We start from the raw sequence: 57671 nt of genomic DNA on the forward strand, positions 1-57671 counted from the left end.
ACAGTTATTATTATGACCTTATTGTTGGCAAGGTGCTACAAACTTTAAAAGTTACTCCAGTAAAAAGCGGAGGATTTTTAGAATATATGAAATCAATAGGCAAGCTAGGCGGGCAAAACAAAGTTCAGCGACTATCTAACGACAGAAAAGTAGTTGAAAGCCTGTCAAAATATAAGGCATAGCACAACAAGCTTTTAAATAACAAATTATAAATCGTAATTTCGTTTGAAATCATCAATGGGAAAAGCAATTACAACAACAAGAGCGCAAGAGTCTACAAATGCAATAGAACGCATGTATATTACTATGCGCCATCTTTTTAATAGAGGTTTTTATAAACCAAACGGAGTTTCTGGTGAAGCATTGAAAAATGCTTTACTTCAACTAAGACCTGAGATATATGGTTCTGTAGGTGAAGAAAAAGCCGAACTAAACGGACTTATATACGTTTTAGAAAGATTACCAGAAGGTATAGAACAATGTTCATTCATTAATTTAACTTCAGATGAAGGGTATGGTATTTCTCATATCAACCCCATAATTCCACCAAAAAGAAGAAGAAACTGCTATCGTATAGACGAAGAGCAGATGAATATAGAAATCACCAGGGGTCGTTCAGATATCTATGATATTCTTACTCACCTTACTTTTCTATTCATTGAATCTGAAAAAATATGTAAGCGTATTTTAATAACAGATACAGAAAGAACTATAAGAGATTGGGAAAAACTTGAAGCTGCGGTTCAAAAAGAGGAGTTGACCCAGGCTGAGCGAGAAATTGCACTTATACATACAGCCAACATTTTAGGTAGGTCTTTTGAAGAAATTTTAGAAGTCTATAAAAAGTTTAGTACCAAAAACAATCCAGATAGATTTTTGAATGTTATTTATTGGTTAGGTAAGCTCGCCTTAGATGAAGAAATCTCAGGAGAGAAAAGGGCAGTTACATTTAGTGCTTTGCTAAGAGAGCGTTTAGGACATCATATTCATGGAGAACGTTGGGCAAATAATATAAAGGAGGTTTTAACCAAAAACAACCTGATGCATAGACCAATTCATATTATCTCTGCAAACATGCATAGTGTTATGAATTCATTATTTGCGAAAGCGGCTTTAAAAACTGAATTTCCGAATACAGATTCATTAGAAATTTTTGAAGCACTTAGTAGTTCAGGGAATGCAACGCTGAGAAAGAAAGTCACGGACTTGGCAGAGAAGAATGGTATGATCATTATGGATGATACCTCAGGAACCAATATAGATGTGCAAATATTTGATACGGCAAAAATTAAAATCAACAATTGTTCGTATGAATTTTCTGAAGAAGAGGTTGATAAAAAACCTGTTATATTTGTAATGGATTACGCATTTGGCGAGCAAGCTTATGAGACAATTGACGAGTTATTGAAACCATACAATACCAAAAAGAACAATGTCACTTTAATAAATGTTGATTCTGTTTCGATAATGGGAAAAGCAGGTATTTTGGAAGGCGGAAAAGGAGATTTAATGATTCCTTCTGCACATATATTTGAAGGAACAGCAGACAATTATCCATTTAAAAATGAATTGTGTGCCAAAGACTTTGAAGGTTATGGTTTAGAGGTTTTTGAAGGTACTATGGTGACTGTTTTAGGAACATCACTTCAGAATAAAGATATTCTTAAGTTCTTTCATAAGTCAACTTGGAATGTAATCGGTTTAGAGATGGAAGGTGTGCATTATCAAAAAGCAATACAGTCTGCCTCTAAAATTAGAAAGAGTATAGGTGAAGATGTAAAAGTGCGTTATGCGTATTATGCATCAGATAACCCTTTAGAAACAGGAAGTACACTAGCATCCGGTGGATTGGGTACAACAGGGGTAAAACCAACATACTTAATCACAGATAAAATTTTAAAGCAAATATTTAATACATAGAATGGCAAGTAATCAATCACCATCTACACAAACCAATTCTGATGAAATTGATTTGGGTCAATTATTTAAATTAATAAGGAGAGGTTTCAATGCTATTTTTCGTTGGATTTTAAGGGTATTTCTTTATCTCAAGAAGAACCTTCTCTTACTTATTGGTCTTGTTGTTGTTGGACTCGCTATTGGTTATGGTTTAAACCAAATTATATCTAAAAAATATAAAACAGAAGTTATTGTAAAACCACAAATTGAAAGTAAAAACTATTTGTATGATGTTATTAATGAAATTCAGTCTAACATTAAATCAAAAGATACTTTGTTTTTTAACTCAATTGGTATAAATAATATTGATTTTAGTGGTTTAAATATTGAAATAAATCGTGTAGCAGAGGTAGGGAATTCAGAAAGTGATATCCAGTATTTAGAATTACTTCAAAGTTTTGAAAATACGGATGCTATAGCTGATATTGTTAGGGCAGAATTAGAAAATAAAAGCTCTTTTAATCATAGAATTACCTTTTATTACAAAAATGTTGAATTTGGTAAAGAATTCTCTGTAAAGATTTTGACCTATATAAATACCAATAAATATTTTAATACTCTTTTGCAAGTTTACCGAGGTAACGCCAAGGGCCGTATTGTTGAAGATGAAAAATTATTGAAACAAGTAGATGAAATAATTACTAATTATACTAGTGGTTTAGCTAATGAAGTAAATAATATAATAAGTGAAAGAATTGTTTTAGATAATCAAGAACAAGTCAATATCGCTGATATTTTTCAATATAAAACTGGTCTCATAAAAGATATAGAGATTAAAAAATTAGAATTACAAGAGCGTTTAGTACCAGTAATTATAATAAACATGGGTCAACCTCAGGTAGAACAAAAGTCCTTTTTTGGTAAGAGTATAGTTTTAATACCAATAATATTTGTTTGTGTATTCTTTATATTATCAGCTATTGTGTATTTAAATAAAAAATCTAAATCATTAATTTAAATTATGCCTGAGCTCCTAACTAATGGTAGAGTTCTAATTACTGGTGGAGCCGGTTTCATTGGCAGTAATTTTATTCCATATTTTTTGGAAAAAAACCCTAATGTTAAAGTGGTTAATTTAGATAAGATAACCTATGCGGGCAATCTTAATAATTTAGATGAGATTAATACTCATTCAAATTATACCTTTATAAAAGGGGACATATGTGATTATCCCTTAATCAATAAATTATTTGAAGATTTTAATATAAATGGTGTTATTAACTTTGCAGCAGAATCTCATGTTGATAATTCTATAGATTCTCCAAGTCCATTCATTAAAACGAATATAGAAGGTACTTTTAACCTACTAGAAGTCGCTAGAAAACATTGGAAAGAAAAAGAGTATAGATTTCATCATATTTCTACAGATGAAGTTTATGGATCGTTGCCGAAAGAAGGCTATTTTACTGAACATTCGAATTACCAGCCAAATAGCCCATACAGCGCATCTAAAGCCTCATCCGATTTTTTAGTTAGAAGCTATCATCATACATATGGAATGAATGTAGTAACTTCTAATTGTTCTAATAATTATGGACCAAAGCAGCACGATGAAAAATTAATTCCTACGATAATAAGGTCTGCTATCCAAGGTATGAGTATCCCAATTTATGGTAACGGAAAGAATATTAGAGATTGGTTATTTGTAAAAGATCATTGTATAGGGATTGATAAAATTTATATGCAAGGTGTTCCTGGTGAAACTTACCTTTTAGGTGGAAATAATGAATATGATAATTTAACCATAGCTACGAAGCTTTGCGAAATTTTAGATTCAAAAATTCCAAATGTGAAAGGGAGTTATTTAAATCAAATTGAGTTTGTTCAAGATCGACTTGGGCATGATTTTAGGTATGCAATTGATTCTTCAAAAATTTCGAATCAGTTGGGGTGGAAAGCTTTTGAAAATTTTGAATCTGGTTTAGAAAAGACAGTTGACTGGTATTTAAATAAATATCAATCTTAAAAAAATGAAAGGAATTATACTAGCAGGGGGTACTGGATCTCGTTTGTGGCCATTAACAAAAGCGTTGAGCAAGCAGTTGATGCCTATTTACGACAAGCCAATGATATACTACCCTTTGGCTACTTTAATGATGTCGGGTATTCGGGAAATATTAATTATTACAACTCCTGAAGATTTACCGTTATTTAAAAAGTTATTATCTAATGGAAATCAATTAGGGTGTAGATTTGAATATGCTATTCAGTCAGAACCAAAGGGATTGGCTGAAGCATTTATTATTGGCAAGAAGTTTATTGGTAATAGTAGGGTTGCTTTAATTTTAGGAGATAATATATTCTACGGTAATGGATTAGAGCAGTTATTAAAAGAGAATTATAAGCCTAAAGGTGGAATCATATATGGATATCATGTTAACAACCCTAAAAGGTACGGTGTCGTAGAATTTGATGAGACAGGCAAGGCTATCTCAATAGTTGAAAAACCAGAAATGCCAAAGTCTAATTTTGCAATACCTGGTATTTATTTTTATGATAATGAGGTTGTTAGTATTGCCGAAAGTATAAAGCCTAGTAAACGGAACGAACTAGAGATTACTGATGTTAATAAAGCATATTTAGAACTAGGTAAACTTCAGGTAAGTGTTTTGGATAAGGGTATTGCCTGGTTAGATACAGGCACATTTAGTTCATTAATGCAAGCATCACAATTTGTGCAGGTAATTGAGGAACGACAGGGCTTAAAAATTGGTTGTATAGAAGAAGTTGCCTTTACACAAGGTTATATTGATACAGAACAATTAAAGGCGCTTGCAGAACCTCTATTAAAAAGTGGGTACGGAGAATATTTAATGAACTTAATTAAATGATAATTACCGAAACTAAATTAAGGGGATGTTTTATTTTACAACCTAAAATTTTTAAAGATAGTAGAGGGTCGTTCTTTGAAATTTTTAAAAAAAAGGAATTAGAGCAACATCTAGGATTTAAAATTGATTTCGTGCAAGAGAACAAATCTATCTCTAAAAAGGGGGTTTTAAGGGGGTTGCATTTTCAAACAGGGGAAGCTGCTCAAGCAAAATTAATTTCAGTTCAGAAAGGAGAAGTGCTTGATGTGATAGTAGATATAAGACCAGAAAGTTTAACTTATGGTCATCATGTAAAAATTAATTTATCTGACCAGAATTTTACAAGTATTTTCATACCAAAAGGTATGGCTCATGGATTTTTATCAATTTCAAATGAAGTTGTATTTACGTATTTATGTGATAATTATTATAATCAAAATATGGAATCCGGAATTTTGTATAATGATTCCGACTTAGCTATAGATTGGGGGTATACCTCATCAGAATTTATAGTTTCAGAAAAAGATTTGATTTTGCCAACTTTCAAAGAACTAACGTAATGAAGAAGGTTTTAGTTACTGGGGCAAATGGTCAGCTAGGACAGTGTTTACAGAAAATTTCTCAGCTGTATAAAAATTTGGAATTTACTTTCAAGAATTCTAATGATTTAGATATTACAGAAGCTTTATCAATTAAAAAAACCTTTAATCTCGTTGATTTTGACTATTGTATTAATTGTGCTGCATATACCGATGTTGAACAAGCCGAAAAAACACCAGATATAGCATTTATGGTTAATGCAGAAGGCGTCAAAAACCTAGCTTTTGCCTGTAAAAAACATAAAGTTAGTCTAATTCATATTTCTACAGATTATATTTTTGACGGTGAAAAAAATGAGCCATATACCACCGATGATATACCGAACCCCATAAATGAATACGGAAAATCTAAATTAATGGGTGAGAAATATATCCAAAAGTTAATGGTTGACTATATTATCATAAGAACCTCTTGGTTGTACTCTGAATTTGGAAAAAATTTTTATACAACAATTTTAAATATTGCCAAGGTCAATCATACTCTAAAAATTTCTAATACTCAAGTTGGTTATCCAACAAATGCTTTAAACCTTGCTAAATTTATTAATCAACTAGTTATATTAGATGATCTTGATTCAAATTTATATCATTTTACAGATCAGGTTGAAATGACATGGTTTGAATTTGCAGAAAAGATTATAAAAACAGAAAACCTTTCAAATAAAGTTATAATTCATAATGATAAATCAACTTATCTTGCGCCAAGACCAAAAAATAGCAGGCTTGATTGATTTTGAATATAAGGTTTTTTCGAAAAATTTTAATTAATGGAAAAGTTCAAGCTGCTACTAGGCAAGTATAATAACATTGTCCAAAATTTTTCTTATTTAACATTATTACAGGTTTTTAATGTGTTTTTTCCGGTTATCATCTACCCCTTTTTAATTGATTTGTTTGGATTAGAACTATGGGGAAAAATAGTTTTGGCGCAATCGTTAGCACTTTACTTATCCTTATTCATAGATTTCGGCTTCGATAGATTTGCGGTAAAAGAAGTTTCAATTTATAGGAATAATGCTATAAAATTGTCGGAAATAGTTTCATGTATAGTGCCGCTTAGAATCTTCCTTGGCATCCTTGTTTTCGCTATTTATGCAATTGTGGTTATGAATGTTTCATTCTTTGAAGGAGATGAAACATTGTATCTTTTATTTTATGCCTTAAATTTTAATTTTATTCTATTCCCTAAATGGTTTTTTCAAGGAGTGGAAGAAATGAAATATATAGTTATTATAAATGTTTCAGTTAAAATAGTCTTTGTTATTTTAATGTTTTTGACTATTAAAAGCGCTTCTGATTTTTTAAATGTGCCTATTTTCTTTGGTGTAGGAGCATTTATAGGTGGTATTATTGGTCTTGTAGTAATGTTCAATTATAAAAAGGTAAACTTTAGGTTTTATAGTTTTAGTCGTTACTATTATTACGTAAAGAGTAGTTTTTACCTTTTTGCATCTACGTTCGTTATCTCTATCAAAGATCGCTTTAATGTATTTATTGTGGGATACTTTTTAGGAATGCAAGAAGTTGCACTTTATGATATTTCCATAAAACTAATTTCATTTATTACACAGCCTATTGAAGCAATAAATGGAGCTATATACCCAAAAGTGGCTAAAGACTTAAATATGGGTTTTGTAAAGAAAATTGCTTTTTACAGCTTCCTTTTCGTTTTGGTCATGGTTTTAGTGACACAAATTTTTCTAACCGATATTTTTCATTTCTTGAATGTTAATGAAATACTAAATGAAAATGAAATTAGAATATTCCTGTTTAGTTCTCTATTCCTTACCTTATCTGTTTTCTTAGCTAGAAATTGTTTTATTGTTTTCGATAAATTTAAACTTCTTTTTCATTCGATGGTAATGTCATCAGGGCTTTATGTAGTTTTGATATTATTATTGTACTTCTTCAACCAAATAACTTTTAAGTATATTGTTCTTGTAGTCTTTATTGTTTATATTTTTGAGTTTTTATATCGATATTATTTAGCAAGAAAATACAATCTTATATCCATGGGCATTAGATCAAAATTAGGAAAATATTATTATGGAGGAGGTTCTTATAGTCACTTAGCAAAACCTATAGTTTATTTGTTTGATTTATATAGGCATCGTATAGTCAGTGAGAAATCTTTTACAGAAAATCGCTTTAAGAGAAGAATGGGTTATGATTTGAACCTGGAAAATCCTAAAACGTTAAATGAAAAAATTCAATGGTTAAAATTATATCATAGAACTCCACTACATACAATTTGCGCAGATAAAATTGCAGTCAGGGATTATGTGGCAGAGAAAATAGGTAAAGAATATTTGGTGCCGTTAATTATGGTAACAGAGGACATTCAAGATATAAATTTTGACAATTTACCTAATGAACCATTTATAATTAAAACGAATCATGATTCTGGTAGTTATAAGATCATAAAGGATAAAAATGACGTTGGTGATTGGAATGCTTTGAGAAATTTTTTCTCTAAAAGCCTAAAATCAAATTTTTATTATAAATCTAAGGAATGGCAGTATAAAAATATACCGCCAAAAATATTAGTAGAAAAATTATTAATAACAAAGGAAGGAAATATACCAGAAGATTATAAGATTCATTGCTTTAAAGGAGTTCCAAAATATATTCAGCTGGATGTAGATAGAGGTAGGGAAAATCATTCTAGAAATTGGTATAATACTAATTGGGAAAGAACAGAATTTCATTGGTCTACTAAATTAAAAAGTGGAGGGGAAACTCTACCAAATGACAAAGAGATTCCACGTCCTTTAACTTTAGATACTATGTTGAAATTTGCCACAGTATTAAGCAAAGAATTCCCGTACGTTAGAGTTGATTTTTATTCTTTAGACAATAAGAAAGTTTATTTTGGAGAAATAACCTTTAACCATGATTCTGGGTTTAGGCCTATTATTCCAAAAGAATGGGACTATAAACTTGGCGATATGGTAACATTGCCAGACCATAATACTATAGCTTAAAACTTATGAAGATAAGAGTGGTGTTTTTACTCCCTTCACTTGGTGGTGGTGGCTCTGAGAGGGTTTTTATGAATTTGTGCAAATATTTTGACAAGGACAAATTTAAAGTTGTTTTATGCCTTTTAAAAAAAGAAGGTGAGTTTTTGTCACAAATAGAAAGTGATCCAACTATAGAGATTCACGACTTAGGAGTGTCAAGAGTTCGTTATTCCATTTATCCTATCATAAAGTATCTTCGTAAAGAACAACCTGAAATTGTTCTATCTACACTGGGTCATTTAAATGCTTTATTATCTGCTGTTTCTTTTATGATTCCCAATAATGTTAAGATAATTGGGAGAGAATCAAATATAGTGAGCATGAGTAATCATAATAAAATCACCTTGCTATTTTATAAACTCTTTTATAAAAACTTTGATAAAATTATTGTTCAGAGTAATGATATGGAGGTAGATTTGAGAAATCTTGTTCATAATTTTAGAAAAGGTCAAATAGTTAAAATTAATAACCCGGTAGATTTAGAACATATTCAAGCTTTAATGCAAACTAATGATGAACTACTTCCTATCAATAAAATCAATTTAATATCTGTTGGTAGTTTAACGCACCAAAAGGGATATGATATACTTTTAAAATCATTTGCTAAATTTAAAGATAAGAATAAGTATCATATTTCTATAATAGGGAAAGGAAAATTAAAAGATGATTTAATCGATTTGATTAAAGAATTAAATATCGAGGAACATGTATCGCTTCTTGGCTTTAGAGGTAATCCGTATAAATATATTGCTAAAGCCACAATTTTTATATCAAGTTCTAGATTTGAGGGCTTCCCTAATGTGGTTTTAGAATCGCTTATTTGTAATGTGCCCGTAATAGCCAATGCATATAAAGGGGGTATTAACGAAATTATAGATAAACCTCTGTTTGGCAATATTATTAACTTGGAGGATAGCGAGGTTTTTGAAAGGACCTGTAAGGAATTTTCTTCTAGGGATTTATCTCAAAAATTAATAAGTAAAGAGATAAACGAAAGATATGGAATACGTTCTATTGTAAATAAATATCAAGATCTAATATTAAATATGTAAATTATTTTTTAATGATATATTATGTTGTTCTATATATTTATTTTTTTACGATTTCTTTTCTTCAAACCATATTAGTTAAAAAAATATGGAGTTTATTTTTAACCATATTTGTTCCTGTTGTTTTGGTATTGACTTTTAGGGGTGCCGATGGTATTGATACTGAAAATTATTTATCATTTTTCAATGATATTGGACACAAAGTAAAAGGATACGATGGTTTAGATTTAGGCTTTTTATATCTTTCTACTTTAATTAAAAAACTTTACGATAATGAGGTTTTTTATTTTTTCTGTATTGCTGTAATATCGGTCGGTATAAAATTTAAAGCCATTCAGAAATTGTCCCCATTGCCAATAATTAGTGTATTTATATTATTTGGAACATATTTTTTGTCACTTGAAGCAAACCAGATTAGGCAAGCTATGGCATTAGGGGTAGGCCTTTTTTCTCTTTATTTTATTATTGAAAAAAAACAAAAATTGTTTTTCGGATTTATATTTTTAGCTGCTACGTTTCATGTTTCAGCAATTATTTTAATACCGACTTGGTGGCTTTATGACTTGAAAATAAAAAGAAATACCTTATTGTTGTTATTAGGTATATCATTTTTATTTGTTTTTATATCCTTGGTAGAAGTATTCCAATTTGCTGTCAAATTCAGTTTTTTTTGGGGTGAATTTATTTTCTCTAAACTATTAAATTATGCTTCAAAAATGGAAAGAGTTGGATTTTCACCAATTCAATTATGGTATATATTTATTTCCGTTATTTTTGTAGTTGAGAAAAAAAGGATTAACAACCCCATATACTCCTTTCTACTTAATTTATTTATTCTTGGGGTTGCTCTCAATTTTTTCCTCAATAGCTTTTCATACATGATTAGAATCACATATTATTTTATTGCTGTTGAAGGAATTTTGTTTGCATTTTTAATTAAAAATTCTAAAATGGGCACTAGAATCGTATTATTTCTTTTGGCTGCATTATTGTTAGCACTTAAAAATTACAAATACTACTACGCGAACTTAGAATTTTTTCAATGAAAAAGGTACTTCATTTATTTCCGGCTTATAAAATAGGAGGGGCTCCTGTGAATGTACTAAGGTTCATAAAAGGGAGCAGAGATAAAGTTTTTAATTATGCGGCAGCTTATAAGGTTGATGATCAACTATTTGCAGAATACGTTCATGAGACAGAAGAAAGTTTCGATGTTGATTTGACTAGTTTTAAATTGAAATCATTTGTAAAATTACTTAGGATTGTTAGAAAGATTAACCCAGATATTATTCATGCTAACGGAAAAGGTGGCGCGCTATATGCTTTTTTATTATTCATATTTTATAGAAAGAAAATATTTTACACTTTTAGAGGTTTTCACATAAAATATATGGGTATCAAACATAAATTTCATATTTATTTTGAAAAAATATTCTCTTTGTTTTATGTAAAAGCCGTTGCTGTGAGCCCTTCTGAAAAAGATTTTTATTTAAAGATTACTGGTGTTAAGGCAGAAAAAGTAGAGGTAATAGGAAATGGCGTGGAAATTACACAAAGTTCATTACCTAGGAATATACTAATGGAGGTAGATAGGTATAAAATTAATATTGTAAGCTTATCAAGAATAGATGAGGTCAAGGATATTATTACAATGGTGAAAAGTTTTGAGCTATTAAAAAATACTGAGGCTGCTCTTCATATAATGGGAGGTTTTCTTACCGGTGACGAATCATATAAAAATGAAGTCGACAACGTTATAAAAACATTATCTAGTAAAGATCAAATTTATTTATGGGGCGATATACAAGGGGCTGGTAATTATGTGAATAATTTTGATATATATTTGTCAACGTCATTATCTGAAGGGTTACCAACTTCAATTATTGAGGCTGGCTTAAGTAAGGTTCCTGTTGTTGCCTCAGACTGCAATGGCAATATCGATTTAATAAAAGATGGTCAAACAGGTTATTTGTTTTTGAAGAAAGATATTGGCGGGTTAGTTGAAAAACTCAGTTTATGTATTAATCAATTAGGTTCAAAGGAGCAATTAGAGATTTTAGAGAATAACTTAAATCAAATGAACACATATTCTATTAATTCGCACGTAAGTAAATTAATAAAACTATATTCTAAAAAGGATTGAAAATTTTACAAGTAAATAAATATTTTTATCCTGATATCGGTGGAGTTGAAACTGTTGTGAATCAATATGCTCAAGCATTAAAGGATTATCATACAGTTAAAGTCTTATGTGTTCATAAAGAATTTTGCCTTAATACGGTTGAGGAAAATATTAATGGAATTGAAGTAATTAGATGTTCATCTTTTGGAACCTTTATGTCTATGCCTATTTCGCTTTCTTTTTTTTACTATTTTTTTAAATATTATAGAAAATTTGATGCTTTTCATTTTCATGAACCTTTTCCATTAGCTTCAATTTTGTCTTTATTTTTAAATGAAAAGAATAAAATTATTGTTACTTGGCACAGTGATATAATTAAACAAAAATCATTAAAACGTTTTGTTGAATACTTTCAATCGTTTCTATGTAAAAAGGCATCTATTATTACTACTACATCGCCAAATTTACTTGATTTTTCTGCGGTTTTGAAGCAGTATTCTAATAAGGTTCGCATATTGCCATTAGGTATTGACTTCGATTTTGAAAATAAAGAATACCCTTTAGGTGAATATATCCTTTGTTTGGGAAGACTATCATACTATAAAGGTATTGATATACTTTTAGATGCCTTTTTAAAAACTGAAACGGATAAAGAGTTATTAATTATAGGTGATGGCGATAAAAGAATAGTCGAATTAATATTGGCTACTCAACGAAGCACAAGTAAAAAGATTAAATTTATTAATCGATTTGTAAATGAGAACGAAAAGCAAAGTTTTTTGCAAAATTCTCTTTTTTTTGTATTTCCATCTATAGCTGCGAGTGAAGCTTTCGGTATTATACAACTTGAAGCCATGTCTTATGGTAAGCCAATTATAAATACTAATTTGCCTACAGGGGTGCCTTATGTGAGTTTAGATAATGTAACTGGAATAACAGTTGAACCTTCTAATATATTAGAGCTAACCGAAGCTATAGATAAATTATCTTTTGACAAGGAATTAGTTATTCAAATGGGAATAAATGCTAGAGAAAGAGTTGCCACTCATTTTTCTAATTCACAAATTATGGCCGAATTATTGGATATCTATGATAACTTATGAAATTAGATAAAGATTTTTTCGGATTTTATATTTTTGCATTTATTTTACCATTGCCATTACCATTAATAGTATCATCCTTAGCAGCAGCTATATTAATAATAAACGGTCTTGTTTTATTTAAAAAACCAATTAGTGTTGATTTTTTGTCTTTAGCTTTTTTTTTATTTTTTAGTTCTGACTTATTGTCGTCGTTTTTCTCTGGAAGAAGCTTCTTTGATAATACCATAGTTAATGATGTAAAGATAATTTGTGCAGTTTTGCCTTTAATAGTATTTAACATTAAGCTGAAATTTAAACTTAAAACTTTACAGTATTCTATACTTAAGGTGTTTACGTTTGGTGTTTTATGTTATATTATATATTGCATATTTTACTATTTTTATTTTATATACACCCACCCTCGATATACTGTTCAGATTGATAATTATTTATTTTGGGCAATAGAAAATAATTTTCCCGGTACTTACCATAGAACTTATATAGGCTCTTATATTGTTTTGTCTTCGGTATTCGTCTTGAATCAATATATTAAGGGTCGAAACATACAGGATAAAATTGGTTTCGGATTTATTTTCTTATTAGAGTTATGTGCTATTTTTTTTCTTGGTTCAAAATTAACAATGGGCTTGTTTTTAGTCATAAACACTTTGTTGTTATTAAAATATTACAGAATACTGATTTTACCTTTATTTTTATCAATTGGATTAGGTTTTTTTCTTGTTAAAGAATGGATTTTTAAATCTTTAACAAAATCATATTTTGATAGGACAGTGTTTTTCAATAAGTCTTTAGAAATAATAGAGGATAATTTATTATTTGGTATAGGAGAGAAGAATATATTAAATTATACTGTAGTAATAAATGAAGTAAAAACGGTATTAATACCTCATAATTCATTTTTAAAAGAACTTTTATCAAATGGGTTGTTAGGTCTGATTATACTATTTTGTTTGTTAGGATATTTAATCTTTATTGCTTTTAAGAGTGGTAATTTAATTTTTCAATATTTTTTAATTTTGGTTCTTGGTCTTTGCTTGATAGAAGATTTTTTATATATGCAAAGAGGACTTTTCTTTTTTGTTTTTTTTACGGTTTTCTTTATCAATACGGGTAATCGCAAAAATTTAATATAAATTGCGAATCTTTTACTTTCAGTGTTATGCCAAATCCTTCCATTTTAAATTCAATAGAGCGAAAATTTATACTATTAGTAGGAGATTTGGTAATAATTATTGCCAGTCTAAATGTTTTTGTAAATAATGCAATTGATATTGAATTTATATCGTTCAAGCTAAAGGTGATAGTTACTTTATTTGGTGTATTCTCTTTTCTAACGCTTTCTTATATTTTAGACTTGTATAATCTACAAAGAACTTTAAAAAGAAAGTACGTAGTATCCCAAGCCTTATATATAACTGCATTATTTGTTTTTATAGTTTTTATATTTTCTGTATTATTTTTTGATACTAGTTTTTGGAGAATACCTCTATTAGTTTTCCTTATACTTACACCAATAGAAATAGCTCTATGGAGATTGTTTTTTGTAAATGTTTTTAGAGTTATACCGACTACGAGGAATGTATTATTAATTTATGATAAGGAAACAGAAAAACATTTTAGAGAAGTAACTTCTTCTATTGACGGTGAGGATGTAGAAACATTTTATAAAGTCAAATTAACTTATAATCTTAATCAACATACTGAGATAAGAAAAAAGTTTTTGGTTGCTACTGAAAAAGTTGATTCATGGATTGTAAATATTAAAAATTATAGTGATTTTCCAGATGATTTAGAAAAAATACTTTTAAGATCTATTCTTAAAGGGAAAGAGGTTATATCATATACATCGTTTTATGAGAACACCTATGAAGCACTGCCTATACAATCTCATAATGATAGTTTTTATGAAATTTTACAGTTAAGAAATAGGAAAATAAGATATTTGCATACAATATTTAGTTTTTTTGTAAATCTAATTCTTTCTCTTTTTGTTGGAATCACTTTGGTTATATGTATCCCTTTTGTTTATGTGTTAAATCTTTTTTTTAACAAAGGACCATTATTTTATACTCAAAAGCGTGTAGGTCTTCACGGTAATGAGTTTAAAATTTATAAGTTTAGATCTATGGTCGTTAATGCAGAAAAAGAAGGTGCTAAAATGGCCGTTAAAAATGATACAAGAATAACCCCATTCGGTAGAATTTTAAGGATATTTAGAATTGATGAACTACCACAAATCATTTCGGTGATTAAAGGTGATATGCAATTCATAGGTCCTAGACCAGAACGCAAAGTATTTGTTAATCAATTAAATTCTCTAGTACCTTTTTACGGAACTAGACATTTAATAAAACCTGGTATAACAGGTTGGGCGCAAGTGAAATATAAATATGGGGAGAATCTTGAAGATTCTATTAAAAAATTAGAGTATGATTTATATTATATTAAGAATCGTTCTATCACTCTCGATTTAAGAATAATTTTTAAAACTGTAACTACGGTTTTATTCTCTAGAGGAGTATAAAGATTTTGAATAAATGAAAAAAATATTAATTACGGGAGCTGCTGGTTTTTTAGGTTCTCACCTTTGCGACAGATTTATTGCTGAAGATTTCCATGTAATTGGAATGGATAACCTTATTACAGGAGATTTAAATAATATATCTCACTTGTTTTCACATCCAAATTTTGAATTTCATCACCATGATATAACAAAATTTGTACATGTATCTGGTAAACTTGATTATATTTTACATTTTGCTTCTCCGGCAAGTCCTATTGATTATTTAAAAATTCCTATCAAAACTTTGAAAGTTGGTTCCTTAGGTACGCTAAACCTTTTAGGTTTGGCAAAAGAAAAAGGTTCAAGAATTTTGGTTGCCTCAACTTCCGAAGTTTATGGTGATCCATTGGTTCATCCTCAAAATGAGGAATATTTTGGTAATGTAAACCCTATTGGTCCTCGCGGTGTATATGATGAAGCTAAGCGCTTCATGGAGTCCATTACAATGGCATATCATAGACATCATGGATTAGATACTCGTATCGTTCGTATATTTAATACCTATGGTCCTAGAATGCGTTTAAATGATGGACGGGTGGTACCTGCATTTATGGGGCAAGCGCTACGAGGCGAAGATTTAACCGTATTCGGAGATGGTTCTCAAAGTAGGTCATTCTGTTATATCGATGATCAAGTAGAAGGAATATACCGATTGCTATTTAGTGATTATACAGATCCGGTTAATATTGGTAATCCGCATGAAACTACTATTAAAGAATTTGCAGAAGAGATTATTGCTTTAACAGGTACCAAACAAAAAGTGATTTACAAGCCTCTACCGCAAGATGATCCTACACAACGTCAACCCGATATTACAAAAGCGAAGGAAATTCTGGGCTGGGAACCAAAAGTAGATAGGGCAGAAGGATTAAAAATCGTATACGATTATTTCAAATCGTTGTCTAAAGAGGATTTACAGAAGAAAGAGCATAGAGATTTCTCTACTAAATAGAAAATTAAAAGAGCAAGAAGTATTTTTGCAAAAATTGACAAAATGAATATTTTAATTCTAGGATCAGGTGGTCGTGAGCATACTTTTGCTTGGAAATTAGTACAAAGTAATAAACTATCAAAACTATTTGTGGCACCAGGAAATGCTGGTACAGAAAAAATCGCAACAAACATACCAATTGGTGTAAATGATTTTGAAGCTATTAAGAAATTAGTTTTAAAGGAGAATATTGAACTTGTAATGGTTGGCCCAGAAGATCCGTTGGTAAATGGAATTCATGATTTTTTTATAGGTGACCAAGAATTAAAAAATGTGGCTGTTATCGGTCCTGAGAAATTAGCGGCTACTTTAGAAGGTAGTAAGGAGTTTGCGAAAGAATTTATGATGCGTCATGAAATACCTACCGCTCAGTATAAAAGTTTTACGGCTGAGACTGTTGAAGACGGATTTAAATTTTTGGAAGAACTAAATCCTCCGTTCGTTTTAAAAGCTGACGGATTGGCTGCTGGTAAAGGTGTAGTTATTCTAAATGACTTAACCGAAGCCAAAGTTGAGCTAAAATCAATGTTAGTTGATCAAAAGTTTGGTGCAGCTAGTGAAACTGTTGTTATTGAAGAGTTTCTTGATGGTATTGAACTAAGTGTTTTTGTGCTAACCGATGGTGATAGTTACAAAGTGCTACCAACAGCAAAAGATTATAAAAGAATAGGTGAGGGTGATACCGGACTCAATACTGGCGGTATGGGAGCTATTTCGCCGGTTCCCTTCGCAAGTAAGACCTTTATGGATAAGATTGAGCAGCGAATTGTGAAACCTACGGTAGAAGGTCTTAAAAACGATAATATGCCTTATAAAGGTTTTATTTTTATCGGACTCATAAAAGTTGGTGATGATCCTAAGGTTATTGAATACAACGTTAGAATGGGTGATCCTGAAACTGAAGTTGTTTTACCGCGTATTCAAAATGATCTTGTAGAACTGCTACAAGCTGTGGCTGATCAGAAATTGTCTAAAATAGATTTGCTGCTTGATGATAGAACAGCTACCACGGTTATGACTGTCTCTGGTGGTTACCCTGGTTCATACGAAAAAGGAAAAGAGATCACTGGAATTGATTCTATTACTGAATCACTGGTATTTCACGCAGGTACTATACTTAAAGATGGTAAAGTAGTTACTAATGGTGGTAGGGTAATGGCAATTACTTCTTTTGGTACTGATTTTAAATCGGCACTGGCGCAATCGTATAAAAATGTAGAGAAGCTTTCCTTTGAAGGAATTAATTATAGAAAAGATCTAGGTTTCGATCTTTAATAAATAATCAGTTATCAGTTTTTAATCTTTAAAAACTGATAACTGATTTAATTTGATATTATAAGTAAGAGTGAGAAGTACTAGACTTATCCTCTTCACCATTATCATTATATTTCTTCAATTGAAGCATCCAATACACAAATGCTACAGAACCTATCAACATAAATATCCAGTTTAAGATATTTGCTAAAGCCCAACTATCTGCAAAACGTAAAAAATCTAATGGTGCAAATAGTACATTTACGAACAAATCTGCGATACCTTCAAAAAATGATTTCATCTTATTACTATATTTACCAGCAAAAATATAAAAAGCTTAGATGATTTCAAGCATTTTTGAGAAAACAAAACCGGTGAATTTCATCATTCTTCTGGTTTTTTTGTTTCTTTTCTACTGGTCAGTCCAATTTTACCTCTTTGATTTATCGATGAGCAATGTAGAAATTGCTCCGTCAATCGGTATTTTGACCATTTTATTGTTCAGTGTTTTTATTGTTGACTTTGTTGTTAAGCGTAACAAGCTTACCAGTACAAATTCTTTTGCAATTTTGTTTTTCACCCTGCTTTTTGTGGTTTTTCCTGAGACCTTGGGTGATAATAATGCCATTTTTACCAGTTTTTTTCTATTGCTGGCCATGAGACGGTTGTTAAGTATTAAGTCTTTAAAGAATATTAAGCTTAAGATTTTTGACGCCTCACTCTGGATTTGCATTTCAAGTGTTTTTTATGAATGGGCTTTGCTTTATTTACTTTTAGTTTTTGCGGCAATATATATATATGAACCAAAAAACATACGAAACTGGTTGGTAATCATATCCGTTGGCTTCTGCTTTTTTATGATACTATACGGTATATTAGTATTGCTTGACAAGCCTAATTTTATTCTAGAGCATTATGATTTTGCAATCCATTATGACGCTATATTCCCTATTAAATGGTGGACTAGCTTAAAAATGACATTGTATGCCTTGTTCAACATGGCTCTTGCTTTTTCTGCCTTTGTTCATTTGAGCAAGTCGGGTGTGGGTAAGGTAATTGTTATGAGACTTATTGCGTTTTCTTTTGTTATAGGTTTGGTGGTTAATGTGCTGGTTACTTCAGAAAATAACAACGCCGTGATGATCACCTTTTTTCCTTCGGTAATTTTTATTGTCAATTATTTAGAATCTATTAAGAAACCTAAGTTTCTAGAATTAATTCTGGTTTCTAGTATTTTAATACCCATTATAGTTTTTGTTGTGAAGCTTTAGGTTTATCCTTTAAACTTTATCTTTGTAAAAAAGGCTCATATGTTTAGCGAATTCGCATTTAATATATTTAATACCAGTATTGATAAATATCACGTAGAGGATGATGTCTATCAAAGTTTTCATAATCCTTATTCAAAAGAAGATATAGAGCACTTGCTATATCGCAAAAACTGGATTGATACCGTTCAATGGCATTATGAGGATATTATTAGAAATCCGGATATCAACCCTGACGACGCCTTAGTTTTAAAACGTAAAATAGATGCAAGTAATCAGGACAGAACTGACTTGGTGGAGTTCATTGATAGTTATTTTCTTAATAAATACCAATCGGTAGATGTTAAGGCAGATGCTACTATTAATACGGAGAGCCCTGCTTGGGCAATTGATCGCCTGTCTATTTTAGCGCTGAAAATTTATCATATGAATGAAGAGGCTACTAGAGCAGATGCTTCTTTAGAGCATAGAGAAAAATGCCAAGTTAAACTCGAAATCTTGCTTGAGCAGAAAAACGACCTTTTTGTAGCTATAGACCAACTACTTGCAGATATTGAAAGGGGTACCAAGTATATGAAAGTATATAAGCAAATGAAGATGTATAATGATGAGGAACTAAACCCCATCCTTCGTGGCAACAAATAAAACTGTTCACATATTGGTAATACGACTTTCCGCTATGGGAGATGTCGCTATGACTGTTCCGGTTCTTTTAGGGGTTTTAAAAAAATATCCTAAGGTAAAGATCACGGTTTTAACAAAAGAATTTACAGCACCTATATTTGAAAATATCCCAAATGTCTCCGTTTTTAAAGCTGATGTAAAAGGAAGACATAAAGGCTTTTTAGGACTTTGGAAATTATATAAGGAATTGAAGACGTTACAGATCGATGTAGTTGCAGATTTGCATAACGTGCTACGTAGTACTGTTCTAAAACAGTTTTTTAAACTATCAACAATTCCTTTTATTCAAGTGGATAAGGGAAGGGCTGCTAAGAAAGCTTTGGTTAATCCGGATCGAACATCTTTTAGCCCTTTGCCGACTACTTTTGAGCGCTATGCTGAGGTTTTTGGTAAGCTTGGGTATCCTATTGCTATAAGTGAGATGGAAACCTTATCTAAAAGACTAATTCCTGATTCAGCAAAACACTTAATTAATTTTGAAGGAAAGATGCTTATTGGTATTGCCCCGTTTGCAGCGTTTAGTGGAAAAATGTATCCACTACCATTGATGGAAGAGGTAATAGCCATGTTGAATTCTACAAATAATTATCAAATTGTATTATTTGGAGGAGGGAAAAAAGAGATTGAGGTTTTGACAACATGGGAAACTCAGTTTAACAATTGCTTTAATGCAGCAGGCAAATTATCATTCTCAGATGAATTAGGTTTAATTTCTAACCTGCAATTGATGCTAGCGATGGATAGTGGAAATGCTCATTTAGCTGCTATGTTTGGCGTGCCAACTGTAACAATTTGGGGTGTTACGCATCCATATGCTGGTTTCTCACCTTTTAATCAGCCGAGGCATTATTCCCTTTTATCCGACAGAAAAAAATATCCTGCAATACCAACTTCTATTTATGGTAATAAATACCCAGATGGTTATGATAAGGTCATGGAAACCATATTACCAGAAACAATCATCCAGAAAATAAGTGAAATTTTAAAAACTCCGGATTAATAATTTACGGGCTTAGCTTCTATACTTTTAAAGTATTGACGTAGTTGAGACATAAATCTATATTTTTTAGAAGCAGGTGCTGCACTTGTCATTAAGGTTCTTACTCCGAAATAAGAACTCATTATAAAAGTAGCTGCAGCTTCACAATCTACATGACGGTCTAAATAGCCATTGAATTTACCTTTTTGTAATGTAGTTATTAAATTTACCTCCCAAACGGTAACAATTTCATTTAAGTGACGCATAATAACTTCATTCTTACCATTGAATTCAGTTAAGAAATTACTTAAAATACACCCGTAATCCATTTCATTATGCACTGCAGTTTCCATAGCATCATCAAAACATTTCGTTATTAATGTTAATGGGTTCTCATGCCCTTCTATAGGCTCTATTAAAGTACTATAGATTTTACGTGCCAATAAATTTTGAATTATTTGAATGAAGAAGTCTTCTTTAGAATCGAAATGATAGTAAAAAGCCCCCTTAGAAAGGTCTAATTTTTTAAGAATATCATCTATACTAGTTTCGTAATACCCTTGGGCGTAAAACAATTCTAATCCGGTGTTCTGTAAACGTTGCATGGTTGCCATGCGCTTAAGGCTCTTGTTCATAATATTTAGATTTGGGTAAATCCGACCATGTGGTCTTTTTATAGAACGCCAGATTGTTAAACTAACTCAGTATTTATAGGTTAGATGCATTTTTTTTCGATAAACGACCATTAAATCGATGTAGAACACTTTTTTTGTTGTGTTTAACAAACTAAGTGGTCAGTTTTGTAAGCGGATTATTTAGTCGATTTATTATATAATAAGTTGGTTTAAAACAAAAAACCGTTCAATGTAAATCATCAAACGGTTCTTAAATTTTATCTCAGATTGTATTAAGCAACAGTCCCCTGGCAACTACTACCCGCACCTGCTGTACAGCCATAACAATGTTGTGAAATAATAATATTTCTATCGTTTAATAAATCTTCATTGTAGTCTTTAATGTGTTTTACCTTGCTAGCTACTTTTAAGTCTAGCATTTGGTTAAAATCACAATCATACAACCATCCGTCCCAACTAATGGAAATAGTATTGGTACACATTACATTTGCTACGGCAGAGGGGTTATATGCTTCAACCAGCGCATACATATAATCTTCATAATTCTCTGAGGCTATCAAATAATCTAAGAAACGTGCAATAGGTAAGTTGGTAATAGCAAAAAGACTATGAAACTGAATATCAAAATCTTCCTTTAGGGCTTTTTTGAAATCTTTTTCCATTGCTACTTGGTCACCTGGTAAATATGCACCTGATGGGTTGTAAACCAAATCCAACTTTAAATCGCTACCTGGCATACCATAACCTCTTTCATTCAATTCTTGCAATGCCTTTATCGACTTATCAAAAACTCCGTCTCCTCTTTGTTTATCCGTTTTACCGCGGGTATAATGTGGCATTGAAGAAATAACATGAACATTATGTTTTTTAAAGAAATCTGGTAAGTGATAGTATTTCTTGTTTGCCCTTATAATAGTTAAGTTAGAACGAACAATAAAATCTTTGATTCCGGCTTTAGCAGCTTCTTCTACAAACCATTCAAAATCAGGATTCATTTCTGGTGCTCCACCAGTTAAATCTAAAGTGTGAGCTCCTGTATTTTTTATGACCTCTAAGCATTGTTGCATAGTTTCACGAGTCATAATCTCTTTACGATCGGGACCAGCATCTACATGGCAATGTTCGCAAACTTGATTACACATGTAGCCTACATTAATTTGCAAAATTTCCAACTTTTTTGGACGTAAAGGAAAATGTCCTATCTCGGCAATTTTGTCCTTAAAATAAGGCAATTCGCCATCAGCAAAGATTCCTCCGTTTAGTATTTCTAATTGCTTATTGGAAACTGCTAAATCGTTTCCTTTCGCTTTTAATGATTTTGTAGCCATTCTTTTTTTGTTGTTGGTTGATGGTTGTCTGTTGTTCGTTTTATTACGAACCTAAAAACAATTCAACCTATTTTAATTTCCTTTTAATAGATAGCAATTTCTATTTCTTCTTTAATATCAAAATTGTTCTAAGGCGATGTAGAAAATAACTAACAACCGACAACGAACAACTATCAACCAAACTACATGGACAATTTATTATACTTATTCATCATTTGTACACCATGAACCAATGTTGCTCCACTTTCAATTGCAGCCCCAACATGTACAGCCTCCATCATTTCTTCTTTTGTTATTCCCTTTTGTAATCCGTCTTTGGTATAGGCATCAATACAGTACGGACATTTAACAACATGAGATACAGCTAAAGCAATTAGAGACTTTTCTCTAGCACTTAGTGCGCCTTCTTCGAAAACCTTACCATAATAATCGAAAAATTTTGTTCCTAATTCTTCGCTCCACTCGGTAATTTTTCTGAATTTTCTTAAATCTGCTGGGTCGTAGTACGTATTTGCCATCTTTTTTTGTGTTTTTGGTTTTATTGAATCTTTTTGTTCTTGGTTAAAATGAATCGGAATTCCCTGCCCCATTTTTTCTATTTCTGGAAGAATTTCCATGTTATCCCAAATGCCAGAAGTAAGGGTGTCTCCATAAGCTTCGGGTAAATGATTTTTGTACATTAATTTTTGTGCTGTTTCGGCATCGTATTCAAATGATTGATGTGTGAAGTTTACTTCGCCATCAATCGCATCCAAAAGCATATACCAAACTCTAGTTGTACCATCATTTGCTGGCATACCAATTACGCCAGGGTTTAGCCATTGCTTATCTTTTATAGATTGATGAAATGGTAGACCGCAATGACCTGCTATGATGATATCACTTTTAGTCTCATTAAAACAGCGTTCTTTACTTTCGGTGGCATTTGACTTGAATACGAATTCAGAAGTATTTCCATAGTTTCCATGGACTACGGTTACTTTTTTACCAGCATAATCAAAACTGATGTACTCTGGTATTTCTTTCATCCAATCTAAAGATTGTTGCGATAAATGTCCTTTCGTATACGGAAACCACATTTTTGAAAAATCATCGCAACGGCTACCACTTTTAAAATCACATCCACAGTCTTCACTGTCACTAGCTAGTTGTAGTTCTACGTTACCTGCAATGCTTAATGCACCCCATTTTTGAAACAATTGAATAGTTTCTTCAGGTTGCGCACAGTAACCGGTTAAATCGCCGGTACTTATACAGTTCTCTGGTTTTACCCCAGCCTCCTGAGCAATAGAAATTAATTTTTCCAATGCTTGTAGGTTGCTATAAACCCCTCCAAAAAGCAAAAGCTTTCCTTCCTTTACACCAATATGTTTTATTTCTTTATCCATGTAGGTATTATATAAACGAATAGGCAACAGATGATGCCCCAAAAATTAATCCAGAGTAAACTGGCGTATTTGCCAGTAGTAAATATCATATTTTCTGGAAACCAATTAAAAATTAAAAGGAAGCCAAATAACAATCCGACAAAAACACTTAAATGAAAACTGATTTTAGGTGCTTTGTCTTTCCAAAATATAAAAATAGGTGTCAAGCCTATGACCATAGTTCCGCTAATAGTGGTGGCGGACAATATTTCTGCATCTAAAAAAACAGGAATTGTACCTAACACTGCAATAGCAGCCATAGACCAACGTCCGAATTTTAAAGTGTTTCCTAAGTTTAAGTCAAGAGCCAATAGTTTAGAGAAAGACGAAAATGTGGAATCTAATGTAGAGGCTGCGGAAGTGATCATAATGAAATTTATAACCAATAATATGATTGTTCCAAAAGCCTTTCCAACTTGTACGGCTGCCTGCCCCTGCATACCTTGAGTTTGCGCGTAAACACCAATAATACTAAATAGAATTATACAAATAGCACCCAATACGCTAGCCCATAAAAAACTCTTTAGTGTAACTTTTGGACTACTGATAAATCCTCTATCCGTTAATACCGGATCATGAAAGGGATAGCTGAAGGATTGTAGTAGTGCTGCGAACAGTAAATTAAGACCTGTTTCAAATGACCAAATACCAGTATTTGCAACTTCTGTAACAGATAAATCTGTTTCCTTTCCAAAAATTGTGAACAATATTACCGCTAAAAGTATAGAAAATAGCCCCATTTGGACAACATCGGTAAAAATTGAACTACTCATACCTCCTTTTAGAACATAAGCCAGAGTCAAAGCTGTAAACACTAATATTGACCAATAGTAGGCACTGGTACCCATATCCCCAAAATAAGAACCAATAACCATGGTGTTACTCCATACTTCATTAAATAACCGAAATGCTATTAGTATAGAAAAGATTGTAACTGCTGTTTTACCAAACTTAGACGATAGAAAATGATGTATACTGGTGTATTTACCATGTAACCTCATTTTATAAATGACGATACCCGCAACTGCAAAAGATAAATAATATCCAGCATAAGCCACTCCACCAACAATACCGAAATCCAAGCCTAAATTAGCGGCATTTGTAATACTCTTTGCAAAAATCCAAGATATGATCAAGCTACCCATTAACATAAAAGTATTGGGTGCTTTCTTTTTCTGGACTGCCTTAAAAAACTGGTTAGTGTCTTTTGCCCATGGGGAAAGGAAAAACAACACCAAACTTGATGCTATTATTAATCCCCATTGCCAAATTTTCACTTCAGTCATAATTGTTCTATTTTTTCTTAACCCCTTAATTTTTACTCATCCCACCAAACAGGTACATTTATACTATTGCCCTCCGTATTGTTTGAAGCATTGGTATAATTGACACTATTTAAAGCTTCTTCTTCAGAAGGATAGGGCATGCGAATCGGAATTAAATTGTTATTTAAACTAGCCGATATCGTTTTCAATTGAGGGAAACCGGTTCTTCTATATTCTACCCAACCTTCATAACCGTTTATGCTATTGGCAATCCATTTCTGAGTGATGATATTTTCTAATGGGTTACCATCGTCCAGTGCAGCATCAACCGTTAAATAATCCGCAGGTAGGTCTACTTGCCAGTAATCAAAAGCTTGAGTAACTCCTGTGTTATACAACATTTCTGTATCGGCTGTTATAAGCCCTTTTTGTGCAGCTTCAGCCAATAGGAAATTTGTTTCCATGCTTGTCATGAAATTGGCGTCTAATAACCCTGTATTCTCTCTAAAAATTGTTCCTAACAAAGAATAATCAGCTAAGGAAACTCCGGCAGAGGCATCAATTCCATTTAATAGTCCATTGTAACCGTCATCTGTACTATTTGCAAATGGTTTGTACATACGGCTAATACGTGGGTCGTTTAAACTTGTCAAAATTTCATCCATAGTTTCAGAAAGCACGTAATTATTAAAATCACCAACCCTAAGTTGTGCCAGTCTAAAACTATTTGGCTCGCCATCGGTAAAATTGAAAATGGCATTTTCACTATTTTCGTCAATAAAATTACCATCAGTGGCTATTGCCTGTAATTGTGAAGCGATATCTATTTTGTTTGATACACGCATTAAATATTTAATCTTCAATGAATTTGCAAAACGGATCCATCCATCCAAATCGCCATTAAATAAAATATCACCTTCTAAGGCAATAGTACCTGTGTAGCTCTCAAGCGCAGCAATACCTTTATCGAGATTATCAAATATGCCACCTTCATCCATATAAATAGATTCTTGAGAATCGTAAACGGGAGTCACGGTTTCTGTATCTCCCTTAAATGCTTCGGAATAAGGAACGTCACCAAATAAATCTGTTAAGCCAGCTGCCATATACGCTTTCATAATTCTTGCCGGGCCTTCATAGACAGTATAAGCAGTATTCTCTTGAGATAGATTCAATATAATTTCGTTGTCTCGTAAGTTCTGATAGAATATAGGCCACGGATTTCCACCTAATTGTGGAGATTTCAAATCATGACGATCGAATAAGTTGAAATCGAGAGCCGTACTATATTGACCTAACAGATTGCCTGCAGTAAAACCTTCATATGACATTTGTTCACCAAAATCATAGATAACTTGTCTTAACAATAGACTGGGTTGTACCGCTACAGGATCATTGGTATTCGTATTAATTTCTTCAAAATCTTTTGTGCAGCCAACGACCAATAATAAGATTAGAATGCTATATATATGTTTCATCTTTTTTTCTTAAAAATTAAATCCGGCTTTGAAACCTATGCTTCTTGTGGTGGCGTATGACATATCTTCTACGCCGCTAATAAATCCCTGTCCTTGTACCGCTAATTGCTCTGGGTCAAAATGCGGATTTTCAGTAATTGCAAATAAGTTCTTTCCGATAAGAGATAAACTCAGCGTTGCATCTTGATTGAAAAGGCTAAGATTGTCAAACGTATAGCCAACAGATAATTGACGCAACTTTAAAAAGGAAGCGTCATAGGTGTTGTTTTCTTCATGGTTTCTATCATAGAACTGACGATAGTAACTTTCTGCTGAAACTGCCACTGTATTTTGTGCATAAACAGGATTGTCAGTAGTGCCTGTATTTACAACGCCTTCGGGAACAATACCACCTTCGGGTCTAAAAGCTGTTTCAGCTAATTGACCACCAACATTACCTAAAGCTCTTGTTCTAGAAACTATGATTCCGCCTTGTCGCCAATCGAAAAGGAAACCCATATTCCAGTTTTTATAATTGAACTGGTTATTGAAACCCAACATAAAATCAGGATTGTAATTACCCAATTTTTGAAGTTCATTATCTGGTATGTATCTGCCTTCATCCGTAAGAATAAAATCGCCATTTTCATTCTTAAGATATCCTGTTCCGTATAGATCACCAACGCGACCGCCTTCTTCTGCCTGTAAAAATACCGTTTGGTTTTGACTGTCGTAGATTCTAGAGTATGCGAGTGTTAGTCGACCTTCGTCTTGTGGTAAACTTTCAACCGTAGATTTGTTGGTGCTAAAATTTAAGGTGCTGTTCCATTTTAAATTTTGACTTATTACTGGCGATATGCCTAAAATAATCTCCACACCTTTAGAGCGAACTTCGCCACCATTAACTACTTGTTGCGTATAGCCAGACGAGATACCGATAGGGAGTGAAATGATTTGATCTTTGGTCAATGCGTTATAGTAAGAAACATCGAACCGAACCTGGTCGCCAAATAAACGAACATCTGCGCCTACTTCGAATGATGATGTTAATTCTGGTTGTAGATTAGCGTTTGCAATGGTATTAGAATTACTAAAGGTTGGTTGACCGTTAAATGGTGTCTGCGCCACAAAAGCGCCTGTAGTTTGATACGGATTTGTATCATTACCAACCTGTGCCCAACTTGCTCTTAATTTTGCAAATGATATCGCCTTAGGTAAATCAACTACTTCTGATAATATAAAACTGCTGGATACCGACGGGTAAAAGAATGAGGTGTTATCTACTGAAAACGGAGTGGCCAAAGCACTAGACCAATCGTTTCTGCCTGTGACATCCAAAAAAAGGTAATCTTTGTACCCGAATTTTGCTAAACCGTAAAAACTGTTTATTCTTTTATTCGATTCAAACTCGAATACTTCAATAGGTGAAGCTGCATTCGATAATCTAAATATGCCTGGTTGTGCTAAGCTTGTGGTTTGCGCTTGTGAGGTGAATGCTTTTTGATCTAATCGATTACCGCCAAGCGAAATATCAACTTTAAAGTCATTGAATTGATTTGAATAATTTAATAGAAAATCGGTATTCACTTCTCTATAGAAAACATCATGCTCGGCATAAGCACCATTAGAGAAACGATTAGAACTATTAGCCCTTTTTAATTGGCGTAGTTCACTAGAATAATCCATTCCTGTTCGTATAGATGCCGTTATGTGCGCTGTAATATCATAGCTGGCTGAGATGTTTCCAAAAACACGATCTCTATTGAAAGAGTTGGTGTTTTCATTAAGAATGAAATACGGATTATCGAAAAAGGTGTAGTTATATGAATACTGTTGTATGCCTTCTAAATCTGGTTGCCAGTAGTTCTTTAAATTTTCAATATTTAAAGAACGTGGACCCCAAGCTACTAAAGAATAATTTGCGTTTTCAGATCCATAACCGTTAGATGGTCTGTTGTCACTATTAGAATTAATATAACTGATAGATGAATTAATACGGAGCTTATCAATGGGTTGAAAATTCAAACGTGCACTTACAGTTTGTCGGTCAAGATTAACACCAGGTATTATAGATTCGCTTCTTAAATCAGTAAACGAAAGACGATAGTTGCCTTTTTCAAATCCATTTGAAATGGCGATGTTATTAATTAACGTTGTTCCGGTTTCATAGAAGTTCTTCAAGTTATCAGGATTAGATTTAAACTCCGTCGGTGTTATTGCATTGCCATTGTAAAGAGCAGTATCACCACCGCGAACAATGGTACCATCTGCCAAGGTTACCGGACTATCATATTGAGGAATAAGGTTACCAACATCTAAACGTGGTCCCCAGCTGTAGGTGATTAAGTCGTTTGTTCCACCACCTAATCCGTCTACAAAAGCAAATTCTCCGGCATTCCCTTGACCGTATTCATTTTGAAAATCGGGCAATTGAAAAGCTGAATCCACAAAAAAGCTCGTATTATAACTTACTCCCAATCCTTTAGTGTTCTTGCCACTTTTAGTTTCAATAATAATAACACCATTAGATGCTCTAGTTCCATAAAGAGCCGCAGCACTTGGACCTTTTAAAACAGATACTTCGGCAATATCATCAGGATTCACATCCATAGCGCCATTTCCAAAATCAATTGCTTGAAATCCCGCAGCTGCTTCATTGGTAAAGTTGAAGACCGAGTTGTTATTTATCGGCACACCGTCTACAATAAACAGCGGATTGTTATTAGAGAAAGAAGCTTCTCCACGAATAGTAATTTTTGAAGAGGAACCAACTCCTGTTGCGCCTTGGTTAATAGTTACACCTGCTAATTTCCCCGAAAGGTTATCCAAGAAATTTACAGATTTTACCTCCGTAACTCCCTTGGCATCTAAACTTTGTACGACATAACCCAATTCTTTGGTTTCCCGCTTTAGTCCTAATGCGGTCAATACTACTTCGTCTAAAACTTCAGAAGAATCATTTAAAGTTATATTAATGGTTCGTCTATTGTTTATAGAAACTACTTGATTTTCAAATCCTAAAACGGAAAATTCAATTTCGCCTGATAGGTTGGGTACATTTATAGTATAAAAACCATTTTCATTGGTAGTCGATCCAGTAACGGTGCCAGACAATAGAATATTTACGTATGGTATCGTATTACCATCGGTGTCGGTCACAATACCTGTAATTGTTTCTTGAGCATTGACCATGTTTATAATAAACAATGTCAACACTAGTACTAAGTGTTTCATATATAGCTTTGAACTGAGGTTTCATTTACCCAACTATTGGATAAAGGGGGATCTAGATAAATGAAACTACAGGAGAGCCTTTATTGTAAAGAAAGCTATTAGGTAATAGTGTTGAGAAGTTCTGTTTAGCGTAGAATAGACTTCTGTTTCTTATTAATAAACCTATAATCAACAATAACAAAGTGGATGATAGGCCAAAGGAAAACGATAGTATGGAATGTAAATCTCTTTCGTTATCCAAATCCTGTAGAACAGGTAATTTTATTAATTCAGACGATTCTTCTTGTAACCACAATGAAATTTGGTGGTATAAGCTGAATCGTTGCCATGGTAAATTTTGAAATTCTGCAACTTCGAAGTTAGATTTTTGCAAACCTAATAAATAGAAACCGCCATCAATAGAAGGACCAATTACAGTTTTACCTAAAGCTAATTGATTAGCAGTATGTTTAAGATGTTGCGTTTTTAAATGCGGAGTATCATTACCAATGGTAATTAAATTAGAAAATCCTTTATCAAAAACAGTAGCAATAGCATTAGTAAAACGTTCGCCAAAAGTAGCGCCAACTTGATCTTTATCTGAAAAATGAAAAACAGGTAAACCTGTATTTTTTGCTTTTTTAAGAGTGGTTTTGGTTAGTACATCAAATAATTGCTCACCTTTAGGAATTGACTTATTCGCCAAGTCTTCTTTGGCGGAATTGGCAAATACCAAAATTGCAGTAGTACCCTGTGAATTCAATTAAATTTTCTTTCTCGTTGTTAAACTTACGTAAAAATAAAGCAAAGGTTTTCTAAGTATAACTAATTTGTATCATTAAAATAGACGAAATATCTTACTTTAAGTCAAAATGTCAGTTTTAGACCATGAGGTCGGTTTTAAGTCCCCTATTTATTATCCTACTTTTCATATTCGACTATAAACATGCCCATAAATCGGATTAGTAACTTGTTTTTAATGTCTATTTTGACAAAATTTTATGCTTACAGACCACTTAGTCTAAAAAATCCCTTAAAATTTCAAAAAGTTTTAGATTTTTTTTAGCATTGACAGGCATAGACATGGCATAGCTATTGCCGTAAAGACATCAGAAGAATTTTAAAAATTAATTATATATGAAATCAGACACAAATACCAAAGGCGCTTGGAAGGTTTACCTCTTCTCAGCGGTTATTGCCCTTGCAGTTAGTTTAGGGGTAATACAATTTAACAAACAAAACGAAAAAGAAAACACAGGAGTAACGGTGGTTGAATCTGTTCCTGGTGCACATGCGTTGTATACAAAGGATAACGAAGGAAATATTAAACCGTTAGATTTTACCGATACTTCAGAGAAGGTTCTAGATGCTGTGGTGCATATTAAATCTACCCAAACGGGATCATCCTATCAAAATCAAGGAGCTAGGGAATTGCCAGATCCTTTTAAAGAGTTTTTTGGTGATATGTTTAAAGGACAATCTCCAGAAGGTACGCGTTCGCAACCTAGGGTTGGTACGGGATCAGGAGTTATCATTAACGACAAAGGTTATATAGTAACCAATAATCATGTAATTGACAATGCAGATGAGGTTGAGGTTACCTTATATAATAACCAATCTTACAAGGCTACCGTAATAGGTACGGATCCAACTACAGATTTAGCACTTTTACAGATTAAGGCTGACAATCTTAAAACTATGTCATTGGTAAATTCAGATGATGTTGAAGTGGGAGAATGGGTGTTGGCTGTAGGTAATCCGCTTGGGTTGAACTCTACGGTTACTGCAGGTATCGTAAGTGCAAAGGCAAGAAATATTCATATTAATGCCGATAAATTTGCTGTAGAAAGTTTTATACAGACAGATGCAGCTATTAACCCTGGTAATAGTGGTGGTGCGCTAGTGAATCTTGACGGTAATTTGGTTGGAATTAATACGGCTATTGCCAGTACAACCGGTACTTATACCGGGTATGGATTTGCTGTACCTAGTAATATAGTAACCAAAGTGGTTGAAGACCTTTTAAAATATGGTAACGTGCAACGTGGTATGCTAGGGGTAACCATTAGAACGATGGATAGTAACTTGGCCAAAGAGAAAGATGTTGATTTTACCAAAGGAGTTTGGGTAGAGCAAGTTGGTGAAGATAGTGGTGCAGATTTGGCAGGTATTAAATCCGGAGATATTATTATTAGTGTAAATGGTAAAGAAACGGCTACATCACCAAGACTGCAAGAAATTATTGCAGGTAAACGACCAGGTGATAAAGTGACTATTGTAGTAAATAGAAACGGTAAAGAAAAAGAGCTAGATGTAGAGCTTCATAACTCTCAAGGTGGTACCAATATTATAAAGAAAGAAGATAAAGAAGTATTCAACCTTCTTGGAGCCGATTTTGAAAATGTCAATAAAGAGATAGGAAAGAAGTTTGGTTTAGACGGTGCTGTTCAGGTGACTAAATTATATCCTGGGAAAATCAAGAAAGAAACCCAAATGCGTGAAGGGTTTATTATTACACATATTGACGGTAAACGTGTAAAAGATATTGATGATGTAGCATCTGCGCTAGAGGGTAAAAAAGGTGGAGTTATGTTAGAAGGTATTTATGAAGACGGAAGTAAATATTATTATGCCTTCGGATTAGATTCATAGTCCGCATTAATGATTAATTTTATGCCGAGCGGATAATAGTATTCGTTCGGCATTTTTTTTGAATTAATTCTAGATAGATGCAAATAGGTTCAAAGTCTGTAGGTTTAGTGCTTTCCGGTGGGGGCATTAGAGGTATGGCACACATAGGGGTAATTAAAGCAATGCAAGAGTTTGGTCTAGAGGCCAATGTTGTATCTGGAAGCAGTATTGGTGCTTTAGTAGGCGCTTTGTACGCAGCAGATAAACCAGTTATTGATATGCTCCGTTTTTTTAAGGAGACTCCGCTTTTTAAATACAATTATTTCGCGGTCGCAAAACCGGGTTTATTGAACAGTGAAAGTTACATATCTTCTTTTAAACAGTATTTTCCAGATGATAGTTTTGAAGCTTTAAACAGAGAACTTCATGTAGTAGCCACCAATTTGCAAAAGGGAGAAGAGCTTTTTATTGACAAAGGTGAATTGATAAAACCCTTATTAGCTTCTGCAGCATTACCACCTGTTTTTAGTCCGGTGGAGTATAAGGGTGAATTATATGCCGATGGCGGAATAATGAATAATTTTCCTTCAGAGCCGGTTTTGTCTAGGGTAGAATATGTAATAGGTAGTAATGTATCAGTAGTTTCTAAATTAGAGAAAAAGCATTTGAACAATTCGTTTCAATTGACAGGCAGAGTAACCGGTTTAATGATTTATGCGATTAACCGACAAAAAATCAATAATTGTCATCTTATCCTCGAATCGCAAGAATTGGAACATATTGGGTTATTAGATCGAAGAGGTATCGAAAAAGCCTATGCAATTGGGTATGAGACTGCGGTGAGAAAATTTGAAACGATGTTTCCGGAATAGTTATTAGATAAAAAAACGTCTTTGCGAAGTACGAAACTATCTCACAGATTGCTTCACTACGTTCGCAAAGACGTTTTTAGAAAGTTTATTTAGTACTTACCTAAACATCATCATAGTCTACCTTAATAGTAGGTGTAGTAGCGTGTGCTTGGCAGGTAAGAATAAATCCGTCTGCTATTTCCTTATCGGTTAGAATTTGGTTCATTACCATTTCTGCCTTTCCTTCAGTTACTTTGGCAATACAGCTACTACATACTCCGCCTTGACATGAGTATGGGGCATCTATATTTTCCTTTAAAACAGCATCAAGAATCACTGTTTTCTTATCCATCGTAAATTGAAATTCTTCATCGTCAACAAGAACGGTAACCGAAGTTTGACCATCTGCTTGTATAGGTAATTCTTCTTTTATTTCAGTAGGAGTAAAAAGCTCAAAATGGATTTTATCCTTTTCAACTTCATTCTCTACCAAAGTATCTTGTACTAAACGGATCATCTCTTCTGGTCCACATAAATAGTAGCCATCAAAATCAACATTCTTATGCTTATTTAACAAAGCATAATTTACCGTTGAGGTATCTATTCTACCAAATAAAGCCTTGTCTTCACGAGTCTGGCTGTTGGTGAAGTATACAAAAAACCGATTGGCATATTCTAGTTCTAGTTTTACCAAATCTGTATAGAACATAGTCTCTTCGTAAGATTTGTTTCCATAAACCAAAACAAATGTATTCTTTGGATTACTATCTAAAACAGATTTTACAATACTCATTATAGGCGTAATACCACTACCCGCAGCAAAAGCAGCAATGTTCTGAACGTCTTTGGTTGTATTGAATACGAAACGACCTTCTGGTTCCATCACCTCTAATGTATCGCCTACTTTTAATTCTGAGTTGGCGTAATTTGAGAATCCTCCATTATCTACCTTTTTTATACCAATGGTAATCCCATCTTTTTCAGGAGAAGAACTAATTGAATAGGCTCTTCTAAGTTCTTTACCTTTAATTTCTTTTTTTATGGTGATATACTGACCTGCCGTAAAGGCGAAAGTCTGTGCCAATTCTTTCGGAATTGAAAATGTAACGGCAACAGAAGTTGGCGTCAATTTTTTAATATGTTTTACCGTTAGTGGGTGAAAATGCGACATATGTTGGTTTCTTTAAATCGATTTACAAAATTAAGCATGCTTTTGCGATAAAATATGACATTTGTCAAAAAAGTGGGTATTACTGCTTTTTGTTTAACTTTTTTAGATTATTACTTTGCTAGCGCTCGTCTGTGACGAGTGCCGCACCGAGTAAGCACAAGTATACAATATCAATAAAATATGATTTCAACACAATAGATAGTTGGTAATCCTTACCGTATCATTAAAAATTTTGTAGATATGGTAATACTTCTAATTTATAATTCAGTTACAATAAAGTCGCTTACTGTTATGGGCACTCGTTGCAAACGAGCGCTAGCTAAGGCTAGCAAAGCACTGCCTATATTATTAAATTATAAAAAAGAAATAATGAGAAAAGAAGAACATTCGCAAGACCTGTGGTTTTTGTATTTTTAATAACAATGAGTAGAAAATATAAATTTCATAATCCTACAGCAGTTTATTTCGTAAGCTTTGCAACGGTATATTGGATTGATGTCTTTACAAGACAAATTTATTTTGACATATTAGAGCAAAGTATTCAATATTGCAGAAAAGAAAAGGGTATGGAGCTGTATTGCTATTGTTTTATGCCAAGTCATATTCATTTAATTTTTCGGTCTTCCGATCAAGACCCATCTGGTTTGTTACGTGATTTTAAAAAATACACATCTAAACAATTGGTCAAGGCAATAGAAGAGAATCATCAAGAAAGTAGAAAAGAATGGTTGTTATGGATGTTTGAAAGGGCTGGTAAGAAAAAAGGTAACGTTTCAAAATATCAATTTTGGCAGCATCATAACAAGCCTATAGAATTGTGGAGCAATTATGTAATAAAGCAAAAAATAGATTATGTACATAATAACCCGGTTTTGGCTGGTTTAGCAGTTAGTCCCGAAGATTGGAAGTATTCAAGTGCTAGAAACTTTCAAGATGACCAAACTGTTTTAGAAATAGATGCTATTGGTTTTTTGGATTAACTAGCTAATGACTTACTATTGTCTTCACCAGTTGCAAACTGGCGGTAGCGGGGGTAGCTGGGTTGTTGGGCAATGGATAATTTAGAAAAAGTTTTGTTGTAGGTTATATTTAGAAATGAAAGAAATAATATATGTTAAAAACAGGTCAGGTAATTTTTTTTATTACCCTATGATTTTTTGCATTTTCATAGATATAGTTTTGATAATTGGGTTGTGTTTTTTTGAAGAGATTTTTTCTATTAGTATCGCAATAAGTATGTTTTGGTCCATTTTTATTATCACTTTTTTACTTTATCTAGGTCCTTTGTTAATAGTGTTCTTTAATCATTGGTACTATAGTCGAAATACAGGAATTTCAATGGAGGTAATCGATGATGAAATAATATTTACTTTCAAATTTGCAAAAAGAAGTGTAATGTTGGAATATAAAAATGTATCTAGAATAGAACTTATGTTATCTTATCCTAGATATGATGGAAGAGTTTCTTGGATGTTCTGGGATAATTATTATTATTTTATTATCGTTATGAAAGACGGAAAAAGTTATCCTGTTTCTTGTTTAATTTGTGGGGATTTACTGAAATATATTTCAAGAGAAAAAATAACTAATACTAGAATAATGTTTCCAATTATTTTTGGTGTTAATTTGATTAAAGATTAAGAATTTTAGTTTCCTTCTACTTCCGCTAGCGCTCGTCTGTGACGAGTGCCGTACCGAGTAAGAATAGGTTTAATAAATAAATAAAAAATAATTTCCACACTGGCCCCATGTTAGCGTTAACTAACTAATAGCATACAGTGGAGGTCAGTAGTTCCAAACTTACGGTAGCGGGGATAAAGAACTAGCAATTTCTTTTTTAGATAAAGCACTCTTAGAAACTTCAAATACCTTGAAAAGGATTTTTTTGACGGGGAACAAGGAAGAGATTAATCGGTTAATTTTTTCTGGATAAATAGTAAGGTATAAAATAAGACCCTAAAGAATATTTTGAATTTTCTTTGTAACAAACTCAAGATTTTTCTTACTTATATTCTGAATACTAAAACCAACCGAATGTTTAAACGTTTTTCTTCCTTACAATGGAAATCCTTTTTCAGGTCTTCTAACCTTGGTAAAAGTCTGGGGATAAAAATAGTAATGGGCTTTTTTGGCGTATATATGCTTTTATCACTTGCTGCTACAGGTGCAGGAATGTACTTTATCTTAAAAGAAGTATTTCCAGATCAGAGCCCTATGTGGAGCATTAGTCAATATTTCATTTACTGGATTTTAATTGAATTATTGTTACGATACTTCATGCAGAAATTACCGGTTATGGATATAAAACCATTCTTGACTACACCGGTTAAGAAAAGCACCATCGCACATTATATATTGGGAAGATCGGCGGCATCTATATATAATTTATTGACGCTATTCTTTGTCGTACCCTTTGCAATTGTTTTATTGGTTAATGGTTACCCTGCAGTAAATGTTTTATTATGGATAGTGGGTATCATGGGTATTATACTTAGTATTAATTATGTTAACCTGCTTGTAAATAAGAATGATAAAGTTCTTATTGGCATAGGAAGTATTCTTGCCTTGGGTTACGGATTGGATTATTTTGGAGTGTTCTCTATAAAAGAGTTTTTTGCACCTGTTTTTCATGCGCTCTATGCATATCCAATTACGGTATTGATTCCGATTGCTTTAGCAGGAATTATATATTATGTCAATTTTAAATACCTACGAGATAAGATTTATCTAGATGCTAAGCTTCAATCGAAATCAGTAGAGGCAAATACTTCAGATATGTCTTGGACAAAGCGTTTTGGAGAAATGGGTTCTTTCTTGCAACTTGATTTAAAAATGATTTGGAGAAATAAACGAACCAAGTCTCAAGTATTTATTTCCTTACTTTTTGTTTTTTATGGCTTGGTGTTCTATACCGTGGAAGCCTATAGTAGTATGATGCCAATGAAAGCATTTGTTGGTGTATTTATGACAGGAATTTTCTTAAGTAATTTTGGTCAATTTATACCAGCTTGGGATAGTAGCTATTATAGTATGATGATGTCGCAAAACATACCAATGCGAAAGTATTTAGAATCTAAAGTTATTTTAATTACTGTAAGTGTTGTGGGTATGTTTTTATTGACGATACCCTATGTTTACTTCGGTTGGGAGGCTTTAGCTATTAATTTTGGTTGCGCATTGTATAATCTAGGAGTAAATATACCGGTCATTTTATATTTTGGTTCATTCAACAAAAAAAGAATCGAATTAGACCAGAGTCCGTTTGGTAACATGCAGGGCGCAAGTGCTACTCAGTTTCTGGTAATGCTTCCGGTAATGGTGGTTCCTATAATTATCTTTTCCATCTTTTATTACATCTTTAATATAGAAGTTGCAGTCGGAGTATTATCGGTTTTAGGAATCATTGGTTTTGCCATGAAAAACTACTTACTTGGATTAATTACGGAGCAGTACAAGAAAAAGAAATACGGAATGATCGCTGGTTTTAAAGAGAAAGCTAGTTAAGCTTTTTCAGTTTATAACATCACAATTCATCTCTAACAAATTAGAATAACAAGATTATGATTACAATAGAAAATTTATCAAAAATATACGGTTCACAAAAAGTCCTTAATATTGAATCTTTAAATATACCAACAGGACAAAGCTTTGGTTTAGTAGGTAACAACGGTGCAGGTAAGACAACATTATTTAGTTTGCTGCTTGATCTAATACAACCTACTACTGGTCATATCATTAATAATGATGTTCAAGTAAACACCAGTGAAGATTGGAAACCGTTTACTTCATCGTTTATAGATGAAACGTTTTTAATTGGATATCTGACTCCCGAAGAGTATTTCTACTTTATAGGTGATCTTCGTGGTCAAAATAAAGCAGATGTAGATGCATTATTGGCACAGTATCAAGATTTTTTCCATGGCGAAATTTTAGGTCAAAAGAAGTACTTGCGAGATTTATCTAAAGGGAATCAGAAGAAAGCTGGTATTGTAGCTTCATTTATTGGGAACCCTAAAGTGGTTATTTTAGACGAGCCTTTTGCAAATTTGGATCCAACCACTCAAATTCGTTTAAAGCAAATTATTAAAGAATTGGCCGAACAAAAAGACGTAACCGTTTTAGTCTCTAGTCACGATTTAATTCACGTGACAGAAGTTTGCGAACGTATTGTTGTTCTGAATAAAGGTGAGGTGGTTAAAGACATAGAAACATCTGCTGAAACATTGAAAGAACTAGAGGTTTTCTTTGGTGCGGAGAGCGCACAGGTAGTTGTGGAATAAATTGATATTTTTAAATTTATAGATATTTAAACTAAATAAATGGCTTCTGATTTAGATTCACTAATTGATTTTTATCAATGGGAAATTACTAGAATACAGTCTCAAATCGATGAAAATTTAAAAATGCATTTTTATAATGAGATTGAATTTGATGTGGTTGCTTTGCGTGGGTTGAAGAATGAGTTGGATGCTATTTTAACATTGCAAGATTCAAAGTATCCGAAGATTAAAAGAGTAAAAGATCAAATTGAATATTATAAAACTAAGATTGAAGAAAAAGGAAAACTAAGTTACTTCAACGAAGCCTATGAAATTAGAATACGTGAAAAGGAAAGTGAACTAGAAGCATTATTAAAGGCTAAAAATAAGATGATTTCGTTCGAAACTCAATATGTAGACGATGCTTTGTATAAGTTGTATTCAAATGAGATTTTTGCTTTCAATTTATATCTAAATGATAAAAAGCAAACTTCCTTAAGTCTTAATTTGGTAGATACTAATGAAATAAGAATAGCAGTTTATCTTGAGAATAAGAATGATTATTCATGGTATAGAAAATACTCTTTAATTAAAGATTTAAAATTTCATGATTTAGAAGGTGGAGGAATGTATTTGACAAGGAGGATTCCTAACTCAAATACCTTATTAGAAATTAAAGAGCTTCTATCAAGAATCGTAATAGCAATTAAGAATGGCGGTTATGTTAAAAATGAAATCTATTTAGAACTCATCGAAAATAAGTAATCATCAAAATTTCATAGTAAAATTTAAAAACCAACCTAGTGGTTGGTTTTTCATTTCTGAGTTTTATAGGGAGATAGATAAAATCCGATGAAGATGTATTTGATCAGATTATCTGCAGTTATTATATAAATACTTGGTCATTATAATTTAAAACAAACTACTTAGTCGGTAAAAATTGGCGTTAGTGCTCTAGGAATGTTGCGAATGCTTAAAAATAAATATGCTGTTTACCGATGAACTACATAATAATGTGGCTGTTTTTAAGTTAAACATACATACGTAGATCAACTATTTTGAATCTTAGAAACAAACTTATTTTATCCGGTCTTTTAGCGAGTATGCTTTTTAATGCATGTTCTGTTAAGAAAGACAAGTTCGTAAACCGTAATTGGCATGCGCTCAATACCAAATACAATACTTTGTATAATGGTAACATTGCTTTTGAACAAGGTCGAGAAACTTTGAACGACACCTATCAAGATGACTACTTTGATATTTTGCCTATAGAACGTTTAGAGGTTAGTGGCGAAATTAAATTGGATTCTGAAGACAACAACCCTAATTTCCTTATTGCAGAAGAAAAAGCCACCAAGGCTATTCAACGCCATAGTATGGATATTAAGGATGAAGAGCGAAATCCTCAGATAGATGAGGCTTTTCTGCTACTAGGTAAAGCCCGTTATTTTGATGAGCGCTACATACCTGCCTTAGAATCTTTTAATTACATTTTAAATAAATATTCTGAAAGCGATAAATTAAACGAAGCAAGTATCTGGCGAGAAAAAGTAAACATTCGTTTAGAGAACGATGATTTGGCAATTAAGAACTTAAAACGCTTAATGAAATATGAGCGTTTAAAAGATCAAGAATATGCAGATGCAAGAGCAATGATGGCGCAAGCGTTTATTAATCTTAATGCACCAGATACGGCAGTTCAAAATCTTAAAATAGCATCTCACTACACTACAAAAAACCCTGAGAAAGGAAGGTACTACTATATAATAGGTCAGTTATATAATCAATTAGGCTTTAAAGACAGTGCTAATTATGCATTTGACAAGGTGATCGAATTAAATAGAAAGTCGCCACGTGTGTATATGATCAATGCTGAAATTGAAAAATTAAAGAATACAGAGGTTACTGCTGAAAACAAAGAAGAGGTACTGGAGTATTTGACCAAATTAGAACTGAACAGAGAGAATAGACCATTTTTAGATGGTATTTACAGACAATTGGCAGAGTTTCATTTAAAGCAAGAATCTGATAGTTTGGCATTGCTTTATTTCAATAAATCTTTACGTGCTTCGCAGAACAAGCCAAAATTGAATGCGCTTAACTATGAGAATTTAGCGGAATACAATTTTGATGAAAGCGTGTATAAACCGGCTGGTGCATATTATGATAGTGTATTGACCAACCTTAATGAGAACACCAAGAAATTTCGTTCTATTAAAAAGAAGCGCGACAATTTAAAAGACGTTATTAAATACGAAGACATTGTACAATATGCTGACAGCGTAATAACAATATATCAAATGCCTAAAGATGAGCAATTGGCTTATTTTGGAAAGCATATTGAAGAATTGCAGAAGGCAAAAGAAGCTGCACAGAAAAAAGAGAAAGAAAGAATTACCGATGGTTTTGCTGCATTTAGCAATAGTAAAGGTGGTAAAGAAAACAAAGGAAAATTCTATTTCTATAATATTACCAGTTTAGGTTACGGTCAAAACGATTTTAAGAATCGATGGGGCAATAGAGAATTAACAGATGATTGGCGTTGGTCAGACAAATCGGTAATCAATACTGAAAATGTCGCATTACAAGATGCAACAAATGCTAAAGATAGTTTAAGTGTTGTAAGTGAAGATGAGAAATTCTCATTAGATTTTTACATGGATCGTTTACCTACAGACGTTGCTGTTATAGACAGTTTAAAGACAGAGCGTAATTTCGCCAACTATCAATTAGGATTAATATATAAGGAGAAGTTCAACGAAAACCTTCTGGCAGCTGCCAAATTAGAAGATGTATTGGCGTCTAACGCTGAAGAACGATTGATTCTACCTTCAAAATATAATCTATATAAGATATACGAAGAAGTTGATAGTCCGTTGAAAGAGACTATGAAGGCAGATATAATTGCCAACCATGCCGACTCTAGATATGCTGAGATTCTATTGAATCCGCAAGCGGTATTAGCAGATAGTTCTGATAGTCCAGAGAAGCGCTATGAGAGTTTGTTTAAGCAATATAAAGAACAACAGTATTTACAAGTAATTACTGGGGCAGAGGAAAACATTAATAGATTTACTGGTGACCCAATTGTTCCTAAATTTGAGATGCTGAAGGCTAACGCAATCGGTAGACTTCAAGGTTTTGAACCTTTTAAAGAAGCATTGAATTATGTGGCATTGACGTATCCTAATAATCCGGAAGGTAAAAAAGCTGAGCAAATGATTGCAGAGCAGCTTCCTAAGTTAGAACCAAAAGAATTTTCTCCTGAGACAGATTCAAAAGGAACATCGAACTGGAAAGTAGTTTTTCCATTTAAAAGAAGTAATACTGAACAGGCTTTAAAGTTGATAGAATTGTTAGAGCAATCTATCGTAGACCTTAGGTATAAAAATATAGTTTCTAGAGATATTTATAATCTAGAAGATCAATTTGTAGTGGTGCACGGATTTAAATCTAAAGATTTTGCCCTAGGCTATGCCGAGCTGCTAAAAAATAATAAGGATTACCTCGTTGCTGATGAGAATTTTGTAGTTTTATCGGAGAACTATAAGATTATTCAAGTACACAAGAATATAATCGATTATAGAAATACGCTTTTAACCCCAAAACCGTGAACAATGTTTTCAGACAGACAAAAACCTAGAACTATGAATGAAGTAGGAGGTCAACCTAACAGAATAGAGAAGAATACCAAGATTAAAGGAGATATTATATCTGAAGCAGATTTTCGTATAGACGGTAAGCTAGATGGCAATGTAAAAACTTCAGGTAAAGTTGTTATCGGTAAGGATGGCTACATTCATGGTAAAGTAGAATGTGTAAATGCAGATATAGAAGGTAGCTTTAATGGCGAACTTTTAGTGTCTGACCTATTATCTTTAAAATCTTCAGCAGTAATAGAAGGTACCGTATCGGTAAATAAATTGGCTGTTGAGCCAGGTGCTACGTTTAACGCCTCATGTACTATGGGTGGCGGTAAAGGTGCTGCAGGTTTAAAATCTTCTAATAATGGAGCCGCAAAAGCCTCGTAATGATAATTCTGAGCTTTTAAGAAATGCCGCAAGTTTATCTGGTGTTGCCATACAAATGGGTGTCACTATATTCTTAGGCAATCTTTTAGGGGAATGGTTAGATCAAAAATTTGAAAAAACGTTTTTAGAAGACACATTTACTTTACTTGCTGTATTTTTGTCAATCTATTTAGTCATAAAAAAAGTTATGGCGTTAAATAAATAAACGTTGCTAAAAAATATCATTTTATATATAGTCGTGTTCACTGTTGTGGGCGCGACTTCTTATTTTCTGCAAGATTTGGCGCTATCGAGTGCGCCGACTTATTTTGGTCCGCTTTTGATCAAAGCATACACTTTTCACTTCTTCTTTTCTTTGACATTGGTCGTCATATTCTTAATTGCCTCAAAAAACAATTCATTTTTTGAACAATTGGGTTTTATGTATATGGGTGTGCTGGTTTTTAAAATCATGGTCTTCGCTATTTTGTTTTACCCATACTTGTTAGGGGAACTGATTATGCCTCAAATATATAGGGGAGCGCTGCTTATACCGGTGATTATTTTTTTGTTTCTAGAAGTGTTTTTTATTTCCAAAATAATGCGCAAAAAAAGACTCTAAATTTTAAAGCTTTAAAATTGGGTAGATTATGCAATAATTAACTACTTTTGCGCAAAATTTCTAGGAGCTAAATTTTTTGATAAAGAACTAATGATGCAAGTTTCAAATACGATTAAAACCTTATTACAACTTCTAATACTTTGTTTTTCATTGCAAAGTTTCGCTATATCTGATACCGAACCAGAAGGAACAGTTAGTACTAAGGAACAGGTAGATGAGTATATTTTACATCACCTTAAAGATTCTCACGATTTTCATTTGTTCTCATATTCTAATGATGCAGGCGAAAGAAAGCACATTGGTTTTCCACTACCTGTAATTCTTTGGTCTAACAATGGTTTGGCAACTTTCATGTCATCAGAATTTCATCATGATGATAATGGGCAGGTTGTTGTTGAAAAAAACGGCTCTAAATTCGTTAAGCTTCACAGTAAAATATATGAGTTAGATAATGGCGCAACATCAGTTAGTTTTGATGAAGAGCATCATGCAACTAACGCTCATAAAGTATTAGACTTCTCTATTACCAAAAGTGTTGTTGGTGTGTTATTAGTAGGTTTACTAATGTTATTGGCCTTTTCATCATTGGCGAAACAATACGGAAAGAAAAAAATACCTACCGGTTTTGGTAGAGTGTTAGAGCCATTGGTACTTTATGTAAGAGACGAGATTGCTAGACCTAATATTGGCGAAAAGCATTACAGAAAATTTACAGGATATCTTTTAACAGTATTCTTCTTTATTTGGATACTAAACTTAATGGGACTTACGCCATTTGGATTTAATGTAACAGGTCAAATTGCAGTTACAGCTTGTTTGGCAATATTTACTTTGGTAATCTATACTGTTAGTGGAAATAAAGATTATTGGATGCACATTTTGTGGATGCCAGGTGTACCTGTTTTCGTGAAGCCTATTTTAGCTATTATAGAATTAGCTGGTGCATTTATCATTAAGCCTTTCTCTTTATTAGTTCGTTTGTTTGCGAATATATCTGCAGGGCATATTGTAGTAATGAGTTTAATTGCAATCATGTTTACACTTAAAAAGAGTTTAGGTGTTGTAGGTGCAACAGGCTTATCTTTGGTTTTATCATTTTTCATCACCCTTATTGAGGTGTTGGTTGCCTTTTTGCAGGCATATATTTTTACTGCGCTTTCAGCCTTGTTTATAGGTATGGCGGTTGCAGAACATGATCACGAGCATGAGCATGATTCTCATGGTCATGAAGTGGCAGATGCTGAAGATGTAAGAGGAGATTTTATTTAACAAGAGTTTTTTTAATTTAATTATATAAATCAATTAGTATGGTAACTTACAATTTAATTGGAGCAGGTTTAATCGTTATCGGAGCAGGTCTAGGTCTTGGTCAAATCGGTGGTAAAGCAATGGAAGGTATTGCTCGTCAACCAGAAGCGGCAGGAAAAATTCAAACTGCGATGATTATCGTAGCTGCACTTTTAGAAGGTTTAGCATTCGGTGCTTTGTTCTTAGGAAAATAAGAACACGAAAACCCAAAGACATCTTCCTGTAACGGTTGGTTACAGGAAATGTTTTTTTAATTATTGATTTAGATTTTAAAGATTAGGATATGGAAGTTTTATTGAACGATTTTTCACCAGGTTTGTTTGTTGTTCAAACAATATTATTATTAGCATTAATTTTCTTAATGGTAAAATTTGCTTGGAAACCAATTTTAAATTCGTTGAACGAAAGAGAAGCTGGTATAGAAGAAGCATTGGCTGCTGCTGATAAAGCACGTACAGATATGCAAAACTTACAAGCTGATAATGAGAAGATGCTTCAAGAAGCGCGTGCTGAACGTGAGGGGATGTTGAAAGAAGCTCGTGAAATCAAAGAGAAAATGATTTCTGACTCTAAAGAGCAAGCTAAGCTAGAAGGTGATAAAATGTTGAAGCAAGCACAAGCTGCAATCGAAAGTGAGAAAAAAGCTGCTGTTGCTGATATTAAAAGTCAAGTTGCAGAATTGTCTGTAGCTATAGCAGAAAAAGTATTGAAAGAAGATTTATCTAGCAATGACAAGCAATTGAAATTGGTTGATTCAATGTTGAGCGATATAAAACTTAACTAAAAGAAATAATGAGCGAATCTAGAGCTGCATTACGTTACGCAAAGGCAATATTGGATATGGCCAAGGAAAACAAAGCCTTGGATGCTGTTGAGAAAGATATGCGTTCAATCGCCGCTACTATTTCAGGTAGTAAAGAACTTAGAGATGTGCTGGCTAGTCCGGTTGTTTCTGGTACTATGAAAAAGAATGCCTTACTTGAAATTTTTAAGGGCAGTCATTCTATTACAGAAGGTGCTATTAATATGTTGGTAGACAACAAACGTTTAGGAATGCTAAACGAAGTTGCCTTAAAATACATTATTATCAATGAGCAATTAAAGGGTAAAGATGTAGCTTATGTTACAACTGCTGTGCCATTAGATGCTGCAATGGAGAAAAAAATATTAAAGAAAGTTGCTGCACTTACCGGTAATGAGGTTACCATTGAAAGTAAAGTTGACGAAAGTATAATTGGAGGTTTCATCTTAAGGGTAGGAGATTTACAGTATGATGCTAGCGTAAGCAACAAGCTTAATAATTTAAAAAGAGAATTTTCAAATAGTCTATAATAACTATATAAGGCTTCGGATGGTTACATTCATCGCCTAATATCTTATATCTAATTAAAAATGGCAGGAGTAAAAGCCGCTGAAGTATCAGCAATTTTAAAGAAACAATTATCAGGATTTGATGCTACCGCTACTTTAGACGAAGTAGGTACTGTATTAACGGTAGGTGATGGTATCGCAAGAATCTACGGATTAGCTAATGCTCAATACGGAGAGTTAGTTGAGTTCGAAGGTGGACTTGAAGGTATCGTTTTGAACCTTGAAGAAGACAACGTTGGTGTGGTTCTTTTAGGACCTTCTAAATCTGTTGGTGAAGGAGATACGGTAAAACGTACGCAACGAATTGCTTCTGTAAAAGTTGGTGAAGGAATTGTTGGTCGTGTTGTTGATACTTTAGGTAACCCTATCGATGGTAAAGGACCTATTGCTGGTGATACTTATGAGATGCCATTAGAGCGTAAAGCTCCAGGGGTAATCTACAGAGAGCCTGTAACTGAGCCAATGCAATCTGGTATTAAAGCAATTGATGCTATGATCCCAGTTGGTAGAGGTCAAAGAGAACTTGTTATTGGTGACCGTCAAACTGGTAAGACTACAGTTTGTATCGATACCATTCTAAACCAAAAAGAATTTTATGATGCTGGTGAGCCTGTTTACTGTATCTATGTTGCCATAGGTCAGAAAGCATCTACTGTTGCCGGTATTGCACAAGTATTGGAAGATAAAGGAGCAATGGCATATACTACTATTGTAGCTGCTAATGCATCTGATCCAGCACCAATGCAGGTATATGCACCATTTACTGGGGCATCTATTGGAGAGTATTTCCGTGATACAGGTCGTCCTGCATTAATTATATATGATGATTTATCAAAACAAGCGGTAGCTTACCGTGAGGTTTCTCTTTTGTTAAGAAGACCACCAGGACGTGAAGCGTATCCAGGTGATGTTTTCTACCTACACTCTAGATTATTAGAGCGTGCAGCAAAAGTTATCAATGATGATGATATTGCAAAAGAAATGAATGATTTGCCAGAGGTATTAAAGCCAATGGTAAAAGGTGGTGGTTCTTTAACGGCTTTGCCAATTATTGAAACACAAGCAGGTGATGTTTCTGCTTATATCCCAACGAACGTAATTTCTATTACTGACGGACAGATATTCTTAGAGCAAGATTTATTCAACCAAGGTGTAAGGCCAGCAATTAACGTAGGTATTTCTGTATCTCGTGTTGGTGGTAACGCTCAGATTAAATCAATGAAGAAAGTTGCAGGTACTTTGAAACTAGATCAAGCACAGTTCCGTGAATTGGAAGCTTTTGCTAAGTTTGGTTCAGATTTAGATGCAGCTACGTTGAACGTTATTGAAAAAGGGCGTAGAAACGTTGAAATATTAAAACAAGCACAAAACGATCCTTATACTGTTGAAGATCAGGTTGCAATTATCTACGCAGGTTCTAAGAACTTGTTAAGAGATGTACCTGTAGAGAAAGTAAAAGAATTTGAACGTGATTACTTAGAGTTTTTGAACGCTAAGCACAGAGGTGTTCTTGATACATTGAAGGCAGGTAAATTAACCGATGAGGTTACTGATACATTGACTTCTGTATGTAAAGAGCTTTCTGCGAAATATAAGAACTAAAAAAGTACTGAGTACTGAGTAGTTGGTACAAAGTGTTATAATTACTTAATACTTAATACTTTGTACTACTTACTAAATACTGAATAAAATGGCAAATTTAAAGGAGATACGTAATAGGATTTCATCGGTTTCTTCAACGATGCAGATTACCAGTGCTATGAAAATGGTATCTGCTGCAAAATTGAAAAAGGCCCAAGATGCTATTACGGCAATGAGACCTTATGCAGATAAATTAACTGAACTATTACAAAACTTAAGTGCTAGTTTAGAAGGTGATTCTGGTAGTGTTTATGCCGATAATCGTATTGTGAACAAGGTTTTAATTGTTTCCGTTACTTCTAACAGAGGTCTTTGTGGAGCTTTTAATACCAATATTTTAAAGCAATCGGTTAATCTAGCAGACAATGTTTATGCTGGTAAATCGGTAGATTTTGTTGCTGTTGGAAAAAAGGCAAATGACTTTCTAGGGAAACGTTTTAATGTTATCGCTAATCACAGTGGTGTTTATGATGACTTAACCTTTGATAATGTCGCTGATATTGCTGAGAGTTTAATGGCACTTTTTACTGAAGGTGCTTATGACCGTATTGAAATTGTATATAACAAATTCAAAAATGCAGCTACTCAAATAGTAATGACAGAGCAGTTTTTACCTATTGTTCCATTAGAAGAAGTTGAAGTAACTGCAAGTGCAGATTATACTTTTGAACCTACGAAATTAGAAATCATAGAACAATTGATTCCTAAATCTTTAAAGACACAATTGTATAAAGGAATTAGAGATTCATTCGCTAGTGAGCACGGTGCACGTATGACTGCAATGCACAAAGCAACCGATAACGCAACAGAAATGCGTGATCAATTGAAATTAACGTACAACAAAGCAAGACAAGCAGCTATTACTAACGAGATTTTAGAAATCGTTGGTGGTGCAGAAGCATTGAATAACTAATACTTCTATTGTATTTAATGACTGACTTAAATGTAGTCATTTAAAGCTTGAAAATATATTGAATTTAAAACCCCACCTAAAAGTGGGGTTTTTGCTTTTATAGCTTTAAGATTACTTTTTTTACCCGACTTTTGTCTTGACCATGAAATCTAACAAAACAGCCTTACTCTTTATTTTTATTACAATTCTTGTTGATGTAATAGGTATCGGTATTATTTTACCTATTATTCCCGAATTGATAATGGAATTAACGGGTGAGGGTAATCACATGGCAATTATCTATGGTATGTGGCTGACCACAGCATTTGCAGGTATGCAATTTTTGTTTTCTCCGGTACTAGGTGAAATATCCGATAGATTTGGTAGAAGACCCATATTACTTTTAGCGCTTTTAGGTCTTAGTATAGATTATTTAATTCACGCTTGGGCGCCAACAATTACTTGGTTATTCTTAGGTCGTTTCTTAGCGGGAATAACTGGTGCTAGTTTTACCGTTGCTTCTGCATATATTGCTGATGTAAGTACCAAAGAAAATAAGGCAAAGAACTTTGGATTAATTGGTGCAGCATTCGGAATTGGATTTATAATCGGTCCCGGGATTGGGGGATTTTTCGGGGAGATCAATATTCGACTTCCATTTTACATAGCTGCAGGCTTAACATTTGCCAACTTTCTTTTTGGCTATTTCTTTGTTCCAGAATCTTTGGCTCCTGAAAATAGAAGACAGATAAATTTTTCAAAAATGATTCCGGGAGTTTCTTTGTTTGCATTACGAAATTATAAAGGTATTTTATTATTGATTTCCGCCTTCTTCTTGGCAAATCTTGCCGGTCAGGCCTTGCCATCAACATGGTCATATTACGGAATTGAGCGATATGATTGGACTCCAAAACAAATAGGATTGTCGCTAATGGTCGTAGGCTTGTTAGTTGCAATCGTACAAGGGTTTTTAGTAGGTAAGATTGTAAAGAAGTTTGGAAAACGAAAAGTAATTACATTCGGATTTTTGTTATGGACGGTTGGTATGTTCTTATTTTCTTTCGCTAAAGAACCGTGGATGCTTTATGCGTTCTTAATTCCGTATGCATTAGGCGGTATTGCTGGTCCTACTGTGCAAGGCGTAATTTCTAACCAAGTGTCTGAAAAGGAACAGGGAATTTTACAAGGATCAATTACCGGTCTAGTTAGTATTACGGCTATACTTGGGCAATTCATCTTTGCGCCCGTGTTTTATTATTTTATACGTCCTGAGGCATCAATTTACTTTCCTGGAGCACCATATGCTCTTGCGGCAGTATTTCTCTTAGCGGCTTTTATTTTAGCGTCCACAGCTATAAAAAGGATGGATGTAGAGCCAGATTAAAATCTTTTTTCAATTTAGGATGTAACATTTTTTAATTTTTAAATCTAAAGGGGGAACAAAACAAAAAACTCTTACGATGAAAACAATTAAAATTTTACTATTCGGATTGCTAATTCTTTCCTCACTTTCAATAACTGCGCAAGACAAAACTTTTGAAGTTGATGTCATAGGCGAAGGAGACCCAATTCTATTATTTCCAGGCTTTACTTGTACTGGCGATGTTTGGAATGCGACCGTAAACGAACTATCAAAGAATTACGAATGCCATGTATTTACTTTTGCGGGCTTTGGAGATGTACCGGCAATTGAAAAACCATGGTTACCAAAAATTAAAGAAGATATTTTGGAATACGTTTCACAAAATAAATTAGAAAATCCTGTTTTGCTAGGTCATAGTTTAGGTGGTGCTTTGGCATTGTGGATGGCAGCAGATGGCAATTCATTTAAAGAACTGATAATTGTTGATGCTTTACCATCAACGGGTGCTTTAATGATGCCCAATTTTAAAAGTGAGTATATGGTGTATGATTCGCCATATAATAAACAGCTATTAGCTATGAACGATGCCGATTTTGAAGCTATGGCACAGCAAATGGCGAGTAGTATGACCAAAGAAAAATTGAATCAAGAAAAAATTAAAAATTGGATGATTCAGGCAGATCGTGAAACCTATGTCTATGGATATACAGATTTATTAAAGTTAGATTTACGTGAAGATTTGGCTAAGATAAATTCACCGGTTACTATTTTGGCCGCTACAGAACCTTATGGTTTGGATATGGCAAAATCTACTTATGAACTACAGTATAAAGCGCTTGTAGAATACACCATTGAATTTGCTAATGGGTCATCTCACTTTATCATGTATGATCAACCACAATGGTTTATCGAAAATCTTAAAAATGCGTTGAACGATTAATGGGGTCTAAAGAAATTACATATCAGAAGATTTACGAAGAAAACTATCCTAAAGTTATGCGATTGTGTATGGGGTATACGGTAGGTAATGATGCTCTTGCCAAAGATTTAGCTCAAGAAACTTTTATTAAAGTGTGGCAGAATTTAGAAGGATTTAGAAATGAAAGCGGACTTTCAACTTGGATCTACCGAATTTGCGTGAACACATGCTTGGCAGAAATACGACGGGAACGCAAAAAGGATAGAAACCTGCAAATTGATAGTCTTCAGGTTAGCGATGCTAGCGACAATGCTACTGATAAGGAAGATATGCTGGTTCAGCTTTATAAATGCATCAATAAATTAAGTAGCACTAATAAAGCTATAATCTTATTGGAGTTAGAAGGATTACCCCAGCTAGAAATTTCAGAGATCATGGGAATTAAGTATGAAGCTATCCGTACTAGAATACATAGAATAAAACAACAACTTACAAAATGTGTCCACAATGAATAATTTTGAAGATTTACAGAATAAATGGCAGAACCAAACTACAATTTCTGCCACTGAAGACGGATTTCAATCGCTTTTAAAAAGTGTAAAATCCATAGAACAAAAACAAAGAACAGGTAATATTGTTTTAACCATCACTATTATTATTCTGGTTGCGTTTCTCCTTTATGTTTCCGGATATAATAGTACTACCTTCTTACTTGGAATAGGCTTAATGATTGGTAGTTTGGTGGTTAGAATAGCTGTTGAGTTATATAGCTTAAAAAAGTTAAGAACTATAAATTTCAGCAAAGAGTCAAATACTTTTCGCAATGATTTAACCCATTATTATAGTTTTAGAAAGTACGTCCATTACTTAATCACACCATTGACAATAGGTGTTTATACCGTTGGGTTTATTATTTTATTGCCTTTATTTAAAGCCACTTTATCGCATGGGTTTTATCTATATATTTTATGTTCATCAGTCGCGTTTTTGGTGCTGTTCTCTGTGTTTTTATACAAACAAGTAAAGAATGAACTCTATAAATTGAAACAATTACAATTGGATGATGAAGCCATTAATTTGTGATAGCCATGTTAAATGACTTATTAAACCCATATTACTTATTATCTTTATAAGAATAATATGGGTCTAATGAAATACGTACTTAGTTACTTTTTACTTTTCTGTCTTTGTTTAACCAGTTGCACCTCGCAGAAAAAACTACAAACGGAAACTCCGTTCAAAATTGGTGAAGCTAGTAGCCAACCCTATGTTGGCGGACGAGAAGAAAGCGGTTCTGGTACTGAATTACGTATTCCGGTTTCATTACTTGAAAATTCTGATATCGAATTATATGAAGTTTATTTTCGTGGTAAGCAGGTAAAGGCATTTGTGAATACGGTAGATAATCAAAACATGATTGTAGTTAGAATACCTAATAACAATCCTGAATCATCTGAAACATTAGATTTAAAATTAGATACAGATGAGGCTGTTATAAGTTATAATGAAGATGGAGAAATGAAATATGCTAAAGTAAATGGCATAAAACAAAAGCAACCATTAATTTATAAGGACGCACCCAAAAACTAACTTTGTAACTAGGCTTTTAATAGGTACTTTTATCGCCTGAATGTATAGTGCTTGAATCCACTCAAAAAACTTTTTAAACAAACTGCAATCTATGGCTTGGCAACTGTCTTGCCTAGGATGATTTCGTTTTTACTTGTGCCCATTTATACAGATGTAATGGCACCAGGGAAGTATGGAGAAGTAACTCTTATTTTTTCTTGGTTTGCAATTTTCAATGTTTTTTTAGCCTACGGAATGGAAACTGCCTTTTTCCGTTTTTACAAGGAGTCAGAAAATAGAAAGAAAGTCGTTAGTACATCATTATTGTCTATCATGGGCTCTACAGCTTTATTGGTACTAATAGGTGTCTTTTTCAAGGAGAAATTATCCCTAGCTTTAAATATTGATTTGCCTTTCATGAATTATGTGTTAGGAATTTTAGCACTAGACGCCTTGGCAATTATACCTTTTGCATGGCTTAGAGCAAATGAAAAACCAATGCGTTACGCAATAGTCAAAATACTTAATGTATCGCTTAACTTAGGTCTTACTTTATTTTTCTTGATTCTGTTACCTAAGATGGCAGAAGGAACTTCAGAAGGGTTTCTACAATCTTTTTATAAGCCTGATTACGAAATTCCATATATCTTGATTGCAAATCTGTTTGCAAGCGGAGTTACTTTATTGTTGATGATTAGGGTCTACATTCGTAGACCTTATGTGTTCGATAAGGATCTTTGGAAAAGAATGGTTCGTTATGCAATGCCAGTTATGGTTGCCGGTGTAGCATTTACTATCAATGAAGTATTTGACAGGTATTTACTTTCTGAATTGTTGCCTGTAGGTATTGCAAAAAGTGAAATGGGTAAATATTCAGCATGTTATAAATTGGCACTTTTTATGACACTATTTGCTACTGCCTTTCGTATGGGTATTGAGCCATTTTTCTTTAGCCACTCAGACACCAAGAATCCGCAAAAGGCGTATGCGCAAATAACCAACTACTTCGTTGTTATGGGTAGTGTAATATTGCTTACAGTTGTTGTCTTTGCAGATGTTTTAAAGCGGTTTTTAGTGTTAAATGAAGCATATTGGGATGCAATGCCAATTGTTCCCTTAATTGTATTAGCAAGTTTCTTTCTAGGAATCTATCACAATCTATCTGTTTGGTACAAGGTGACCGACCGAACAAAATTTGGAGCTTATATTTCTATGATAGGTGCTGTTTTGACTATAATTGTCAATCTAATTTTCATTCCGTATTTTGGGTATATGGCATCAGCCGTTGCAACTTTATTAGCCTATGGCACCATGATGTTACTTTCGTTTTATTTCGGGCGTATGTATTATCCTATCCCGTATAACTTTAGAAAAATTATCTTTTATTTAGTAGTATCCATCTTGTTTTCTGTAATATCATTTTACATTTTTGATAGGAATCTTTTTATTGGAATACCGTTATTACTACTGTTCTTAGGCTTGGTGTATAAATTGGAGTTTCAGAATCTTAAAAAATTATATTTAAATAGATGAACATAAAAATCATAAATAAGTCGAATCACGACTTGCCGCATTACGAAACAAGTGCTTCTGCTGGTATGGACTTAAGAGCTAATCTTGCTGAAGCTGTTACTTTGCAACCTTTAGGTAGAGCCATTATACCAACTGGTCTTTTTATTGAATTACCGGTAGGTATTGAAGCTCAGGTAAGACCTAGAAGTGGTCTTGCCGCTAAAAAAGGAATAACGGTACTTAATGCCCCTGGCACAATAGATGCTGATTATAGAGGAGAAGTTGGGGTGATATTGATAAACCTTGGTAGTGAAGATTTTGTGGTAGAAAACGGTGAACGTATAGCGCAAATGGTCATTGCTAAGCATGAACGCGCTGAGTGGAATCTTGTGGATAATCTATCTGAAACTGCAAGAGGAGAAGGCGGATTTGGTAGTACCGGTGTAAAGTAGTTTCTAAATTGTAGATATGAAGAAGTTGATTTTTTTGTGCTTGCTTGTCGGTGTTGGTAATATACCAATGCAGTCCTATGCGCAAGAAAATCAAGAATTAGAAGTAGAGCAAAGTGCAGAAGTATTTCTTGAAGAATATTCTGATACTTTTCAAGAGAATTTTTTTGAAGGATTAAAGCAAATGGGAATACGAAATTATGACCGTGCCATAACCTACTTTTTAGAATGTAAGCGTCTACAGCCGCAAAATACCGTTGTTACTTTTGAACTTGCCAAGTTTCATTTGTATGATAAACAATTTATACTCGCTCAAGAATATGCCCTAGAAGCATTAAACGGTGAACCAGAAAATTACTGGTACGCTGAAACACTTGTTAATGTTGTTGATGCTAGAAAATCTGTACTAGAAGAGGTGAAAGCAGATTTACCTTGGAGTAATATTGAACTAAGGGGTAATTTGGCAGAAATCTATTTTTTAAACGCAGATTACGTTACTGCAAAGTCTGTTTTAAAAGGAATTAAAACGTCAAAAAAACAAAAGTATTTAGAGCAGAAAATTAATGACTCAATTGCGAAACAAAAAAAGTTGGTTATACCTGTAGCAAAGGTAGAAAGAACGGAATCTTCTGGAGATTTAAATAGTGTAGATGGGTATAAGTCAAAAATTGAAACCTTGCTTACTGCCGGTTCTAACAATGATATTTTACTTGAAACAACAGAAGAGGCAATGGAACGTTTCCCTTCTCAACCTTATTTCTATTATGCCAACGGAGCAGCTTTAAACAAAGCGCTGAAATATAAAGATGCTATTGATATTCTAGAGACGGCTTTAGACTACATAGTTGATGATACTACATTAGAAAATGCTATTTATAAAGAATTGGCAAATGCATATACGGCTACCAATAATACGTCTAAAGCAAATATGTACCTTAGTAAAATTAAATCAGGATTTTAAATGATGAAGTTTTTGAGTATGATGAAGATAAAATATGCTTTACTAGTGGTCGCGGTAGTTTTTATGGCGTCTTGTAAAAGTGCAAAGGTGATTTCTGGAGGTACAGTAGATGCAAAATTATCATCTAAATCGGTGATAAAAGCGCATTACCAAAACGAAGCTGGATTTAAGACCTTAGCAGGTAGGGTTAAAATTGCTTATTCTGATGGTGAATCTTCTCAGAGTGTTTCGGTAAGCTTACGAATGGAAAAAGACAAAGCCATTTGGATGAGTGCACCCTTGGGTATTGTAAAAGCATATATTACACCAGATAGAGTTTCTTTTTATAATAAATTGGAGAACGAATATTTTGATGGTGATTTTTCATATTTAAGTAAATTGTTAGGTACTGAAGTAGATTTTTCAATCTTACAAAATTTATTGACCGGTCAAGCTATCGTAGACTTACGACTAGAGAAATATGATATAGGTATCTCTGAAGACACGTACAGGCTTACTCCAAAACAACAGGGAACCTTATATAAAACCCTATTTCAATTGGAGCCTAAAAACTATAAAATGGCTATGCAACAACTTTCTCAACCACAAGAGAAACGTTTATTGGAGATTGTCTATAAAAATTATCAGAGTATAGATAAAGAAGTTTTGCCCAATGAAATTATAGTTAGGGCAATTAGTAAAGACAAGGTAAATAATATTGACCTTGAATTTAAAAGTTTGGAATTGAACGGAACAGTGAATTTTCCATATTCGATACCAAAAGGATTTAATGAAATAGAGCTTTAAAAAGATGTTGTTCAAACTTAAATACGGTCTTTTTCTTTTAGTGCTGTTCACTACAGTTGCTACTTTTGCGCAGACAAGTGAACAAAAAGCCTTAGAGGAAAAACGCGAGCAACTGCAAACTGAAATACGTGATATTAACCGGTTACTTTTTGCTGAGAAAAAAGAGAAAGGTAATGTCTTGGATCAGATGGAAGCATTGGATAAAAAGATTACTGTACGCCAACAATTAATTCGAGTTACCAATCAACAATCTAACTTGTTGAACAGGCAGATCAATACCAACATCAGAAATATAGGGAAATTAAAGAATGAGCTGCAAGAAGTAAAGGACGAGTATGCTAAAATGATTCAAAAGTCATATCAGAACAAATCAAAACAAAATAGATTAATGTTCTTATTGTCTTCAGAAAGCTTCTTTCAAGCCTTTAAAAGACTTCAGTATATGAAGCAATATACTGACTATAGAAAAGAGCAAGGAGCTCAAATATTAGCTAAAACAGAAGAGCTTTCGCGGTTAAATTCAGATTTGAATGAAGAGCGTAAAGTAAAAGAGGTTTTGTTGGCGCAAAACAAAAAAGCAAAAAATCAATTATTTGCTGAAATACAGACTCAAAAAGCATTATTAGGTACTATTCGTAAAAATGAGAGTAAGTATACTAGTGCTATTGATAAGAAAAAGAAGGAATCTAGAAAAATAGATCAACAGATAGAAAAATTGATTAGAAGTGCTATTGCGGCATCCAATAAAAAAACGGGAAGTACTACTAAAAATTCAAGCAAATTTGTATTAACACCCGAAGCTACGGTTATCGCAAATAACTTTTCTGCAAATAAAGGTAAATTGATTTGGCCAGTAGAAAAGGGAATAAAAAGTCAAGGATTCGGAGTCTATGCTGATCCTGTTTATCCGGGAATAAAGCACCAAAGTAACGGTGTAATCATAGCAACAGATGAAGGTTCAAAAGCTCGTGCCATTTTTGAAGGGGAAGTCATCGCTATTTTGGCGGTACCTGGCGGTAATAAAGGTGTTCAAATTAAACATGGTAATTTCATTAGCACCTATTACAACCTTTCTGAGCTATATGTAAAAAAAGGGGATAAGGTAACTAGTAAAGAAGAGCTTGGTGTTGTTTATACCAATAAAAACAATGGTCAAACCCGATTAAAATTTTACTTATACCAAGATACCTCTCGTCTTAACCCAGAAGATTGGGTGTATCGTCTTTAAAACTTTATAAAAATGAGTCAACAACACACTATATCAGATATTAAAGGAAGCTTTGAATTACGTAACGGGGTAAAGATGCCGTACTTAGGTTTAGGAACCTATCAATCAGATAATGACCAAGAAGTTGTAGATGCGGTAAAGAGTGCACTTCAATTAGGGTATCGGCATATTGATACTGCGGCAGCATATAAAAATGAAGAAGGTGTAGGGCAAGGTATACGCGAAAGCGGAATAGATAGAAGTGAAATATTTTTGGTGACCAAAGTTTGGAATACTGACCAAGGATATGATGAAACACTAAAAGCTTTTGATGCTAGTTTAAAACGTTTGGGTGTCGACTACCTAGATTTATACCTTATTCATTGGCCAGTTGCAGGAAAGTACAAAGAAACTTGGAGA

56 protein-coding genes and 1 pseudogene (2 of these 57 running past the window's edge) are annotated in these 57671 nt (G+C 33.2%); 47 read left to right on the plus strand and 10 right to left on the minus strand.

The window, feature by feature from the left end:
• The 16 genes in view from BUC31_RS03935 to purD are tightly spaced (at most 55 nt apart) and all read left to right on the plus strand, a layout consistent with a single transcriptional unit that may run on beyond the window.
• A protein-coding gene (locus tag BUC31_RS03935) for a GH3 family acyl-acid amido synthetase (protein WP_073241443.1) crosses the window boundary here: on the plus strand, nt 1-182 show its end. It extends 1315 nt beyond the left edge of the window; 182 of the gene's 1497 nt are visible here — the last part of the coding sequence; its start codon lies beyond the left edge, outside the window; the stop codon is at nt 180-182.
• A 55-nt stretch (nt 183-237) separates the two neighbouring features.
• Nucleotides 238-1920 carry a DUF6909 family protein gene (locus tag BUC31_RS03940; RefSeq protein ID WP_073241445.1) on the plus strand — a complete coding sequence of 561 codons (1683 nt, stop codon included), beginning with the start codon at nt 238-240 and terminating at the stop codon, nt 1918-1920.
• Nucleotide 1921: 1 nt separating this feature from the next.
• Nucleotides 1922-2917, plus strand: a complete 996-nt coding sequence (locus BUC31_RS03945) for a hypothetical protein (protein ID WP_073241447.1) — start codon at nt 1922-1924, stop codon at nt 2915-2917.
• Nucleotides 2918-2920: 3 nt separating this feature from the next.
• Nucleotides 2921-3925 carry a dTDP-glucose 4,6-dehydratase gene (gene rfbB, locus BUC31_RS03950; protein ID WP_073241449.1) on the plus strand — a complete coding sequence of 335 codons (1005 nt, stop codon included), beginning with the start codon at nt 2921-2923 and terminating at the stop codon, nt 3923-3925.
• 4 nt (nt 3926-3929) lie between these two features.
• Nucleotides 3930-4790, plus strand: a complete 861-nt coding sequence (rfbA, locus tag BUC31_RS03955) for a glucose-1-phosphate thymidylyltransferase RfbA (protein WP_073241451.1) — start codon at nt 3930-3932, stop codon at nt 4788-4790.
• Nucleotides 4787-5329, plus strand: coding sequence for a dTDP-4-dehydrorhamnose 3,5-epimerase (rfbC, locus tag BUC31_RS03960; RefSeq protein WP_073241453.1), 543 nt, complete (start codon nt 4787-4789; stop codon nt 5327-5329). The genes rfbA and rfbC overlap by 4 nt, the downstream gene beginning before the upstream one ends.
• Nucleotides 5329-6099, plus strand: coding sequence for a dTDP-4-dehydrorhamnose reductase (gene rfbD / locus BUC31_RS03965; RefSeq protein WP_073241455.1), 771 nt, complete (start codon nt 5329-5331; stop codon nt 6097-6099). Before rfbC ends, rfbD begins: the two co-directional genes overlap by 1 nt.
• Before the next feature lie 36 nt (nt 6100-6135).
• On the plus strand, nt 6136-8352 hold the full coding sequence (locus tag BUC31_RS19870; protein ID WP_084134937.1) for an ATP-grasp fold amidoligase family protein: 2217 nt from the start codon (nt 6136-6138) through the stop codon (nt 8350-8352).
• Nucleotides 8353-8357: 5 nt separating this feature from the next.
• A complete protein-coding gene (locus BUC31_RS03980; RefSeq protein ID WP_084134938.1) occupies nt 8358-9443 on the plus strand; it encodes a glycosyltransferase in 1086 nt (361 codons plus the stop codon).
• Nucleotides 9444-9454: 11 nt separating this feature from the next.
• Entirely contained in the window at nt 9455-10486 is a 1032-nt protein-coding gene (locus BUC31_RS03985) for an EpsG family protein (protein WP_073241457.1), read from the plus strand.
• Nucleotides 10483-11583, plus strand: coding sequence for a glycosyltransferase (locus BUC31_RS03990; RefSeq protein WP_073241459.1), 1101 nt, complete (start codon nt 10483-10485; stop codon nt 11581-11583). The genes BUC31_RS03985 and BUC31_RS03990 overlap by 4 nt, the downstream gene beginning before the upstream one ends.
• The gene (locus tag BUC31_RS03995; RefSeq protein ID WP_073241461.1) at nt 11580-12665 is read left to right on the plus strand and encodes a glycosyltransferase; all 1086 of its coding nucleotides are present in this window, start codon (nt 11580-11582) and stop codon (nt 12663-12665) included. Before BUC31_RS03990 ends, BUC31_RS03995 begins: the two co-directional genes overlap by 4 nt.
• Nucleotides 12662-13798, plus strand: coding sequence for an O-antigen ligase family protein (locus tag BUC31_RS04005; RefSeq protein ID WP_139251888.1), 1137 nt, complete (start codon nt 12662-12664; stop codon nt 13796-13798). Before BUC31_RS03995 ends, BUC31_RS04005 begins: the two co-directional genes overlap by 4 nt.
• Nucleotides 13799-13824: 26 nt before the next feature.
• Entirely contained in the window at nt 13825-15189 is a 1365-nt protein-coding gene (locus BUC31_RS04010; protein ID WP_073241467.1) for an exopolysaccharide biosynthesis polyprenyl glycosylphosphotransferase, read from the plus strand.
• Between the two features lie 13 nt (nt 15190-15202).
• A complete protein-coding gene (locus BUC31_RS04015; RefSeq protein ID WP_073241469.1) occupies nt 15203-16180 on the plus strand; it encodes a UDP-glucuronic acid decarboxylase family protein in 978 nt (325 codons plus the stop codon).
• A 42-nt stretch (nt 16181-16222) separates the two neighbouring features.
• Entirely contained in the window at nt 16223-17494 is a 1272-nt protein-coding gene (purD, locus tag BUC31_RS04020; protein ID WP_073241471.1) for a phosphoribosylamine--glycine ligase, read from the plus strand.
• Nucleotides 17495-17552: 58 nt separating this feature from the next.
• Here the strand turns inward: purD and BUC31_RS04025 are convergent, their stop codons facing one another.
• Entirely contained in the window at nt 17553-17774 is a 222-nt protein-coding gene (locus tag BUC31_RS04025) for a DUF6341 family protein (RefSeq protein WP_073241473.1), read from the minus strand.
• Between the two features lie 148 nt (nt 17775-17922).
• On the opposite strand from BUC31_RS04025, the gene BUC31_RS04030 reads away from it, so the two are divergent.
• From BUC31_RS04030 to BUC31_RS04040, 3 genes are read left to right on the plus strand one after another with little or no spacing between them, the layout of a single operon-like run.
• A complete protein-coding gene (locus tag BUC31_RS04030; RefSeq protein ID WP_396627738.1) occupies nt 17923-18744 on the plus strand; it encodes a hypothetical protein in 822 nt (273 codons plus the stop codon).
• 39 nt (nt 18745-18783) lie between these two features.
• On the plus strand, nt 18784-19386 hold the full coding sequence (locus tag BUC31_RS04035) for a DUF4254 domain-containing protein (RefSeq protein WP_073241477.1): 603 nt from the start codon (nt 18784-18786) through the stop codon (nt 19384-19386).
• Nucleotides 19373-20425: a glycosyltransferase family 9 protein gene (locus BUC31_RS04040; RefSeq protein WP_317614938.1), complete on the plus strand. Its 1053-nt coding sequence runs from the start codon at nt 19373-19375 to the stop codon at nt 20423-20425. Before BUC31_RS04035 ends, BUC31_RS04040 begins: the two co-directional genes overlap by 14 nt.
• On the opposite strand, the gene BUC31_RS04045 is transcribed toward BUC31_RS04040, so the two are convergent.
• The 8 genes and pseudogenes from BUC31_RS04045 to BUC31_RS04075 form a co-directional block, all read right to left on the minus strand.
• Nucleotides 20422-21039, minus strand: a complete 618-nt coding sequence (locus BUC31_RS04045) for a TetR/AcrR family transcriptional regulator (RefSeq protein WP_073241481.1) — start codon at nt 21037-21039, stop codon at nt 20422-20424. The genes BUC31_RS04040 and BUC31_RS04045 overlap by 4 nt on opposite strands.
• A 272-nt stretch (nt 21040-21311) precedes the next feature.
• Nucleotides 21312-22367, minus strand: coding sequence for an arsenosugar biosynthesis radical SAM (seleno)protein ArsS (gene arsS, locus BUC31_RS04050; RefSeq protein WP_073241483.1), 1056 nt, complete (start codon nt 22365-22367; stop codon nt 21312-21314).
• A 182-nt stretch (nt 22368-22549) separates the two neighbouring features.
• Nucleotides 22550-22885, minus strand: coding sequence for an arsenosugar biosynthesis-associated peroxidase-like protein (locus BUC31_RS19875; RefSeq protein ID WP_084134996.1), 336 nt, complete (start codon nt 22883-22885; stop codon nt 22550-22552).
• A 249-nt stretch (nt 22886-23134) separates the two neighbouring features.
• A pseudogene (locus BUC31_RS04055) lies at nt 23135-23755 on the minus strand (metallophosphoesterase family protein); the annotation flags it as partial.
• Entirely contained in the window at nt 23740-25080 is a 1341-nt protein-coding gene (locus tag BUC31_RS04060) for an SLC5/6 family protein (protein WP_073241487.1), read from the minus strand. The pseudogene BUC31_RS04055 and the gene BUC31_RS04060, both read right to left, overlap by 16 nt.
• 32 nt (nt 25081-25112) lie before the next feature.
• Nucleotides 25113-26537, minus strand: coding sequence for a SusD/RagB family nutrient-binding outer membrane lipoprotein (locus BUC31_RS04065; RefSeq protein WP_073241489.1), 1425 nt, complete (start codon nt 26535-26537; stop codon nt 25113-25115).
• Nucleotides 26538-26546: 9 nt separating this feature from the next.
• Nucleotides 26547-29750, minus strand: a complete 3204-nt coding sequence (locus BUC31_RS04070; RefSeq protein ID WP_073241491.1) for a SusC/RagA family TonB-linked outer membrane protein — start codon at nt 29748-29750, stop codon at nt 26547-26549.
• Between the two features lie 52 nt (nt 29751-29802).
• Nucleotides 29803-30492, minus strand: coding sequence for a TIGR04282 family arsenosugar biosynthesis glycosyltransferase (locus BUC31_RS04075; RefSeq protein WP_073241493.1), 690 nt, complete (start codon nt 30490-30492; stop codon nt 29803-29805).
• Between the two features lie 374 nt (nt 30493-30866).
• Between BUC31_RS04075 and BUC31_RS04080 the strand changes: the two genes are divergently transcribed.
• Together BUC31_RS04080 and BUC31_RS04085 are read left to right on the plus strand one after the other, a co-directional pair.
• Nucleotides 30867-32381 (plus strand): Do family serine endopeptidase, encoded by a 1515-nt coding sequence (locus BUC31_RS04080; RefSeq protein WP_073241495.1) that lies wholly within the window; start codon nt 30867-30869, stop codon nt 32379-32381.
• 77 nt (nt 32382-32458) lie between these two features.
• Nucleotides 32459-33232, plus strand: coding sequence for a patatin-like phospholipase family protein (locus BUC31_RS04085; RefSeq protein WP_073241497.1), 774 nt, complete (start codon nt 32459-32461; stop codon nt 33230-33232).
• Nucleotides 33233-33332: 100 nt separating this feature from the next.
• Here the strand turns inward: BUC31_RS04085 and BUC31_RS04090 are convergent, their stop codons facing one another.
• Nucleotides 33333-34382: a ferredoxin--NADP reductase gene (locus tag BUC31_RS04090; RefSeq protein ID WP_073241499.1), complete on the minus strand. Its 1050-nt coding sequence runs from the start codon at nt 34380-34382 to the stop codon at nt 33333-33335.
• A gap of 422 nt (nt 34383-34804) precedes the next feature.
• Between BUC31_RS04090 and BUC31_RS04095 the strand changes: the two genes are divergently transcribed.
• From BUC31_RS04095 to BUC31_RS04215, 26 genes are all read left to right on the plus strand, one after another.
• Entirely contained in the window at nt 34805-35362 is a 558-nt protein-coding gene (locus BUC31_RS04095) for an REP-associated tyrosine transposase (protein WP_073241501.1), read from the plus strand.
• Between the two features lie 358 nt (nt 35363-35720).
• Entirely contained in the window at nt 35721-36023 is a 303-nt protein-coding gene (locus BUC31_RS20080; RefSeq protein ID WP_139251889.1) for a hypothetical protein, read from the plus strand.
• Nucleotides 36024-36416: 393 nt separating this feature from the next.
• A complete protein-coding gene (locus BUC31_RS04105; protein WP_073241504.1) occupies nt 36417-37886 on the plus strand; it encodes a DUF5687 family protein in 1470 nt (489 codons plus the stop codon).
• Between the two features lie 56 nt (nt 37887-37942).
• Nucleotides 37943-38662 (plus strand): ABC transporter ATP-binding protein, encoded by a 720-nt coding sequence (locus BUC31_RS04110; RefSeq protein ID WP_073241506.1) that lies wholly within the window; start codon nt 37943-37945, stop codon nt 38660-38662.
• A gap of 39 nt (nt 38663-38701) precedes the next feature.
• Complete coding sequence (locus BUC31_RS04115) at nt 38702-39406, plus strand: hypothetical protein (protein ID WP_073241508.1); 705 nt, start codon at nt 38702-38704, stop codon at nt 39404-39406.
• Nucleotides 39407-39744: 338 nt separating this feature from the next.
• Nucleotides 39745-42255, plus strand: coding sequence for a type IX secretion system periplasmic lipoprotein PorW/SprE (gene porW, locus BUC31_RS04120; protein ID WP_396627746.1), 2511 nt, complete (start codon nt 39745-39747; stop codon nt 42253-42255).
• A gap of 3 nt (nt 42256-42258) precedes the next feature.
• Complete coding sequence (locus tag BUC31_RS04125) at nt 42259-42672, plus strand: bactofilin family protein (RefSeq protein ID WP_073241512.1); 414 nt, start codon at nt 42259-42261, stop codon at nt 42670-42672.
• Nucleotides 42650-42877, plus strand: a complete 228-nt coding sequence (locus BUC31_RS04130; RefSeq protein WP_036150997.1) for an AtpZ/AtpI family protein — start codon at nt 42650-42652, stop codon at nt 42875-42877. The genes BUC31_RS04125 and BUC31_RS04130 overlap by 23 nt, the downstream gene beginning before the upstream one ends.
• 3 nt (nt 42878-42880) lie before the next feature.
• Nucleotides 42881-43273, plus strand: coding sequence for a DUF6168 family protein (locus BUC31_RS20660; RefSeq protein WP_396627739.1), 393 nt, complete (start codon nt 42881-42883; stop codon nt 43271-43273).
• A 90-nt stretch (nt 43274-43363) separates the two neighbouring features.
• Nucleotides 43364-44542, plus strand: coding sequence for a F0F1 ATP synthase subunit A (gene atpB / locus BUC31_RS04135; RefSeq protein WP_084134939.1), 1179 nt, complete (start codon nt 43364-43366; stop codon nt 44540-44542).
• A gap of 38 nt (nt 44543-44580) precedes the next feature.
• Nucleotides 44581-44775 carry an ATP synthase F0 subunit C gene (atpE, locus tag BUC31_RS04140; RefSeq protein WP_027065438.1) on the plus strand — a complete coding sequence of 65 codons (195 nt, stop codon included), beginning with the start codon at nt 44581-44583 and terminating at the stop codon, nt 44773-44775.
• An 89-nt stretch (nt 44776-44864) separates the two neighbouring features.
• The gene (locus BUC31_RS04145) at nt 44865-45365 is read left to right on the plus strand and encodes a F0F1 ATP synthase subunit B (protein ID WP_073241516.1); all 501 of its coding nucleotides are present in this window, start codon (nt 44865-44867) and stop codon (nt 45363-45365) included.
• Between the two features lie 8 nt (nt 45366-45373).
• Entirely contained in the window at nt 45374-45913 is a 540-nt protein-coding gene (gene atpH / locus BUC31_RS04150) for an ATP synthase F1 subunit delta (protein ID WP_073241518.1), read from the plus strand.
• A gap of 60 nt (nt 45914-45973) precedes the next feature.
• Nucleotides 45974-47554, plus strand: a complete 1581-nt coding sequence (atpA, locus tag BUC31_RS04155; RefSeq protein WP_073241520.1) for a F0F1 ATP synthase subunit alpha — start codon at nt 45974-45976, stop codon at nt 47552-47554.
• Between the two features lie 88 nt (nt 47555-47642).
• Nucleotides 47643-48506 carry an ATP synthase F1 subunit gamma gene (gene atpG / locus BUC31_RS04160; protein WP_073241522.1) on the plus strand — a complete coding sequence of 288 codons (864 nt, stop codon included), beginning with the start codon at nt 47643-47645 and terminating at the stop codon, nt 48504-48506.
• Nucleotides 48507-48648: 142 nt separating this feature from the next.
• On the plus strand, nt 48649-49869 hold the full coding sequence (locus tag BUC31_RS04165; protein ID WP_073241524.1) for a TCR/Tet family MFS transporter: 1221 nt from the start codon (nt 48649-48651) through the stop codon (nt 49867-49869).
• Between the two features lie 76 nt (nt 49870-49945).
• The gene (locus BUC31_RS04170; RefSeq protein WP_073241526.1) at nt 49946-50788 is read left to right on the plus strand and encodes an alpha/beta fold hydrolase; all 843 of its coding nucleotides are present in this window, start codon (nt 49946-49948) and stop codon (nt 50786-50788) included.
• Entirely contained in the window at nt 50788-51282 is a 495-nt protein-coding gene (locus tag BUC31_RS04175; protein WP_073241529.1) for an RNA polymerase sigma factor, read from the plus strand. Before BUC31_RS04170 ends, BUC31_RS04175 begins: the two co-directional genes overlap by 1 nt.
• Nucleotides 51275-51850 carry a hypothetical protein gene (locus BUC31_RS04180; protein ID WP_073241531.1) on the plus strand — a complete coding sequence of 192 codons (576 nt, stop codon included), beginning with the start codon at nt 51275-51277 and terminating at the stop codon, nt 51848-51850. Before BUC31_RS04175 ends, BUC31_RS04180 begins: the two co-directional genes overlap by 8 nt.
• A 66-nt stretch (nt 51851-51916) precedes the next feature.
• Entirely contained in the window at nt 51917-52357 is a 441-nt protein-coding gene (locus BUC31_RS04185; protein ID WP_139251890.1) for a hypothetical protein, read from the plus strand.
• A 51-nt stretch (nt 52358-52408) separates the two neighbouring features.
• Entirely contained in the window at nt 52409-53869 is a 1461-nt protein-coding gene (locus BUC31_RS04190) for a lipopolysaccharide biosynthesis protein (RefSeq protein WP_073241535.1), read from the plus strand.
• A complete protein-coding gene (gene dut, locus BUC31_RS04195; RefSeq protein ID WP_073241537.1) occupies nt 53866-54300 on the plus strand; it encodes a dUTP diphosphatase in 435 nt (144 codons plus the stop codon). Before BUC31_RS04190 ends, dut begins: the two co-directional genes overlap by 4 nt.
• 16 nt (nt 54301-54316) lie before the next feature.
• Nucleotides 54317-55258, plus strand: coding sequence for a tetratricopeptide repeat protein (locus BUC31_RS04200; protein ID WP_073241539.1), 942 nt, complete (start codon nt 54317-54319; stop codon nt 55256-55258).
• Nucleotides 55259-56044, plus strand: coding sequence for a lipoprotein insertase outer membrane protein LolB1 (locus tag BUC31_RS04205; RefSeq protein ID WP_084134940.1), 786 nt, complete (start codon nt 55259-55261; stop codon nt 56042-56044). It abuts the gene before it with no gap.
• A 4-nt stretch (nt 56045-56048) separates the two neighbouring features.
• Nucleotides 56049-57272, plus strand: a complete 1224-nt coding sequence (locus tag BUC31_RS04210; protein WP_073241541.1) for a murein hydrolase activator EnvC family protein — start codon at nt 56049-56051, stop codon at nt 57270-57272.
• A gap of 12 nt (nt 57273-57284) precedes the next feature.
• A protein-coding gene (locus BUC31_RS04215) for an aldo/keto reductase (RefSeq protein WP_073241543.1) crosses the window boundary here: on the plus strand, nt 57285-57671 show its beginning. 459 nt of this gene lie beyond the right edge of the window; the window shows 387 of its 846 coding nt (coding positions 1-387); the start codon lies at nt 57285-57287; its stop codon lies beyond the right edge, outside the window.

The organism is Maribacter aquivivus, from assembly GCF_900142175.1.
Taxonomy (GTDB): Bacteria; Bacteroidota; Bacteroidia; order Flavobacteriales; family Flavobacteriaceae; genus Maribacter; species Maribacter aquivivus.

Coding starts and splice junctions, on each gene's coding strand:
- BUC31_RS03940 (WP_073241445.1), top strand. CDS start 238: ATGGGAAAAGCAATTACAACAACAAGAGCGCAAGAGTCTACAAATGCA.
- BUC31_RS03945 (WP_073241447.1), top strand. CDS start 1,922: ATGGCAAGTAATCAATCACCATCTACACAAACCAATTCTGATGAAATT.
- rfbB (WP_073241449.1), top strand. CDS start 2,921: ATGCCTGAGCTCCTAACTAATGGTAGAGTTCTAATTACTGGTGGAGCC.
- rfbA (WP_073241451.1), top strand. CDS start 3,930: ATGAAAGGAATTATACTAGCAGGGGGTACTGGATCTCGTTTGTGGCCA.
- rfbC (WP_073241453.1), top strand. CDS start 4,787: ATGATAATTACCGAAACTAAATTAAGGGGATGTTTTATTTTACAACCT.
- rfbD (WP_073241455.1), top strand. CDS start 5,329: ATGAAGAAGGTTTTAGTTACTGGGGCAAATGGTCAGCTAGGACAGTGT.
- BUC31_RS19870 (WP_084134937.1), top strand. CDS start 6,136: ATGGAAAAGTTCAAGCTGCTACTAGGCAAGTATAATAACATTGTCCAA.
- BUC31_RS03980 (WP_084134938.1), top strand. CDS start 8,358: ATGAAGATAAGAGTGGTGTTTTTACTCCCTTCACTTGGTGGTGGTGGC.
- BUC31_RS03985 (WP_073241457.1), top strand. CDS start 9,455: ATGATATATTATGTTGTTCTATATATTTATTTTTTTACGATTTCTTTT.
- BUC31_RS03990 (WP_073241459.1), top strand. CDS start 10,483: ATGAAAAAGGTACTTCATTTATTTCCGGCTTATAAAATAGGAGGGGCT.
- BUC31_RS04005 (WP_139251888.1), top strand. CDS start 12,662: ATGAAATTAGATAAAGATTTTTTCGGATTTTATATTTTTGCATTTATT.
- BUC31_RS04010 (WP_073241467.1), top strand. CDS start 13,825: ATGCCAAATCCTTCCATTTTAAATTCAATAGAGCGAAAATTTATACTA.
- BUC31_RS04015 (WP_073241469.1), top strand. CDS start 15,203: ATGAAAAAAATATTAATTACGGGAGCTGCTGGTTTTTTAGGTTCTCAC.
- purD (WP_073241471.1), top strand. CDS start 16,223: ATGAATATTTTAATTCTAGGATCAGGTGGTCGTGAGCATACTTTTGCT.
- BUC31_RS04025 (WP_073241473.1), bottom strand. CDS start 17,774: ATGAAATCATTTTTTGAAGGTATCGCAGATTTGTTCGTAAATGTACTA.
- BUC31_RS04030 (WP_396627738.1), top strand. CDS start 17,923: ATGAGCAATGTAGAAATTGCTCCGTCAATCGGTATTTTGACCATTTTA.
- BUC31_RS04035 (WP_073241477.1), top strand. CDS start 18,784: ATGTTTAGCGAATTCGCATTTAATATATTTAATACCAGTATTGATAAA.
- BUC31_RS04045 (WP_073241481.1), bottom strand. CDS start 21,039: ATGAACAAGAGCCTTAAGCGCATGGCAACCATGCAACGTTTACAGAAC.
- arsS (WP_073241483.1), bottom strand. CDS start 22,367: ATGGCTACAAAATCATTAAAAGCGAAAGGAAACGATTTAGCAGTTTCC.
- BUC31_RS19875 (WP_084134996.1), bottom strand. CDS start 22,885: ATGGCAAATACGTACTACGACCCAGCAGATTTAAGAAAATTCAGAAAA.
- BUC31_RS04060 (WP_073241487.1), bottom strand. CDS start 25,080: ATGACTGAAGTGAAAATTTGGCAATGGGGATTAATAATAGCATCAAGT.
- BUC31_RS04065 (WP_073241489.1), bottom strand. CDS start 26,537: ATGAAACATATATATAGCATTCTAATCTTATTATTGGTCGTTGGCTGC.
- BUC31_RS04070 (WP_073241491.1), bottom strand. CDS start 29,750: ATGAAACACTTAGTACTAGTGTTGACATTGTTTATTATAAACATGGTC.
- BUC31_RS04080 (WP_073241495.1), top strand. CDS start 30,867: ATGAAATCAGACACAAATACCAAAGGCGCTTGGAAGGTTTACCTCTTC.
- BUC31_RS04085 (WP_073241497.1), top strand. CDS start 32,459: ATGCAAATAGGTTCAAAGTCTGTAGGTTTAGTGCTTTCCGGTGGGGGC.
- BUC31_RS04090 (WP_073241499.1), bottom strand. CDS start 34,382: ATGTCGCATTTTCACCCACTAACGGTAAAACATATTAAAAAATTGACG.
- BUC31_RS04095 (WP_073241501.1), top strand. CDS start 34,805: ATGAGTAGAAAATATAAATTTCATAATCCTACAGCAGTTTATTTCGTA.
- BUC31_RS20080 (WP_139251889.1), top strand. CDS start 35,721: ATGGAGGTAATCGATGATGAAATAATATTTACTTTCAAATTTGCAAAA.
- BUC31_RS04105 (WP_073241504.1), top strand. CDS start 36,417: ATGTTTAAACGTTTTTCTTCCTTACAATGGAAATCCTTTTTCAGGTCT.
- BUC31_RS04110 (WP_073241506.1), top strand. CDS start 37,943: ATGATTACAATAGAAAATTTATCAAAAATATACGGTTCACAAAAAGTC.
- BUC31_RS04115 (WP_073241508.1), top strand. CDS start 38,702: ATGGCTTCTGATTTAGATTCACTAATTGATTTTTATCAATGGGAAATT.
- porW (WP_396627746.1), top strand. CDS start 39,745: ATGCTTTTTAATGCATGTTCTGTTAAGAAAGACAAGTTCGTAAACCGT.
- BUC31_RS04125 (WP_073241512.1), top strand. CDS start 42,259: ATGTTTTCAGACAGACAAAAACCTAGAACTATGAATGAAGTAGGAGGT.
- BUC31_RS04130 (WP_036150997.1), top strand. CDS start 42,650: ATGGAGCCGCAAAAGCCTCGTAATGATAATTCTGAGCTTTTAAGAAAT.
- atpB (WP_084134939.1), top strand. CDS start 43,364: ATGATGCAAGTTTCAAATACGATTAAAACCTTATTACAACTTCTAATA.
- atpE (WP_027065438.1), top strand. CDS start 44,581: ATGGTAACTTACAATTTAATTGGAGCAGGTTTAATCGTTATCGGAGCA.
- BUC31_RS04145 (WP_073241516.1), top strand. CDS start 44,865: ATGGAAGTTTTATTGAACGATTTTTCACCAGGTTTGTTTGTTGTTCAA.
- atpH (WP_073241518.1), top strand. CDS start 45,374: ATGAGCGAATCTAGAGCTGCATTACGTTACGCAAAGGCAATATTGGAT.
- atpA (WP_073241520.1), top strand. CDS start 45,974: ATGGCAGGAGTAAAAGCCGCTGAAGTATCAGCAATTTTAAAGAAACAA.
- atpG (WP_073241522.1), top strand. CDS start 47,643: ATGGCAAATTTAAAGGAGATACGTAATAGGATTTCATCGGTTTCTTCA.
- BUC31_RS04165 (WP_073241524.1), top strand. CDS start 48,649: ATGAAATCTAACAAAACAGCCTTACTCTTTATTTTTATTACAATTCTT.
- BUC31_RS04170 (WP_073241526.1), top strand. CDS start 49,946: ATGAAAACAATTAAAATTTTACTATTCGGATTGCTAATTCTTTCCTCA.
- BUC31_RS04175 (WP_073241529.1), top strand. CDS start 50,788: ATGGGGTCTAAAGAAATTACATATCAGAAGATTTACGAAGAAAACTAT.
- BUC31_RS04180 (WP_073241531.1), top strand. CDS start 51,275: ATGAATAATTTTGAAGATTTACAGAATAAATGGCAGAACCAAACTACA.
- BUC31_RS04185 (WP_139251890.1), top strand. CDS start 51,917: ATGAAATACGTACTTAGTTACTTTTTACTTTTCTGTCTTTGTTTAACC.
- dut (WP_073241537.1), top strand. CDS start 53,866: ATGAACATAAAAATCATAAATAAGTCGAATCACGACTTGCCGCATTAC.
- BUC31_RS04200 (WP_073241539.1), top strand. CDS start 54,317: ATGAAGAAGTTGATTTTTTTGTGCTTGCTTGTCGGTGTTGGTAATATA.
- BUC31_RS04205 (WP_084134940.1), top strand. CDS start 55,259: ATGATGAAGTTTTTGAGTATGATGAAGATAAAATATGCTTTACTAGTG.
- BUC31_RS04210 (WP_073241541.1), top strand. CDS start 56,049: ATGTTGTTCAAACTTAAATACGGTCTTTTTCTTTTAGTGCTGTTCACT.